The sequence below is a fragment of the Oscillibacter sp. KLE 1745 genome (assembly GCF_000469445.2).
Lineage (GTDB): Bacteria > Bacillota > Clostridia > Oscillospirales > Oscillospiraceae > Oscillibacter > Oscillibacter welbionis.
In genome coordinates this window covers 5,408-52,208 of sequence record NZ_KI271741.1, presented here as the reverse complement: position 1 = coordinate 52,208, position 46,801 = coordinate 5,408, and the positions used below count along the sequence as shown (strand labels likewise).

Sequence of the window (46,801 nt, the reverse complement as noted above, 5' to 3'; positions counted from 1 at the left end):
CCCCGCCTATACCGTGGCGGGCGGCAATCCGGTCCGCGTGCTGAAGCAGCGGTTCCCAGAGGATCTGGTCCAGTTGCTCCTGGCATGGCGGTGGTGGGACCTGCCCCCGGCGGAGCTGGCGGAGGCCGTGCCGCTGCTGTGCGACCCGGATCTGGACGCGGTGCGGACGGACCTGCGCCGTCGCCTGGGAATGGCGGAGTGAGTGGCTGTATGCAAAAAAGTCCCGGCCCTTTTTAGGGCCGGGACTTCTGCTTTTTTATGAAGCGCCGTCTTTCTTGGGCTCGATCAGATAAGACGGCAGGCTCCGCTGGCAGCCGTTTTTCTCATAAAACGCTTCCGCCCCCGGCTGGGCGCCGAAATACAGCAGCGTGGGGGTATGGGCCGCAGCCAGCCGCAGCAGCCGGCTTCCGATGCCCTGCCGCTGATATGCCGGCAACACCAGCAGCTCCGTGATGGTGCCGAAAAAGCAGCCGTCCGTGAGGACTCGCAGGCAGCCCGCCAGCTGGCCGCCGTCCCAGGCAGTGAAGTTCATCGTTTTTGACAGCGCGGCGCGGGTCTGCTCCAGATTGTACGCTCCCGGCCAGACCTGCTGGACAAAGTCGAGGAAGGTCTCTCCGGAAAGGCTCCGGTCGTCCACACGATACTCCATGGCAGCATCCTCCAATCCCGTCACGCCTCCGCCATCTCCCGCATCAGGGCGATCTCCCGGGCATAGCCGGGCAGGTCGTTGGGGGTCTCCAGACAGAAGGGAAGATCCTTCAGCGCCGGGTGGCGGACGATCCGCCCCAGCGCCTCCAGACCGATGGTCCCCTCCCCCAGACAGGCGTGGCGGTCCTTGCGGCTGCCGGGGGGATTCTTGCTGTCGTTCAAATGAATCGCCTTCAGCCGCCGGAGGCCGATGATGCTGTCAAATTCCGTCAGCACGCCGTCCAGGTCGTGGACGATGTCGTATCCTCCGTCGGACACGTGGCAGGTGTCCAGGCAGACGCCCACCTTGCCGGAGAGCTCCACCCGGTCCAGAATGGCCCGCAGCTCCTCAAAACGGCCGCCTACTTCGCTGCCCTTGCCTGCCATGGTCTCCAGCAGAACGGTGGTGGCCTGATCGGGCCGCAGGATGGCGTTGAGCCCGTCGGCAATGAGAGCGATGCCGGTCTCGCTTCCCTGCCCCACATGGCTGCCGGGATGGAAGTTGTAATACTGTCCTGGCACATGCTCCAGCCTAGCCAGGTCGTCCGCCATGGTCTCCCGGGCGAATATCCGGTTCTTCTCCTCCGCGCCGCAGAGGTTCAAAGTATAGGGAGCGTGGGCGACGATGGGGCCGAAGCCGTGCCGGGCCAGCAGGTCCCGCAGGGCTGCAGCGTCCGCCGGGTCCAGGTCCTTGGCCCGGCTGCCCCTGGGATTGCGGGTGAAAAATTGAAAGGTGTTGGCCCCCAGCTCCAGCGCCTGGCGGCCCATGGCCGCAAAGCCCTTGGAGGAGGACAGATGGCAGCCGATATACAGCATGGCCGCGCCTCCTTCTCTCGGTCTGTACTGCTCTGCATCCGCCGGAAGGCGGAAGGAGATTATATTTTATCATACCACATGGACACTGCCTATGCACGGGCAAAAGCAACAAAAAGCGGGGTCTGCCGGCCGAAACCGGTGACCCCGCTGAGACACTGCCGGACGCTGGTAAAGCGGCGGCCCCGTCCGGCGGGGGCCTTATATGTTTCGGGAGAGCGGATCGGCTTCATCGTCTGTGATGAAAAGTTCCTCCGCCTTCTGCTGCGCATCGATCAGCCGGGCCTGGAGCCGGCGCAGGGATTCCTCCGCATCGGTGATGGCGTTGAAGAGCAACAGATATTCCTTGGAGACCTTCTGCATTTGGTATTCATCCTTTCTAAACCGCCACAAGATCTGGGGACTGCCCTTATCATACACAAAGGCCGGGCGAAATTCTGTCTGAATCTGTCGAGATACCCAAGGTTTTGCAAAAAATTCAAAAACCAACACAAAATAGCAGGAATTTCCGAAAAAACGAAAAAAATCCAGGGCCTTTTGCCGGAAAAAATGGAAATGGCAAAAAAAGCGGTCCGCGTCAGGCGCGGACCGCTCCGGAATTCAAGTCAGGTTTCGGGCTGCTCCAGCTCCCGCAGGCCGGCGATGTCACCCACCGGCAGGGAGAACACCAGGGACTGAGCGGCGCTCTGGATGCCCGCCTTGGCCATGATGGCCTTCATAATGGGCTTCTTCGCCTCGCTCCGGGCCAGGATGAAGACCATCTCCTGCTCCGACGCGATGGACACGCCGAAAAACTTCCGCACCAGGTCTGTGCCGGTGCCCTTGGCGTGGATCACCGTGCCGCCGGTGGCGCCTGCCTCCCGGGCGGCGTCCATCACCAGGTCGGTGGACCCCTGGTTGGCAATGACCACGATCAGATCGTGGGCAATCTCCCGTTCCATAGCAGTTTCTCCCTCCTGTTCATGCAGCAGATATTCCTTGGCGGTGGATCCGCCGATGCTGTTCACCGGCACAGTCATCAAAACGCCCTGGCCGGGCACATCCAGCCACAGGTCACGGGCCGCCTGGCGCACCAGCCGAGGGGACCGGGGGGACACGCAGAACAGCACGGCCTTCTCCGTGGCCTCCAGGCCCAGAAAGTCCAGCACCTCCGTGGTGGCGGTGCCCTGACCCAGAGCTGTCAGCACCAGCGAGATCCCGTGGGTCCGGAACCAGGCGGCGAACTGCTCTGCCCGGCTGCGGTCAGTGATGGTGATGAACAAATCGACGCCCTGCATGGCGGTCTCTCCTCTCTTTACGATGTCGGACGGACTGCTCACAGCTCGATGATCTCCTCGTCCACCGGGGCGGGAGGCGTCTCCTGAGCGGCTTTCTTCATCTTGAGCTGATACAAAAGGCCCAGCATCTGGATGGTCAGCAGCGGCGTCATAGCCACCATAGCCACCACGCCGAAGGCGTCCGTCACCACATTGCCGCCCAAGGCCTCGCAGGCGCCCTGAGCAAAGGGCAGCAGGAAGGTGGCCGTCATAGGCCCGGAGGCCACGCCGCCGGAGTCAAAGGCAATGGCAGTGAAGATCTTGGGGACGAAAAAGGACATGACGATGGCGGCCAGATACCCCGGCACCACCAGCCAGAAAATGGAAATCCCGGTCATCACCCGCATCATGGCCAGACCGATGGAAACCGCCACGCCGATGGAGAGGCTGGTGCTCATGGCCTTGCCGGGAATGGCGCCGGAGGTGATCTCCTCCACCTGCTTGTTCAGAACATGGACCGCAGGCTCCGCCTGGACGATGAACCAGCCCATCAGCATTCCGATGGGAATCAGGATCCAGTTGAAGGACAGGCCGGCGATCTGGCGGCTGAGGTAGCTGGCCGCCGGCATGAAGCCCACGTTGGCGCCCGTAAGAAACAGGACCAAACCCACATAAGTATACAGGATGCCGATGACAATTTTCAATACTTTTTTCTTCTTTAATTTCAGGGAAACCGCCTGAAAAACGGCGAAGAACAGTGCGATGGGGGCCAGACACACCGCCACCTCGCTGAGATACGCCGGAAGTTCCACCTGAAACAGGTGCCACAGAGCCCGGCTGTCTGTCACGGAGGGGATTTCCACCGGGGTGTAGACGCCCGCGCCCGGGTAGATCAGGGCCAGCACCATCACTGCCAGGATGGGGCCGACAGAACAGAGAGCCACCAGGCCGAAGCTGTCCTGGGCGGCATTCTCGTCGCTGCGGATGGAGGCCACGCCCACGCCCAGGGCCATGATAAAGGGCACGGTCATGGGACCCGTGGTGACGCCGCCGGAGTCGAAGGCGATGGCCAGGAAGTCCTCCGGTACAAAGAGGGCCAGCGCAAACACGAGGATGTAGAACACGATCAGCATCCGGTTCAGGGGAATGCGGAACAGGATGCGCAGCATGGCGATCACCAAAAAAACGCCCACGCCCACGGCCACAGCGCCCACCAGCGTGGCGTTGGGCACACCGGGCACCTGCTGGGCCAGCACCTGGAGATCCGGCTCCGACACGGTGACGATGACGCCGATCAGAAAGCCGACAGCCGCCACAACCCAGAGCTTTCTGGAGCGGGTCATGGCGGCGCCCACCCGTTCTCCGATGGGGGTCATGGCGGTGTCAGCGCCCAGGGAAAACAGGCCGATGCCCAGAATCACCATCACCGCGCCGATCAGAAAGGCCAGCAGCGTCTCGGTGGGGATGGGCGCAACAGTAAAGCTGAGGATCAGCACGATCACCGTAATGGGGACCACGGAGGCCAGGGCTTCCCGGAGCTTTTCCCAGAGGATGGTTTTATTCCGCCCCAATCGTTCCTGCCATTGCTCTCGTCTCTTCCACGGCAATCTCATCACCTCTCCAAAATTCATACAATTTATATAGATATGATTATAATAACATAAATAGGCCGCCCACAGTGACGAAAAAGTAGAAATTTACAAAATCTTTATAAGCGGAGCGGTGATTCCCTTTTTTCCCGAACTGTGCTATGCTGTACCATATCACCTTCACAGGAGTGCGCAGGATGAAGAAGAGTCCTTACGACAGAGAGCGGTTTTTTGAAAAATACAGCCAGATGGACCGCTCCCGCCTGGGACTGGCGGGCGCCGGGGAGTGGGAGTCCTTGGAGCCCCTGCTGCCGGACTTCGCCGGGAAGAGAGTGCTGGATCTGGGCTGCGGCTACGGCTGGCACTGCATCTATGCGGCGGAACACGGCGCGGCGTCTGTCACCGGCGTGGACCTGTCGGAGAAAATGCTGGCCGTGGCCCGGGAAAAGACCACGGCTCCGCAGGTGACCTATATCCGGGGGGATATGGCGGAGACCCCATTCCCGCCGGAGAGCTTTGACGTGGTCCTCAGTTCCCTGGCCATCCACTATCTGCCTTCCTTTACAGACTTTTTGGAGCGGGTGCGGCAGTGCCTGTCACCCGGCGGCGACTTTGTCTTCTCTGTGGAGCACCCCATTTTCACTGCTGCCGGTCCCCAGGAGTGGTACTACGGCCCGGACGGCACCCCCCTCCACTTCCCTGTGGACCGGTATTTCGAGGAGGGACGGCGCACCGCCCGCTTTCTGGGGGAGGATGTGACCAAGTACCACCGCACCCTCACCACCTATCTGGACGGCCTGCTTACCGGCGGATTCCAGCTGCTGCGGGTGGTGGAGCCTCAGCCGCCGGCGCGGATGCTGGGCCAGCCGGGAATGCAGGACGAGCTCCGCCGCCCCATGATGCTGCTGGTCTCCGCCCGGAAGCGGACGGCGTGGCCGCACGGAAAACCGGGGCGGCGCGACGGCCCCGGATGAAAAACTGCTGGAAGATCATGAATACACAGAAAGGAAGGACTGCTCCATGAAAACAGGTCTGGTGCTGGAGGGCGGCGCGCTGCGGACGATCTTCTCCTCCGGCGTGTGCGACGCTTTTTTGAACGAGAAACTGCCCATGCCGGACTACACCATCGGCGTCTCGGCCGGGATTGCCTACGGCGTCAGCTACCTCTCCCGGCAGAAGCGGCGGAATCTCCAGCTGCTGATGCACTACGCCAATGACCGGCGGTACATGGGCTGGGGGAATTTCTTTGATCCCCGGAATCGCAGCTACTTCGGGCTGAAGTTCGCCTACGACACCATCCCCAACGAGCTGGTGCCCTTTGATTACGACACCTTCGAGGCGTATCCCGGTCAGGTGGAGGCGGTGGTCACCAACCTGCAGACCGGCCGGGCCGAGTACCGGGAGGTCCCCCGGCGGGACGCCAGCTTCCTCCTGCTCCAGGCCACATGCGCCATGCCCGTGCTGTTCCAGCCCATCCGGCTGGATGACGGCGCCCCCTATCTGGACGGGGGCTGCTCCGACGCCATTCCCTGGAAGCGGGCGCTGGCGGTGGGCTGCGACCGGGTGGTGGTTGTCCTGACCCGGGAGCGGAGCTATCGGAAGGAGCCGGAGCAGCTGATGCCCCTGTTCCGGCGGGTGTACCGCAAATACCCCGTCTTTCTGGAAGGCCTGCGGACCCGGGCGGAGCGCTATAACCAATGCCGGGAGGAGCTGTTTGCTCTGGAGCAGGAGGGCCGGGTGTTGGTGATCGCGCCGGCGAACACCCGGGGCTTCTCCCGCACGGAGCGGGACCGGCAGAAGATCCTGGCCCTGTGGCAGGACGGCTTCTTCGCCGGCCGCCGGGCTGCGGAGGCGGTGCGGGACTTCTGGACGCGGGAGACACCTTCCGCTGGGACACCGGAATAGCAGCAGACCGCCGCCCATCTTTCAGTGGGCGGCGGTTTCCTCTTGGCGGAAGTGGTTTTGCACAAGAAATCCGTACTGCTTTTTGCGTTTTACCATATTTTTACGCAAATTTTACAAAATCTTAGAAATCCTCTTTCCAGCGTGCCGCTTTGCATATATAATGTTGGAGCGCAGTATACATGACAGAATCGGACCGGCCGTGCCAGACGGTCTGGAATACTGGGAAAGGAAAGCGCAGTTATGGACATTTTCTCCGTCTTTACCCTCTGCGGCGGCCTGGCGTTCTTCTTGTACGGCATGACCGTCATGTCCAAGAGTCTGGAAAAGATGGCCGGCGGCAAGCTGGAGCGGATGCTCAAGCGCATGACCTCCAGCCCCTTCAAGAGCTTGCTGCTGGGCGCGGGCATCACCATCGCCATCCAGTCCTCCTCCGCCATGACGGTGATGCTGGTGGGCCTGGTGAACTCCGGCGTCATGGAGTTGAGACAGACCATCGGCATCATCATGGGCTCCAACATCGGCACCACCCTGACGGCGTGGATTCTGTCTCTCACCGGCATCGAGAGTGAGAACGTCTTTGTGAACCTGCTGAAGCCGGAGAACTTCTCTCCCCTGATCGCTCTGGCGGGTATCCTGCTGATCATGGGCTCCAAGCGCCAGCGGCGCCGGGACGTGGGGCGCATCATGATGGGCTTTGCCATTTTGATGTACGGCATGGAGCTGATGAGCGGCGCCGTCAGCCCTCTGGCGGAGATGCCCCAGTTTGCCGGGCTGCTCACCGCCTTTGAAAATCCCCTGCTGGGTGTGTTGGTGGGCGCGGTGTTCACCGGGATTATCCAGTCATCCGCTGCCTCTGTCGCCATTCTGCAGGCCCTGGCCATGACCGGCTCCATCACCTACGGCATGGCCATCCCCATCATTATGGGGCAGAACATCGGCACCTGCGTCACCGCCCTCATCAGCTCCATCGGCGTCAACCGCAACGCCAAGCGAGTGGCGGTGGTCCACATCTCCTTCAACGTCATCGGCACCGCCGTGTGCCTGATCCTCTTCTACGGCGGCGACATGATCCTCCACTTCACCTTCCTGAATCAGGCCGTGGGGGCCGTGGGCATCGCCTTCTGCCACACCGCCTTTAACGTGTTCACCACGATCCTGCTCCTGCCCTTCTCCCGCCAGCTGGAAAAGCTGGCGCGGAGACTGGTGCGGACCGAGGACACCCGCGAGAGCTTTGCCTTCCTGGATCCCCTGCTGCTGCGGACCCCCGGCGCGGCAGTCAGCGAAAGCGTTGCCATGGCAGGCCGCATGGGACAAGCCGCCCGGGAGAACATCTGCCTGGCGACGGACCAGCTCTCCCAGTACAGCCGGGAGCGGGAGACCCAGATCCTGCAGAACGAGGACAAGCTGGACATTTACGAGGACCGGCTCAGCAGCTACCTGGTGGAGATCTCCCAGCACGGGCTGTCCATGCAGGATATGCGCACGGTTTCCCGCTTGCTCCACGCCATCGGGGACTTCGAGCGGATCGGCGACCATGCCGTGAACATCCAGGAGTCCGCCCAGGAGCTCCACGACAAGGAGCTCCGGTTCTCTGACAGCGCCCGGGAAGAGCTGCAGGTGCTGCTCTCCGCGCTGGATGACATCCTGGACCTGACCATCCGCAGCTTCCAGGCAGCGGACGTGGAGACCGCCCGCCGGGTGGAACCCCTGGAGGAGACCATCGACCAGCTGATTGAGGAGATCCGAAGCCGCCATATCCAGCGGCTCCAGGCGGGCCAGTGCACCATCCAGCTGGGCTTTGTGCTCAGCGACCTGCTGACCAATATCGAGCGGGCGTCCGATCACTGCTCCAACATCGCCGTCAGCGTCATTGAGGAGTGCTCCGGCGGCCCCGGCCGCCACGCCTATCTGCAGGAGGTGAAGGCCGGCGGCGCCTTCGGCGAGGACCTGCGGCGCGACCGGAAGAAATACCATCTCCCCGAGGCATGACGGAAAGCGGACAGGCTCTGTGTCTACCAGACGCAGGGCCTGTTTTTTATCATTCAGGTATAGCCGTCCCCTGTCGGAGGGAAAATACCCCTATCTCACCGAAAACAGGAGGAATCCGTATGTCTGTGGATCTGAAGAACAGCGAGACCCTGAAAAACCTCATGCGGGCCTTTGCGGGCGAAAGCCAGGCCCGGAACCGCTACACCTTTGCCGCCTCCGTCTGCCGCCAGCAGAAGCTGCATGTGGTGGAGGCGGTGTTCCGCTTCACCGCGGACCAGGAGAAGGAGCACGCGGAGATTTTTTACAACCACATGAAAGAGATGGCGGGCCAGACCGTGGCCATCGACGGCACCTATCCCGTGGACCTGACGAACGATGTGAAGGAGCTGCTCCGCAAGGCGCAGCACAACGAGTATGAGGAGCACGACCCGGTATACAAGACCTTCGGCGACGTGGCCCAGCAGGAGGGCTTTTCCGCTGTGGCGGCTTCCTTCCACAAGATCGCAGAGATCGAGCAGGCCCATGGCAACCGCTTCGGCAGGCTGGCGGATCTGCTGGAACAGGGAAAGCTGTTTGTCTCCGATGTCCAGTGCGCCTGGATGTGCCTGAACTGCGGTTATATCTTTGAGGGGACGGCAGCCCCCAAGGTCTGCCCTGTGTGCCAGCACGACCAGGGCTTTTTCGTGCGGCTGGAGATGGCACCCTTCGGGGACGCGGTGCTGAAAAAGTGAATCAGGCTCCCAAGGCGGGGAGGCCGGAAAAGCGGCCTCCCCGCCCTCTTGCAGTCGGATCTGAATATTCACTCTTTTATTCATCTGCAATATACATCGATGCTGGAAATATTCACAAATTTTCGGCTGTTTTTCCGGGATTGAACCGGATAAAATAGAGCACTCCACCAACAGGGGCAAATAAATATTCATTTTTGCACGAAAATCTATTGACAAGAGGGAGGGAACGTGATAAGGTAAGGCATGTTCCGGCGGGAGGTGCTTCCTCCCTTGGAAATTCAGAGAAAACCGCCCCGCGACCGCGGGAGCATGAAAAAGGGAGATTGCGATACCATGAAGAAGTTTCTTGCATTGATTCTGACGCTGGCCATGGCGCTGTCCGTCACGGCCTGCGGCGGCAGCGACGACACTGCGGATGACACCGCCGACGGCGAGGGCTCCGGCACGGAGGAGACTGCGGATTACGCCTCCATGACTGACGACGAGCTGAAGGCCGCCATCACCACTGTGGAGGGCGGGAAGCTCACCGTCGCCACCAGCCCGGACTTCGCCCCCTATGAGTTCTACGCCATTGATGAGAACGGCGATCCCCAGCTGGCTGGCTTTGATATGGACCTGGCCCAGTATATCGCCGACTACCTGGGCCTGTCCCTGGAGATCGTTCCCATGGACTTTGACGGCACCATCATGGAGCTGCAGAACGGCAATGTGGACTTGGGCATGGCCGGGTACTCCCCCGATCCCAAGCGTGCCGACAGCATGGACTTCTCTGACATTTACATCACCGGCGGCCAGTCTTTCGTGTGCGTGGAGTCCAACAAAGACCTGTTCACCTCTTTGGAGGATGCCAACAATGCCGACTATCAGATCGGCGCTCAGGTGGGTTCTATCCAGGCGGATCTGGCGCATGAGAACACCCCGGACGCTGATATCATCGAGCTCGCTAAGGTGCCCGATATCATCGCCGAGCTGGTGACCGGCAAGCTGGACGGCGCCTTTATCGAGACCATGGTGGCCGAGAGCTATGCCACCCAGTATCCCGAGCTGTGTCTGGTGCTGGAGGTCCCCTATGACGCCGAAGGCTCTGTGGTGGGCGTCACCAAGGGCAACGCCGCCCTGCTGGAGGGTGTGAACCGTGCCATCGCCGCCGCCAAGGAGGATGGCTCCTTCGATCAGTATGTGCTTACGGCCAACGAGCTGGCTTCTGGCGACATCATCGAGGGCCTGGTGGACGAAAACGGCGAGGCCGTTCAGTAAGCTTGTAAAACTTTCAATTCCTCCCTGCGGCTGCGCAGGGAGGAATTGGCCGCTTTCTCATATATTTTGGTAAAGATAGAAGGAGGAACCGCCCGTGTTTACAGCCGCCGGTTTCGAAAGAACTTGGGAGTACATAGACCTTTTCAAAGAGGGCCTGATTTGTACCGTCTCCCTCTCCCTGCTGACCGTGATTTTCGGTTTTGTCCTGGCACTGCTCCTGGCCATCATGCGGCTGTCCAATGTGCGGCCGTTTCGCTTTCTGGGTCTGACCAAGGACGGCCATCTCCGGGAACAGGGCGTGCTGATGGTCCTCAGCAGATTTAACCCCCTCAGCTTCATCGCCACGGTTTACGTGGAAGTCTTCCGGGCCACCCCTATGCTGGTTCAGCTTTTCATGATCTATTATGTGGTGTTCGGAGATATTGATCTGCCCTCTTTCAAGATCTTTGGAACCATTCGCTTTGAACGGTTCCTCCCGGGCGTGATTGCCCTGTCCCTGAACTCCGGGGCCTATCTTTCCGAGATCATCCGCTCCGGTATCCAGTCCATCGACGGCGGTCAGACGGAGGCGGCACGGTCCCTGGGACTCAGCCAGGTGCAGAACATGCGATTCGTGATTCTGCCGCAGGCTATCAAGAATATCCTGCCTGCCATCGCCAACGAGTTCGTCACCATTATCAAGGAGTCTTCTATCTGCTATACCATCGGCGTTCAGGAGATCATGTACGCGGTTTCCTCCATCAAAGGTGCGACCTACCGCATTGCGGAACCGCTTGTGGTGGCCGCCTGTGTCTACTTCTGCCTGACGTTCCCCACCAGCAAGATCATCGCTTACTTCGAAAGGAGAATGAGCCGTGGCGACCGGAGATAAGCTGATCCAAGTCAAGGACCTGAAGAAATACTACAACCGGGGCGCCATCAAGGCCCTGGACGGCGTCACGGTGGACATTGACCGGGGCGACGTGATGGTGGTCATCGGCCCCTCCGGGTCCGGCAAGTCCACGTTCCTCCGCAGCCTGAACCTGCTGGAGGAGCCCACCGGCGGCTCCATCATCTTCAACGGGGTGGATATCACAAAAAAGAAGATAAAAAATGCGGAGGGCAAAACGGTAAAGGTGGACATCGACCAGCACCGCCAGAAGATGGGCATGGTGTTCCAGCACTTCAACCTCTTCCCTCACATGACCATCATGGACAACATGACCCTGGCCCCCATCCAGGTGAAGCACATGGACCGGGGCGAGGCGGAGAAAAAGGCCCTGGCCCTGTTGGACCGAGTAGGCCTGCAGGACCGTGCCCGCGCCTATCCCATCCAGCTCTCCGGCGGCCAGAAGCAGCGGATTGCCATTGTCCGGGCATTGATGATGGAGCCGGAGGTTATGCTCTTTGACGAGCCCACCTCCGCCCTGGACCCGGAGATGGTGGGCGAGGTGCTGGAGGTCATGAAGGAGCTGGCCCAGGAGGGCATGACTATGGTGGTGGTCACCCACGAGATGGGCTTTGCCCGGGAGGTGGGCAGCCGGGTCCTCTTCATGGCAGACGGCAAGCTGCTGGAGGAGGGCTCCCCCGCCGACATTTTCGGAAATCCCCAGCACCCCCGGCTCCAGGACTTCCTCAGCAAGGTACTGTAAGGCAGCCTGAGCCCAGTGCCGCCCGCTGAGCGGCGGGACCGGGCAACTGCGGGGCGCGCACAGATGTGCGCGCCCTTTTTAACGGGCCGGGGCATCCGGCGCAGAAAGGAGCATCCCCATGACAGCAGAAAAGCAGGCGGCCGTCGCCGCCATCGAAAAAAAAGCAGATCTGGTAGCCCAGGTGGCAGATGAGATCTGGTCCTTTGCGGAGTTGTCTCTCCAGGAGGAGCAGTCTGCCGACCTGTACTGCCGAGTGCTGGAGCAGGAGGGCTTCAAGGTGGAGCGGGGCATCTGCAACATCCCCACCGCCTTCTCCGCCTCCTACGGCAGCGGGCGGCCCATCATCGGCCTGCTGGCGGAATATGACGCGCTCTCCGGCCTTTCCCAGAAGGGCGGCAGCCTGACGCGGGAGGAGCTGGTCTCCGGCGGCTGCGGCCACGGGTGCGGGCATAACCTGCTGGGCGCCGGGGCCATGGCCGCCGCTCTGGGAGTGAAGGCGTATCTCGAGGCCGCCAAGATCCCCGGCACCGTGGTACTGTATGGCTGCCCCGGCGAGGAGGGCGGCGCCGCCAAGGCATTTATGGCCCGGGATGGGCTATGGTACGGTCTGGATGCGGCCCTCACCTGGCACCCGGACGACGCCAACGAGGTGCTTACCGGCTCCTCCAACTCCTGCATCCAAACCCAGTACCACTTCACCGGCGTGGCGGCCCATGCCGCCGGAGACCCGGACCGTGGCCGCAGCGCCCTGGACGCGGTGGAGCTGATGAACGTGGGCGTCCAGTTCCTGCGGGAGCACATGAGTGACAAGGCCCGGGTCCACTACGCCATCACCGATGCCGGCGGCCGGAGTCCCAACGTGGTCCAGCCCAGGGCCAGCGTGCTGTACATGGTCCGGTCCAATCATGTGGCGGAGGCCGTGGAGCTGCAGGCTCGGGTGGACAAGATCGCCCAGGGCGCAGCTCTGATGACTGAGACTACGGTGGAGAAGAAATTCATCGACGGCCTGGCGGACACCGTCACGAACCACGCCCTGGAGCGGGTCCTCTACCGAAATTTCGAGGCCCTGGGGGTCCCCAGTTACACGCCGGAGGAGCTGGCCTTTGCCGACAGCCTGGCCGGGACCTATTCCGGCAGTGACCGGGCGCCGGGCGTGGGCAGCCAGTATGATCTGGACTACGCAGCGGATGCCCAGGCCAGGCGGGCCCAGGCCGGCCACGCCATGAACCGCTTTCTGCTGCCCCTGTACCAAGGGGACGCCTTCCAGCCCGGCTCCACGGATGTGGGCGACGTCAGCTGGCAGTGCCCTACTGCACAGATCCACGTGGCCGCCTGGCCCAACGGCTGCCCCGGCCATAGCTGGCAGAATGTCTCCTGCGGCCGGACAGACATCGGCCACAAGGCGGCCCTCCATGCCGGCAAGGTCCTGGCGTCGGCCGCCATTGACCTGCTGACGGACCCGGCCCTGCTGGAGGAGGCAAAGACGGAGTTTCAGCGCCGGACGGCGGCAGGCTACACCTGCCCCATCCCCGCGGACGCGGTACCCACCATCGCAGACTGATTAAAAGGGCGCCCCGGCTTTCACCGGGGCGCCCTTTTGTCGAAACGACCAATTATTTTTTCAGGTTACCAAAAATTTTGTTTGCTTTTGGGGAAATCCATGGTATCATAAGAGCAGAAGCCTCAAGCCCCGACTTCCGCACCACAGAACGCGCGGAGTTTCCGCCCGAAAGGAGTCCTGCCCATGGAGTCTCGCTTTGACCGCCGGGAGCTGCTGTTTCAGCCCCGGGGAATTCCGCCCCTCGGCACCTCGCTCTCCCTGGCCCTGCAGCATCTGGTGGCCATGATCGTGGGGTGTGTCACCCCGCCTATCATCATCGCCGGAGCCATCGGCCTCAGCCAGGAGGAGCAGGTGCTGCTGATCCAGGCATCCCTGGTGATGTCCGCCGTGTGCACATTCCTCCAGCTGTATCCCATCGGCGGGCGGTTCGGCTCTGGCCTGCCGGTGATCCTGGGTGTCAGCTTTGCCTATGTTCCCAGTATGCAGGCCATCGCCGCCTCCGGCGGCGGAGTGGCGGCCATTGCCGGCGCCATGATCGTGGGCGGCATCGTGGCTGTGCTGGTGGGCGTGTTCGTCAAGAAGATCCGCCGGCTGTTCCCGCCGGTCATCACCGGCACGGTGGTGTTCACCATTGGCCTCTCCCTCTACCCTACCGCCATCAACTACATGGCCGGCGGCACCGGCAACACCTATGAATCCGTGGTGGCGCAACAGGGGCTGACGGAGGCACTGGTCTACGGCTCCTGGCAGAACTGGCTGATCGCGGCCCTGACGCTGACTGCCGTGCTGGTGCTGAACCACAAGGCCAAGGGCATCTGCAAGCTGGCTTCTATCCTGATCGGGATGCTGTTCGGCTATGCGGTGGCGCTCTGCTTCGGCATGGTCAGCTTTGCCGACGTGGGAAATGCTGCCTGGTTCGCCCTGCCGGAGCCCCTACACTTCGGTCTGAAGTTCGATCCAGCCTCCTGTGTAGCCATCGGGCTGTTGTTTGCCATCAACTCCATCCAGGCCATCGGCGACTTCACCGCCACCACCGTAGGCGGCCTGGACCGGGATCCCACGGACCAGGAGCTCCAGGGCGGTATCATCGCCTATGGCACCAGCAATATCCTGACGGCGCTGATGGGCGGCCTGCCCACGGCTACCTACTCCCAAAATGTGGGCATCGTCACCACCAACAAGGTGGTGAACCGGACAGTGTTCGCCATTGCCGGGGGATTCCTGCTGCTGGCGGGCATCTCCCCCAAATTTGCAGCGCTGCTGACCACCATTCCCCAGTGCGTGCTGGGGGGCGCCACAGTGACGGTGTTTTCCACCATTGCCATGACGGGCATGAAGCTCATCGCCTCCCAGGACCTGACGGCCCGGAACACCACCATTGTGGGTCTCTCTGCTGCTCTGGGCGTGGGGATTTCCCAGGCCTCCGAGGCCCTCAGCCAGTTCCCGGAGGCGTTCACCATGGTGTTCGGACAGTCTCCCGTGGTGATCGCAACTATCATGGCGGTGCTGCTGAACCTGATTTTGCCCAAGGAGAAATGAAAAAACGAACGCCGGATGGAAACCCATCCGGCGTTTTTATTTAGGGGGCGGGGCGCTCAGATCTCCCGGCGGCCCTCTAGGGCCCGCATCAGCGTGGCGTCGTCGGCGAACTCCAGATGTCCGCCCACGGGAATGCCGTAGGCCAGGCGGGTCACCCGCACGTCAAAGGGCTTTAAGAGCCTGGCGATGTACATGGCTGTGGCCTCCCCCTCCGTGTCCGGATTGGTGGCCATAATGACTTCCTTCACCTCGCCGCTGGCCACCCGTTCCACCAGGGATTTGATGGCCAGGTCGTCCGGCCCCACGTGGTTCATGGGAGAGATGACGCCGTGGAGCACGTGATACCGGCCGTTGTACTCCCTGGCCCGCTCTATGGCGGCCACGTCCCGGGGATCTGCCACCACGCAGATGACGGAGCCATCCCGCTTGGGGGAGGCGCAGATGGGGCACAGCCCCCCGGCGGTGAAGTTTTGGCACACCGGGCAGCAGGTGACGCTTTTCTTGGCGTCCAGAATGGCGTCGGCGAACTCCCTGGCCTCCGCCTCCGGCAGGCCTAGCACGTAAAAGGCCAGCCGCTGGGCAGACTTGCCGCCGATGCCCGGCAGACGGGCAAACTGCTCCACCAGTTTTTCAAGAGGTGCGGGGAAATATTCCATGGTCTGATGCTCCTTCAAAGGGTTCGTATCCGGTCTCCGGCCGGGTATGGGAAAAAGAGGCGATCACCGGGGCAGATCGATGGCGAACAGGGCCGCCGTGCCGCCGGTGTGGACAAACAGCAGGTCGTCCTGCCCGTCAAAAGCTCCCTGGCGCAGCAGCTGCATCATGCCGGCAAAGGCCTTCCCGGTGTAGACCGGATCCAGCAGGATGCCCTCCGTCCGGGCCAGCTCCTCGATATAGGGGGTATCCTCCGGATTCGGCAGGGCATAGCCGGGGCCCATGTGCTCCACCATCTGAAATGCATTCTCTTCCGGCTGGAAGGGGCACTCCAGCAGTGCTGCGGCCTCCCCTGCCAGGCGGGGGACGATCTTGTCGAAGGGACTGCTGTCCACGGCGATGCCGGTGACCTTCACACCGGGCAGAAACAGCCCGGCTCCCAGCAGCAGCCCGGCGGCCGTGCCGCCGGAGCCAGTGGCGGAGACGATGTGTCCCAGCCGCACGCCCGCAGCCATGGCCTGGACGGCGATCTCCCGGGCGCCGCTCACGTAGCCCACGGCGCCGAGGGCCGTGGAGGCGCCCACGGGAATATAGCAGCACTTGTGCCCCGCCTGCTCCAGCGTGCCGCCGATCCGGTGCATCTCTGCATAGATCTCGTCATAGGAATCCATGTCCAGCAGACGCACCTCGGCGCCGAAGAGCTCGTCCAGCACCAGATTGCCCCGGTGCTCCGTGACGCCCCGGCGCTTCAGCAGCAGGATGCACTTCATCCCGAGCCGCGCGGCGCAGGCGGCGGTGAGGGCCGCGTGGTTGGACTGGGCGCCGCCGGTGGTGAATACCGTGTCGCACCCCTGGTCCAGGGCCTCCGCCAGAACGAATTCCAGCTTGCGGACCTTGCTGCCGCCCAGGGCCACGCCGCACAGGTCATCCCGCTTGATCCAAATGCCCCGGCCGTACTGCTCGCTCAGCCGGTCCAGCCGGTAAAACGGGGTGGGAAACACGCCCAGCCGGACCCTGGGCAGATCGTGCAGATTCCGCATGGCGCGCCCTCAGCCCCGCAGCTCCGCGATGCGGGCGGGGATATCGTCAGCCTTGTAGACGGCGCTGCCGGCCACCAGCACATTGGCGCCGGCGGCGATGCAGGTCTTGCAGGTGACGGGATCCACGCCGCCGTCCACCTCCAGCTCGCAGCCGGGGTTCTTCTCATCGATCCAGCGGCGGATGGCGGAGACCTTGGGCATCATATCCGCCATGAATTTCTGGCCGCCGAAGCCCGGCTCCACCGTCATCACCAGCACCAGTTCCACCTCATTCAGGAAGGGCAGGACCGTCTCCGCAGGCGTTTTCGGCTTCAGCACCACACCGGCCCGCTTGCCCTTGGCGTGGATCCTGGCAATGGCGTCGTGGAGCTTTTCCTCCGTGTCGGACTCCACATGGACCGTCACCAGGTCGGCGCCGGCGTCGCAGAACTGCTCCACATACCGGCCCGGCTCCACGATCATCAGGTGAACATCCAGGGGCAGCGCCGTGGTGGGGCGGATGGATTTCACCACCGGGATACCGATGGTAATGTTGGGGACGAACATGCCGTCCATCACATCCACATGGACGTAATCGGCGGTGGAGATGCGCTGGATATCCCGCTCCAAATTGGCAAAATCCGCGGAGAGGATGGACGGTGCGATTTTTATCATGGAAAGCCCCTCTTTTCTTTCATTCCGGCGGCAGACCGGACGGAATCGGGCTGCCGGGCCCTGTGGCGCGGGAAGAACCCGGTGCATAGGATACCCCGAGCGGCAGGCCGCCCCCCAGTCTGCACTTCCGCGCAGCGTCCGCCCCTGGGCGGGGCGCCGCCGCTTTTTTGAATAGGGAGCCGGTGGAGCGTACGCTCTGCCGGCTCTCAGCTTGCGTATATACCGTATTCAGTGTAGCAGACTTCCGGTGCAAAAGCAACGGTCTCTTGCCCGGACGAGCCGGGAGGCCGGCCCTGCAAAAAATTCCAAAAGTGTTGCATAAACCACTTCTAAAATGAGAATATTCTGATAATCTAATACCAGAATCCAAGAGAGAGGCGGTGGAATCGTGGAAGAGCAGATCGACTATGAGGAGCGGGCATCGCTGCTGAAGGCCCTGTCCAACCCCATCCGGCTGCAGATCGTCCACGGCCTGCTGATTTCCGGGTGCCACAATGTGGGCTGCATGGAGGCGTCCACCGGCATGTCCCAGTCCTGCATCTCCCAGCATCTGCAGAAGCTGCGGGCGGCCAATGTGGTGACGGCGGAACGGTCCGGAAATGAGGTATACTATCAGGTGGCGTCCCGGGAGGTGGCCTCCCTGGTGGCCGACCTGCTGGGAGAGGAGGCGGACTCCTATGTCCTATGATGTGCTGGTGATCGGCGGCGGCCCCGCGGGGCTGTCCGCGTCCATCAACGTCCGGGCACGGGGGCGCAGCGCCCTGGTGGTCTCTAATCCCCTGGAGGAAAATCCTCTCTGGCGGGCGGAGAAGGTGGACAACTACCTGGGCCTGCCCGGCCTGTCCGGCGCGGAGATGCTGGCCGCCATGCGCCGCCACGCGGAGCAGGCGGGGGTGGAGTTTCTGGCGGGCAAGGTGCTGAACGCCGTGCAGATGCCGGACGCCTGGTATGTCAGCGTGGGGCCGGATATGTACAACGCCAGGGCTGTGGTGCTGGCGGCGGGCGTGGCCCGCGGGAAGAAGTTTGCCGGCGAGGCGGAGCTTCTGGGCCGGGGCGTCAGCTACTGCGCCACCTGCGACGGGATGCTCTACCGGGGCAAGCCGGTGGCGGTGGTGGGATACACCGACACCGCCCGGCAGGAGGCGGAGTTTCTCCAGAAAATCGGCTGCTCCGTGACCTATTTCGACCGCCCCAAGCAGTGCGAGATCCGGGGCGACGGCCGGGTGGAGTCCGTCACCTGCGACGGCCGGACCATTCCGGCGGAGGGCGTGTTCATCCTGCGGCCCACCATGGCCCCCACGGAGCTGTTCCCGGGGCTGGCGGTGGAACAGGGCTATGTGACGGTGGACCGGCGTATGGCCACCAACCTCCCCGGCCTGTTTGCCGCGGGAGACTGCACCGGCGGTCCCCTTCAAGTCTCCAAGGCCGCGGGAGATGGGCTGATCGCCGGGCAGAGTGCGGCGGCCTGGGCGGCGGCTCAGGAGCGCCGGGAAAAACAGAGCTGAACGTACAACATCAAATTTGAGTGTATAAAGGAGACATGACGTATGGGAATCAAGCATTTCAAGACTGCGGAATTTGACGCCGCCGTGGCGGCGGCCCCCTTGGCGATGGTGGACTTCTGGGCCGACTGGTGCGGCCCCTGCAAGATGCTCTCTCCGGTGATCGAGTCCCTGGCAGACCAGTACGAGGGTAAGGTCCTGGTGGGCAAGGTGAACGTGGATGAGGAGCCGGATCTGGCCCGGCGGTTCGGAGTCATGAGCATCCCCACGGTGGTGTTCCTGAAGAACGGCCAGGAATTTGACCGGAAGGTGGGCGTGATGCCGCCCCAGGCGTTTAGCGGCGTGCTGGACACCAACCTGTGAGCTGCCCCGGGCAGTGCGCACAGTCCAAAGGCGGGAAATCCGTTAAAGCAGGCCGGGCCTCAAGAGGCCCGGCCTGCTTCTGCCTGGGCGCGGCGACCCAGTCCCCGCGGGGGTGGGGAACTTGCCTTCCGGTGCGCCCCCCCTTTCCTTCTGCGGCCAGCAGGGGCAGCCCATTCGCTGGTGCGGCAATTCGGGCTTCCGCTTGGTGCCGTCCTATCACAACGGGGCACAGGGATTGGGGCTGCAAGGGAAACGCACAGCTCCCGGAGGCCGGTTTCAGAAAACCGTCGGTTTTCGATTCGCCTTTTCACAAGAAGGGGAAATTCAGCTGGAAGACCCGGCCGGGAATTACAGGCTGTGCGACTTCACCGCGGGCGCATTCCCAGACCGGGCTGTTTTAACGGTATACTGGGACCTGCACCGCAAGACCGGCATGAAAGCAGGCCCTGTCCATGTGGACAGGGCCTGCTTTCATGCTTCGATGCTGATGGCGCTGACCGGGCAGCCGTCCCGGGCCTCCTGGGCCGCCTCCAGCTGGCCCTCCGGGATGCCGCTGCCGTGGGCCAGCCCGTCGTCGCCCATGTGGAATACCTCCGGGCAGGTGCCGGCGCACAGGCCGCAGCCGATGCAGTTCTCATTTACTGTTGCGTTCATATTGGTCACTCCTATTATTCCAGAATATTTCCATCCCGGCCCAGTGTCACCACCTGCCAGGGAATGAACTTGCCGCTCTGCCGCAGGGCCGTCTCCGCTGCCCGCTGCATACCGCCGCAGCAGGGGACATCCATCCGCACGATGGTCAGCTCCCGGATATCGTTGCGGCGAAGGATCTCCGTCAGCTTTTCGGCATAGTCTCCCTCATCCAGCTTGGGGCAGCCGATCAGCGTGATGCGGCCCCGCATGAACCGCTGGTGGAAGTCCGCCCGGGCATAAGCCGTGCAGTCCGCCGCGATCAGCAGCCGGGCACCGTTGAACCAGGGGGCCTCCACAGGCACCAGCTTGATCTGCACCGGCCACTGGGCCAGGTGGGACACCGCGCCGTCCTGCGGCGCGGAAACGGCCTGAGCCACCGCCGGACGGAGGGCCTGGGCCATACTGCCGGGACAGCCGCCGGAGGGCGGCGTCTGCCGCGGCGCGGTGCCTTTCAGGGCCTCCGCCTTCTTTGCCAGGACAGCTGCTTCATCATAGGCTGCGGCCTCCCGCTCCACAAACGTGATGGCTCCGGTGGGGCAGGTGGGCAGGCAGTCTCCCAGACCGTCGCAGTAGTCGTCCCGCAGCAGGACCGCCTTGCCGTCCACCATGCCGATGGCACCCTCGTGACAGGCTGCGGCACAGGCGCCGCAGCCGTTGCATTTCTCCTGATCGATCTCGATGATCCTTCTTACCATAGTGTGTCTCCTTTTTGGGGTTTCAAACGTTTTGCTTGCTTTCTGAGACCTAGTATCGTACAATGGGACAAAAAAGTATGTTGTTTTTACAACGGAATGGAGGAAATGGCATGGAAGTTTCCACCGCGCTTCTTCTCCGGACGCCGTTGTTCCGCGGGATTCCGCAGGAGGCGCTGCCTGCGCTGCTGGAGGGCCTGGGCGCACGGAAGCGCCGCTGTGGCCGGGGTGAAGTGGTCCTGCGGCGGGGAGAGCGGGCGGACCGGCTGGGGCTGGTCCTCTCCGGGACGCTGCATATCGTCAAGGAGGATTTCTGGGGGAGCCGCACCATTGTGGGCCTCGCCCGGTCCGGAGAGGTGTTTGCGGAGGCCTATGCCTGTCTGGGCGGTGAGCCGCTGGAGGTGGCCGTGCTGGCGGCAGCGGATGCGGAGGTGCTGTTTCTCAACAGCGTACAGGCGCTGTCCTGTGCCCGGCCGGGCGCCGCGGAATTCACCCGGAACCTGCTGACCATTCTGGCGGGGCGGAATCTGACCCTCACCCGGAAGATCGGCCACATGGCCCGCCGCACCACCCGGGACAAGCTGCTCAGTTATCTGTCCGCCCAGGCCATGCAGGCCGGAGGGCCGGAGTTTGATATCCCGCTGGACCGCCAACAGCTGGCAGACTATCTGGCGGTGGACCGCAGCGCCATGTCTACCGCGCTTGGAAAGCTCCGGGACGAGGGTGTGCTGACGTTTCAAAAAAACCATTTCCACCTGCTTCAGCAGATGGAGCAGACTGACTGAGGAGGAGAGCGCCATGCTGACCCGAGTGCCGGATTATTATGAGGCGTTTCACTGTCTGGCGGGGGCCTGCCCCCACACCTGCTGCGAAAAGTGGGAGGTGGTGGTGGACGAGGAGACCGCCCGACGCTATCAGGAGACCCCCGGCTCCCTGGGGGAGCGGCTGCGGGAGGCGCTCCAGACGGACGAGGAGGGGGATTTCTGCTTCCCCCTCCGGGGCGGCCGGTGCCCCTTTCTGAACCGGGAGAATCTGTGCGAGATCCACCGGATATTGGGAGCCGAGGCCACGTCCCTGACCTGCCGGACCCACCCCCGGTTCATTGAGGAGTACGGCCCCTTTCGGGAGGTCAGCCTCTGTGCCTCCTGCCCGGCAGCCTGTGACCTGCTGCTTGGCTCCACCGCCCCGCTGTCCTTCCTGGAACGGGAGACGGCGGAGCCGGAGGAACCGGGAGACCCGTGGCTCTGCGGCCTCCTGCCCCTGCGGGAGCGGATGCTTCGGGAGCTGGCAGATCGGCCTCGTCCCCTGCAGGAGCGGCTGGAGGCATTTTTGCTCCTGGCCGCGGAGGCGCAAATTCTGCTGGATGAGGACCGGACAGAGGACCTTGCGGTTCTGGCAGCGGACTGGAAGAAGCAGGAGACGGCGGTACCGCCCGGGCCTGGCCTGTTTCCACACGCCCTGCGGGTGCTGTCCAAGCTGGAGGCCCTGGACGGGGACTGGCGGGAGCTCCTGCGCAGGGCGGAGGAGGCGCCGCCCGTCGCCGTGCCGGAGACGCTGCTGGAGCGGCTGGGCACATACTTTGCATTCCGGTATCTCCTGAAGGCGGTCAACGACGGCGACCTGCTGGGGCAGGCGCAGTTCTGCGTGCTGATGGTCCTGACGGCACAGCGCCTGACGGCAGTATGTGGCCTTTGGGAGGCTGTCCGCCGCCTTTGCTGTGAAGTGGAGCACAGTGAAGAGAACCTGGAGGCGCTGCGCCTGGCGTTCCTTCGGGATGCAGCTCTCTCCCCCGGGGCGTTTTTGTGCCAGCTGCGGAGTTGAGCGGCTTTGCCCGCACCTTTGTGCATTTTGCTCACGGTAATTGATTTCGATTTATGGAAAGTGTAAAAATACACAAAAGCACTTGACAGTAAAAGAAATCTATTGTACATTATAGACACAGGAAAGGAGTGAGTCCCATGGGCTAGTTAGCTCAGAGATTCCCAATCATCCCTGCACCGTTCGGAATCGAGGAATTCCTCAAAACGCGAAACTCCGGAAGAACCCAAAGACGAAACACACCTCACGATGATGAGCCACACGAGAATCGAGTTTTGGTAGCAACCAGAGCAGACGTCTGCGTGTACCGATGTTTTATGGATTGGCAAACCCCTGAGTTCCCCTGTTTCCCCAGCATCCGGACGGTATCTCAAGAAAGCAAGAGGTAATGCATATTGGAAACTCCGATCCAGAAGTAGGCCCCCCGTTCGTCGTTGGAGCGAGCGGGGGGTTGTGCTGTATAGAGGGCATCCGGCAAAAAGCAGGGATGCGGAAGCTGAAAGCCTGTTGGGGCGCCGGAGGGCGCTTTTTTGCTGCGCAGAAGCACCGAAACAGACTGTGTGCCGTCTCCGGCGGTACGGTGACCCGGTCCGGCCCGTGGGCCGGGAGACCCTGGATGCATAAAGCTGCCGGGATCTGGCGGAGCGCCCCATTCTTATGTGCGTTCACACCGCATGAATTTTTCTGCCCTGAAGGGCTGGGAAAGCGGCAGAACACCGGGCGGCCCCTCCCCTGCCGCGTGCTGCGGGCCCTTTCCTCTGCGGAATGTGAAAAAAGCTCCCGGGCCAAATGGCCCGGGAGCTTCTGCGTTGATCTTACTTGTGGTCCACAGAGGACATATAGCGAATCAGCTCCACCATCTTGTTGGAGTAGCCGCACTCATTGTCGTACCAGGAGACGACCTTCACGAAGGTGTCGGTCAGAGCGATGCCGGCATCCGCATCGAAGATAGAGGTGCGGGAATCGCCCAGGAAGTCGGAGGACACAACGGGCTCGTCGGTGTAGCCCAGCACGCCCTTCAGCTCACCCTCAGAGGCCTCCTTCATGGCCTTGCAGATCTCCTCATAGGAGGCGGGCTTCGCCAGCTTGGCGGTCAGGTCCACCACGGAGACGTCCAGAGTGGGGACGCGCATGGACATGCCGGTCAGCTTGCCGTTCAGCTCGGGGATGACCTTGCCCACGGCCTTGGCGGCGCCGGTGGAGGAGGGGATGATGTTGCCGGTGGCGGCACGGCCGCCGCGCCAGTCCTTCAGGGAGGCGCCGTCCAGCAGCTTCTGGGTGGGGGTGACGGAGTGGACGGTGGTCATCAGGCCCTCCACGATGCCGAACTTGTCATTCAGCACCTTGGCGATGGGGGCCAGGCAGTTGGTGGTGCAGGAGGCGTTGGATACGAACGTCATATCAGAGGTGTACTTGCTGTTGTTGACGCCCATGACGAACATGGGCGTATCGTCCTTGGAAGGGGCGCCCATGACCACGTGCTTGGCGCCAGCGTCAATGTGACCCTGGCACAGCTCCTTGGTCAGGTGCTTGCCGGTGCACTCGCAAATATACTCCGCACCCACGGAAGCCCAGGGAATATCCTTGACCTCCATAGCGGTAAAGACAGGATACTTCTTGCCGTTGACCACCAGGGCGCCGTCCTCGGCGGAGACCTCGCCGGGGAACTTGCCGTGCACGCTGTCATACTTCAGCATGTAGGCCATATACTCGGGGTTCATGAAGGGATCGTTCAGGCCGACGACCTCTACATCGTCATGGGTCAGGGCGGCGCGGAAGACGAGGCGGCCAATGCGGCCGAAGCCATTGATGCCAATCTTGGTTTTCATATCGGAAAGACTCCTTTCACAAAATCAGACGCACCGGCGGCGCGCCGTCGAAACGTTTGCGTAAACGTTTTCTAATAATCGCACAAGTATATTATCATACGGTCGACCTTTTTGCAACTGTCAATTCAGATAACATTTTCTGCGGCAGGTTGTGGATAATCCATAAGAAAAAGGGCATATTTCACAATTTTTACACGAAACAGGGGGAAAAGGGGCTTGACGCGGAGGGAAAGCTGTCCTATACTGAAGTGGCTAATTATTTGCGTAAACCAATAAACCATTGCGCAAGGAGGCTGTCCCATGAAGGTGACCATCAGCGATGTGGCGAAGCTGGCGGGAGTGTCCACCGCCACCGTGTCCCACACCATCAACAATACCCGGTATGTGTCCAACGAGACGAAGGAGAAGGTCTACCGGGCCATCGAGGAGCTGGGATACACACCGGACGCTTCCGCCCGCAGTTTCCGCACGGGAAAGAAAAAGATCATCGGCTTTATTGTGCCCGATATCGCCAATAAATTCTTCGCAACCATGATTGAGTCTGTGGAAAAATATCTCTCCGCCAACGGCTACCAGCTCATCATCGCCAATACCCGGGAGAATATGGACCGGGAGGAGACCAACATCCGCCTGCTGACGGCGGGACTGGTGGACGGGCTGCTGGTGGCCAGCACCATGGACGATTTCCAGCGGTTCGACGCCCTGATCCCCGCGGGATTTCCAGTGGTGCTGGTGGACCGGATCTTTGAGACGAAGAAGTACTCCTCCGTCTGCGTGTCCAACTTCCAGCCCATCTACCGCAGTGTATGCCGGCTGGCGGGAAAGGGCGACCAGCGGATCGGCATCATCGGCGGCCTCCCCCGCCTCTCCAGCACGCAGGAGCGGATCTCTGCCTATCGGCAGGCTGTGGCGGACTGTGGCCTGCCGGAGGATGAGCATTTAATCCAATATGGCGACTCCCTGGAGAACAGCGCCTGCGCCTGTCTGGACCAGCTGCTGGAGCGCAAGTGCGACGCCATCATCGTCTGTCAGGGGCTGATGGCCTCGGAGACCATCATCTATCTCCACCAGAAGGGCATCCAGCTGGCCCAGGACATCGACCTGGTGAGCTTTGTGGACTATGACTCCGATGTGTACGCCCTGTACGCCAATCAGATGGACTCCATCATCCAGCCGGTGGAGGACCTGGGGCAGGCTGCGGGCGAGCAGATCCTCAGACGGGTGGAGGTGCCCGACGCGCCGATCTTTGAAAATGTGCTCACATCCACGTACCGCCCCTACAACCAGCCTCGGGCCTGGTCTCATTCGGACCGCTGAACTGAAAAAACGCGCCGCAGAAGCGGCGCGTTTTTCATGTCCTGGAGACGTTATCCCTGGAAGCGCAGGTGGAAGCGGGCGCCGGGATCACCGGCAAAGACAATCGTTCCATCCTCCGGCAAGGTGACGGTGGTGTCGCCCCACAGGACGGAGGAGGCAGTCACTTGGCCATTTCCGTCATACACCCAGAAGCCGGAATTCTCCGGCACCTGCACGGTCATGGTCTTGCCGGCGGCATCGCCGACCTGGTACCAGCGGGCATAGCCATCCTCCTGAATGGTGGTGTAGGAGGCGCCGGAGCCAGTGAACAGCGTGGGCGCTGCGGCCGCATCCATGTAGAGGCTGCCCTTGGCATTGATCCAGAGGACGCCGTCCCGCTCCTCCAGCTGGTAGTCCACGCCGTCCCGGCTGCCCACGCCGGGCACCTGGATCTCAGAGCGGGCGGTGGTCTCGTCCACGATCCGGGCGGCGCCGATATAGCCGGGGATCGTTTCCGGCACCTCCGCGACCGCGGCGGCGTCCGCCAGCGCCAGGAAGGTCTGGGAGTTGTATGGCTCGTTCATGGGCAGGATACCCAAGGTGGCGATGCTGTCCCAGGCGGCGGCTACCTCAGGAGAGAGATCGTTCTCCGGCAGCTTCACGGCGGCGTAGTTGGCGATGGGCAGCGCCCCCAGGCCCGGCAGAGGGGAGACGGCCTGCTGGTACAGATAGGTCTGGCCGTTGCGCTCTTTCACAAAGGAGATGTAGGACAACTCGGTGGAATCCCGGAAGGAGCCGTCGCTGCAATAGGTGAAGGTCTGGGCGGGGATCGAGGTGGGATAGTTCAGGTAGGACATGGTCAAAGTGCCGTCGGCCTGGATATCCACCTGATACTGGGCGGAGGTGGAGCCGTAGTACCCGGCGTTTTCCAGCTGTTCCGCGGGCATGGCGGCGGACTCCGCCGCGGGCAGGGCCTTTACAGTCTGGTCCACGGTGACGCCCTCCTCCGCCAGAGCGGCGATGAGGATCTGATTGGCGGCCAGCTGGTCATAGGTGGACACGCCGCCGGAGCTGACCACAGCCGCGGCCATGTCATACTCCGGCAGGACCACCAGGCCGGCGTGGTAGTACAGGGTGTCGCCGCCTTTCACCAGGGCCTGGATGTCGCTTTGGCAGAAGGGATACCACTCCATGTTGTCCCAGCCCAGGCCGTAGGCCAGGGAGTCCGGCTCTCCGCTTTCGGGCCACAGGCCCCGGCTGTACTCCGGATAGGCCATGGCGTCCAGAGAGGACTGGCGCAGCAGCTCCGTGCCGGTCAGGGCGCCGCCGAAGGACGCCAGATCGGAAGCCGTGGCATAGATGCCTCCGGCACCGATGGCGTTCAGGGCATCCTGGGGCAGGGCGCGGGGGTCGGTGCCCCGGTAGATGGGGGCCAAATCGTTGGCGTCAAAGTCCCCGCCGGGAGCAAAGGTGCGGTCCAGGTCCAGAGGGGCCAGGATATGTTCGTCCACATAGTCCATGAAGTCCATGTCAGTGATGGCCTCCACCACCAGCTCCGCCAGGGAGAAGCCGTCGTTGCAGTAGACGCTGAAGGCGCCGGGGTCCGCCGCCAGCCGCTGGGTGGAGAGCTTCTCCAGCAGGGTGTCATGGGCGCGTGTGCTGGCCTCGCCGAACAGCATGGCGTCAGAGAGGCCGGTGCCCAGGATGCCGGAGGAGTGGTTCAGCAGCATCCGAACGGTGATGTCCTTGTAACGCTCGTCCGCCATTTTGAAGTCCGGCAGATACCGGGTCACCGGGGCGTCCAGAGACACCTTGCCGTCCTCCGCCAGCTGCATCACCGCCACGGTGGTGTAGATCTTGCTGACGGATCCGATGCCGTACAGCTCGTCCCCGGTCATCAGGCGGTTTTCGGACCGGGAGAAGGTGCCGGTCTGGCCGGTGAGAACGATCTCCCCATCCTGCCACAGCGCGTATTGCAGGCTTTGCGCGCCGCCGTACTGGGCGGCGTAAGAGGCGGCGGTGTCCGCCAGGGTTTGCAGGTCCTCCGCGGCGGTCTCGGTTTCCGCCGCCGCGGCGGGGACCGCCAGGCTCACGGCCAGGAGGAGGGCCAGAACCAGGGCTCTCCAGCGAGTGTGAAGTACGTTCATAACAGTTCCTTTCCCGCCCCACAGGGCGTTTGTGCCGGACGCTCCGGCGAGATGACAGTGCCAGGATACACCTTCCCCCCAGGGGAAGGTCAAGTAAAAAATCCGGAAAGATCCGGTCCAACAGACGTTCCCGGGGACGGATACCCGTCCCCGGTGTCTGCCGGAAACACAAAGGCGGTGTTGAGCGCAGGACTCAACACCGCCTGATCTTCTGGATCAAAGCGCAACACAACGCCCACTCCCCGGGTTCGCACTTGAAAAAAGCGCACCCCGCCGGTATAATGGGAAATACGGTGCAGTCAGATGACTGTTGTGTTGAGTGGTCATGACACTCATCACAGGGACATAGCGGGTGGCCGCCCGCTATGCCCTGCCGCAATTTATGCTTCCGCATTCAGTTTAACCGATGGAGAATGGAAAATCAAGGGCTTTCCAGAGTTTCTCGCCATATAGAAAACGGCACGGCAACCGCCGTGCCGCTCTTTTTATGTCTTGCTCCGCCCTGCCGCCAGCATGAACAGCACGCCGATGACGCCGAAGACCAGGCACATCCCCAGCATGGCGTCGGCGCCGCCCCAGTCGATGGCGTACCCCGCCAGGAAGTTGCCGAACATGGCCCCCAGGCCGTTGGAGGCGATCATCATAATGGACTGGCCCTTCACCTGGTCCACCGGGGAGACGTTTGCGTTGGCGTAGTAGACCGAGGCGGGGGTGAACAGCCCGTACCCCAGCAGCTGGACGGGCTGCACCAGCAGGAGTCCGGAGAGGCCGGGGGCCAGCAGGAACAGCAGGGGCTTCACCGCCATGAAGCAGATGGACATCCGCAGGGTCCCCGCCGCGCCGAAGCGGCGGAACAGCGGCGTGAACAGCAGCGCCGCGGGCAGCTCCGACGCCCCCATCAGAAACAGTGCCAGACCCAGGTGCCCCTCGTCGCCGCCCCGGTCTGAGACGAGGTTCACCATGAAGCTGACGATGGGCATAATGGCCGCCAGGGTGAAGAACAGGCTCACCAGCGTCAGGGTGAAGGGGCGGCTGCTTTTCAGAATGTACAATATGGAGTGGGGCCGCTCTCCCCCGCCCTGGGCCTGCAAGGCATCTTTGGGAAAGGCAGGGTACAGGGCCACCACCGCGATCATCAGCACCAGCAGCGCCATGTGGGTCAGCAGCAGGCTTTCTGTTCCGAAGCGCACCGCCTGCTGGCCGCACGCAACGCAGGCCAGGGCATAGGACAGAGACCCCAGCCCACGGCTGAGGCTGTACGACATGTCCACCCCGGCGGCGATGAACTGTACCGCCATGGAGTCCAGCAGAGGATAGGCGTTCAGCTCCAGAATGCCCAGGGTCAGGAAGATCAGGGCGGTGCCCCAGAAGCCGGGGCGGGTGGTGTAGAATACCACATTCACCCCCAGGGCCAGCACCAGACAGGCGTTCAGCAGGCGTTTGATCGGCACCTCCGGGTGGCGGTCCGCCCAGCCTCCCAGCAACGGCTGAGCCAAAATGCCGGCAAAGCAGCGAATGGAGGCAAAGATCCCCGCCTCCCCGCTGGTAAAGCCCCGCCCCAGCAGCAGAGAGGTCTGGTAGCCTGCGAAGATGGCAAACATGGCCCAGTAGACCACGTGGACCAGCGTATAGGATACGTTCAGCCGCCGCAGAGAGGGGAATTCGGTCATACGGTCTCCTTTCCGGGAATCAGCAGACCCAGCAGGGGTTCAAAATCTACGCCCTCCCGCATAGGCAGGTCTTCCGCCGCGGTCCGCTCCGCGCAGGCACGGACGAACGCCGCCGCCTCTCCGGCGGCGGAGGAGAGGGACTCCCCCCGCACCAGGGCCCCGGTGAGGACGCTGGAGAACACGTCCCCGGTGCCGTGGAACTCATGGGCCACATAGGCGGTCTGAACGGCCTCCGTCTTCCCGGTGCGGGCGTCGAAGCAGACGGCGCCGGTCCGGCCGGGGGCCAGAGAGGCGCCCGTCAGCACCACAGACCGCCGCCCTCCCAGGCTCAGCCGCTCCGTGATCTCCCGGAGGCCCGCCTCGCCGGCGGGCAGCGTCTCATAGGGCTGGCCCAGCAGCAGAGCTGCCTCCGTCAGGTTGGGGGTGATGACGTCCGCCAGCTCCGCCAGCCGGGCCATGCCGCTGCACATGGCGGCGGTGTAGGTCTGGTAGACCCGGCCGTAGTCCCCCATCACCGGGTCCACCACCACCACGGTGTCCGGTCCCCGGAACCGGCAGATAAAGTTCTCCACCACGCCGATCTGCCGCTCACTGCCCAGGAAGCCGCTGTATACAGCCTGGAATGTCAGGCCCAAGCTGGCCCAGTGGTCCGCCACCTTGGACATTTCGTCGGTCATGTCCAGAAAGGTGAACCCCTCGAACCCGCCGGTATGGGTGGAGAGAAATGCCGTGGGCAGGGGGCAGCACTGGACCCCCATGGCGGAGAGAATAGGAATGGCCACAGTGAGAGAACACCGGCCGAAGCCGGACATGTCATGAATGGCAGCAACGCGTGGGGTCATCATGGTACGCTTCCTCTTTTCAATGGTTTTGAACAGACTGCATTTCATTGTATCGTAGATTTTCCTATTGTTCAAGAGGAAGAGATGTGATATACTGCAACTATCCCGGCATCATCTCTGCGGGTATGGTGGAATTGGCAGACACGATGGATTTAGGTTCCATTGGGCAACCGTGCAGGTTCAAGTCCTGTTACCCGCACCAGCTCGCCGCAAGCGTCATATCGCTTGCGGTGAGCTTTTTCATTTCATTGCAGAGCTTATCGTGCGCTCGTTCTGCTGCTTCTCGATTTCAAACTGAACCAACTTCACTGGGCTTCGGTTTGGGTCCGCCGCTTTGCGGCGATTTTATCTTACTCACGAGGCAATATCGACTCCAACCGGCCCTGCCATCAAAAGGGGCATCTTTTTGGGATGTCCCTTTTGACGGGTTTCGCTGTCCGGAGGGATGACTCCGCCCTCCGATGCTCTAAAATACGCGGGTGAATGAATTTGCATTGCGCTAGGCATCCGCTTTCCGGGAAAACACCTGCCCGCCGCCCGTGCCGACTGGAAGGGCGGTGCTGAAAATGTGGATTTTGACCGAACCGTTCCCGCCCAAAAAGAACGATATCCAGAGGCCGCCGTTTTTTGACGTTCGGCGGCCAGAGAACGGCTCCAAACGGCCGGTCCCCTTCTGTGCTTCCACGGTCCCGCAGCCACTGCCGTGCTGCTGGCCGCGCCCTGATTGAAACTAAAAAAGGAGACGCGCTGAAAAGCGCGTCTCCTTTTACAGCAGAGTTTGCCCGTGGTGCATCCGGCACGGCAGGGCGGCGGATCAGACCTCCAAATTCCGGCCGGTCTCCCGGTCGAAGACATGGGCCACGTTCCCGCCGAAGGTGAACGGCAGGGCGCTGCCGGTGGCGGGAATCGGATGCCCCGCCCCCTGGAGATCCATGGTCTGGAGGATGACGATGGTGTCCCGCCCGCAGGCGTCCACGTGGAGATGGACCGCAGAGCCCATCATCTCCGCCACGTCCACAGTGCCCCGCACCGCCTGGGACGCATCCCCGGCCAGGGAGATGTGCTCCGGCCGGACGCCCAGCGTGATGGGGCCGGGCTGGACCTGCTTCCGGGCCAGGTTCGCCTGCTTGGCTTCGGAGAGTTCCACCCGGGCGTTCTCCAGAACCACCGCATAGCGGCCGTCTTCCTTCACCAGCTCCGCATCAAAGAAGTTCATCTGGGGCGTGCCGATAAAGCCCGCCACGAACAGGTTCGTGGGATGGTCGAACACCTCCTGGGGCGTGCCGATCTGCTGGATGACGCCGTCCTTCATGATGACGATCCGGTCGCCCAGTGTCATGGCCTCTGTCTGGTCGTGGGTCACGTAGATGAACGTGGTGTCGATCCGCTGGCGCAGCTTGATGATCTCCGCCCGCATCTGGTTGCGCAGCTTGGCGTCCAGGTTGGAGAGCGGCTCGTCCATCAGCAGGACCTTGGGCTCCCGCACGATGGCCCGGCCAATGGCTACCCGCTGGCGCTGGCCGCCGGAGAGGGCCTTGGGCTTGCGGTCCAGATACTCCGTGATGCCCAGAACCTCCGCCGCCTGATCCACCCGCTTGCGGATCTCCTCCTTGGGGTACTTCTTCAGCTTCAGGGGGAAGGCCATGTTCTCCCGCACAGTCATGTGGGGGTACAGAGCGTAGTTCTGGAACACCATGGCGATATCCCGGTCCTTGGGTGCCACATCGTTCATCAGCTTGCCGTCGATATACAGTTCGCCGCCGCTGATCTCCTCCAGGCCGGCGACCATCCGCAGGGTAGTGGACTTGCCGCAGCCGGAGGGACCTACCAGCACGATGAACTCCTTGTCCGCAATGTTCAGGCTGAACTCCTGCACTGCCAGCACGCCCTCATCCGTAATCTGGAGGTTCGTCTTCTTCTCCTCAGAGCCCTTTTTCTTCTTGGCGGGTTCCTGGTGGGGATAGACCTTTTTGATGTTTTTCAGAATAACTTCTGCCATGATATCAGGCTCTGGAAACAGCGCCTCCGCAGCTGTTCCCTCACGGCCGGCCGGGGCCGGTCCGCCTCTGTGGCAGGTCTCCACACTGCCGCACCGCGAGCCAGGCGGGGTTCTCCTCCTTTTTTCGTCCCGCTCTCGGCAGAATGTGGAGTGCCGGAGCGGACGGATATGTCGTATTTGACCGGGGACTCAATCCGGGATGGACAGGTATGTGCCCTCCATTGCGCCGCCGGCGCCTACTGTGAACGTCAGGGCCTGATGGGGGGGCGGGACTGCGCCGTCCGGACCGGGCGGGCAGTCGGAAAAGTACAGCCGTGCGCCGCTGTCCGCCATCATCTGCAGGATGGCCGGATCGGCGCTGTTGTAGCGGCGGTCGCTGGATGCGCAGCACACCACCGCCCGGGGAGCGATGGCCTGGATCTGTTCTGCAGAAATACCGTCCCGCTGGCCGTGGTGGCCCACCTTGAAGAGGTCGGCCTGCAGGGAGGCGGGGGCCAGCCCTCCATAGCCCATGTGGTTGGTGTCGCCGGGGAGTAGGATCCGGGTCCCCCGGTACTCCAGCAGGAGGATCAGGCTGTAATTGTTCATGGCCGCGTCCAGCTGGTCCAGGCGCTGCCAGAAAGCGGACGGGTCCGCCTCCTCATACAGTGCCCGGCACGAGGACGCCAGCTTCTCCGCCTGTGCACGGGAGGGGCCCAGCACCCGAACCAAGAGATCCCGGCACAGCCGGAGCTCCATTCCGGCCAGAGGCCGGTGGCGCGGGCAGCTCTGCCCCAGGCAGAGGCGGCGGTAGTCGTTCAGGGCCCGGAGAAACTTGCTCCGGGAGGGCGTCAGGCCCTCCGCCGGAATGTCCAGCGTCCGCATGGAGCGGCAAAACTCCGGGGGCAACGTCTGCCAGAGGGCCGCGGGAGGCAGCTTCTCCGCCGCGGGCAGCAGGCCGCACAGGTGGTCCTCATGGACATGGGTGGCTGCCATCAGGTCGATGTGGTCCACGCCCCGCAGGGAGAGATACTGGTCCAAGGGGATACGGCCGGTGGCGCTGTCCCGGTACTCTTCTGCTTCGGCGCTGCCGCCGTCGATCACCATGACAAAGGTGCCGCCGGGGAAGGCCGGGTCGGGACATTCCAGCAGGGCGGCCTCCCCATAGCCCACGTTGACGAATGTCAGCTTCAGTTTTTCCATAGGCGCTCAACCCATGGCCCGCTTGATGTAGAAGCTGGACAGGATCAGCACCAGCAATGTCATCACGATGGCGCCGGCGCTGCCAAAGCCGAAGTCCAGAGACTTGATACCGTATGTATACAAGAACTGAGTGATGGTCGTGGTGGTGCCCGCCGGGCCACCGCCGGTGAGGACGTTCACCTTCTCGAACAGGCGGAAGGTGTCGATGGTCCGCAGCAGGGCGCACAGGGCCAGGCTGCCCTTGATGTTGGGCAGGGTGATGTACCAGAACTGCTGGAAGAAGCCGGCGCCGTCGATGCGGGCGGCCTCATACTGGTTCTCCGACACGGACTGGAGGGAGGCGTACAGCAGCAGAAACACAAAGGGGACGTTCTGCCACACGTCGATCAGCAGGATCGTGCCGAAGGCCGTTTTTGTGTCCATGAACCAGTTGAACACCGGCAGGCCCAGTCCCTTCAGGAACTGGTTGATGATGCCGTAGTTGGCGGAGAGCATCATCCGCCAGCTGAGGGCCACCGTGACGGCGGGCAGCAGATAGGGCAGGAGCAGCAGCGTCCGCATAATCTTCTGCCCTCGCTTGAGGGAGTTGACAAATACTGCGATCAGAAGGCCGAGGGCCATCTCCAGTACCACCGCCAGGATAGTGAACTTGATGGTGTTCCACACCGCCTGCTGAAAATATCCGTTTTTAAAGAGGGAGACGTAGTTATCGAACAGCACAAAAGAGGCGTTCTCCGTGCCCTTCAGGTAGTTGTAGTCGGTAAAGCTGTATACAAATGTGAAAATCAGGGGATAGGCCGTCATGACCAGCAGGACTATCAGGGTGGGCGTGAGCATTCCGATCCCGAACCGGTTTGTGGCCGCCTGGGCGCTATTCAGTTTTGCAATCTCGTTTCTCTTCATACATTGGCCTCACAAACTCGAGAGGTGTGGCCCCAGGGCCCGGCTCCGGGGCTTTTGGAACAACGGCCGGGGCGCCAGACGGCGTCCCGGCCGGCCGTGTCATTTCTGCTTTAGAGAGGCTGGGCTCAGGCCATCAGCTGCTCCAGCTGCTCCTGGGCGTAGGCCAGCGCCTCGTCCATGGTCTTGGTGCCCTGGATGATGTTGTCCATCTCTGTGCCCAGGATGTTGGTGAACTCCGTCCACTCCTCGATCACAGGGCGGTACACGCCGGTCTCCAGAGCGCCGCAGACGGTCTGCAGGTGGGGATAGGTCTCCAGCACGGTGGAATCGGTCAGGCAGCTGTACCGGCAGGGCACGCCGTTGTTCTCAATGGAGGCCAGCTGCACCTCGGGGCTCATGACGTACTCCAGCAGCTCCAGGGCCAGGTCCTTGTGGGGGGCGTTGTCGGGGATGCCGATGCACCACACGCCCTGCAGGGCCACGGCGTCCACAGGCGCGGAGTCGTCGGTCAGCTTGGTGGGGATGGTGGTATAGTTGGCAGGACCGTCAGCAGTGGGGGTGTACCAGCCGGGCCAGATCTGGGCCAGGGCGGTCTCGCCGGAGGTCACGGAAGCCACGATGTCGTCCTTGTCCAGGGTGCTGCCCAGGGCGTACAGGTCCAGGTACTCCTGCATGGCGGCCTTGAACTCGGGAGTGTCAACGGTGGGGTTGTTGTTCTCATCCACGACCCAGCCGCCGTGGACAACCAGGTGGGGCAGGAAGTCGGACAGGATGTTGTCGGCGCTGCCGCCGCGGATCAGGAAACCGTTCTTGTTGGAGTCGGCCGCCTTGGTCTTCTGGGCGATGTCCATCAGATCCGCGAAGGAGTCGATATCCTCGGGGGCGTAGCCGGCGTCCGCCAGCAGCTGCTTGTTGTACATCATGACCGTCACGTTGCCGTAGTAGGGAGCCAGGTAGATGTCCTCGCCCACCTTGCAGATGGTGGTGGTGGCGGGAATGATGTCGTCGTCAAAGCTGTATCCCATCTCGCTGAGGTTGGCCAGTACGCCGTTCTCAGTGAACTCGGCCATCCAGGAGCCGTCCACCATGCACAGGTCGTAGGTGCCAACTTCGTTGACGGCATCCAGGGCGATGCCGGTGTGCAGGTCGTCGAAGGACATGAGCATCACTTCGATGTCCACGTTGTGCTCCGCTTCAAAGGGGGCCAGGCTGGCCTCCAGGGACTCGCCGTAGGCGCCGCCCCGCAGGATCAGGGTCATCTTGGTGGGCTCGCCGGAAGTGCTGCCCTCGCTGCCTTCATCGGCCGTGTCCTCTCCACCGCCGCCGCAGGCCGCCAGAGACAGCGTCATGGCCAGCGCCAGGACCAGGGTAAGCAGTTTTTTCATTTCGTTTCCTCCTACTCTTTTCCGCTTGATGTTGTGTCAGGGATCGGAAGTGCGATGTATTTTGTTACTCTTTGACAGCACCGCTTGACAATCCGGAGATCAAGTAGTTCTGCGCAAAGATCACAAACAGGGTGATGGGGATGACAGACACCACGCCGCCTGCGGCCACCAGGCCAAAGTTGGTCAGGTTGTCCTCCGTGTTCAGCACCGACAGCGCCAGGGGCACGGTGTAGTTGCTGGGGCTGCGGGTAAAGATGACCGTGTAGGTGTACTCATTCCAGGCGTACATGAAGGACAGCATGGCTACCGCGGCGATACCCGGCGCCACCAGGGGCAGGACGATCTTGCGGAAGAGCTGCCACTCTGTGGCGCCGTCCACCTTGGCGCTCTCCTCCACCTCCTCCGGCAGGTCCTGGAAAAAGCTGATGAGGAACCAGATAATCAGCGGCACGTTGATGAGCACGCAGGCCAGCGTCACCGGGATCTTGGTGTTCAACAGGCCGATCTTGCTGAACATGGTGTACAGGGGGATGGTGAAGGCCACCGGAGGCAGCACGCGGACCAGCAGCACCCAATAGGTCATTGGCCGCTTCAGCCCGAAGCGGAATCTCCGCCGGGCCAGGATATAGGCGGCGCAGATTCCCACGATCAGCGACAGCACCAGGGAGCTCAGCGTGGTCTGCAGGCTGTTGATGGCGGCCTGGCCGAAGCCCTTGCTGACAAACAGGCTGATAAAATGCTCAATGGTGAGGGACTGCGGGATCAGGGAGATATGCCCCTGCATCTCCGATGTGGGGCGGATGGCCATGGCCACCAGCCAATAGATGGGAAACAGGGCGATCACCAACAGCAGGGCGCAGCCCAGGACTTTTCCCACTGTCCCGGCTCTTTTTCTCGCTTTCATATCCTCTCCTCCTCGTTTTTGCGCATGGCAAAATTCCCGCCGCGCACCCGCGGCATTCTGTATTTTTCCAAAGTACGGGTCAACTGGAGCCGCGCACCCGCAGCTCTGTGGGCACCACCGTGACCTGGGGGACGTCCGTCTCCCCTGCCAGCAGCGCCTGGAGCCGCGCCACGCTCAACTCCCCCATCCGGCGGCAGTCGATGTGGACGGAGGTGAGCTCCGGCTCCAGCATCCCGCAGGCGGAGCTGTCGTCTAGTCCCGTCACCGCCAGGTCCTCCGGCACCCGCAGGCCCAGGCGGAGGGCGGCCTTCATGGCTCCGGCGGCCATCACGTCGTTTCCGCCGAAGATGGCCGTGGGCCGGTCCTGCCGGGACAGCAGCTCCAGGCAGGCCTCTGCGGCACTCTCCACCGTGGGATCGCACAGCTTGATGTGCCGGGTGTCTGCCGGCAGGCCGTGGGCCTGGGTGACTTCCAGAAAGGCCCGGTACCGCTCTCCCAGTATATAGGGGGAGAAGCGCCCTGCCAGCATGGCGATGTTCCGATGACCCCGGCCGATCAGGTGCTCCAGCGCCTGGCGGACCCCGCCGTATTCGTCCGACACCACGCAGGGAATGTCCAGTCCCTGGATGCGGTTGTTTACCAGTACCACGGCCAGATCCCGGTTCTGGAGCTCTGCGATCATATCCGGTCGGGCATTGCCGCCCAGGATCACACCCTCCACCTGTTTGTTTTTGGAGGTGTTGGAGGCCGTGTCCCAGTCCGCAGCGGTGGAAATGACCAACTCAAAGTCACTTCGGTTCGTCTCCCGCATGATCCCGGTGCAGATGCCGGCGTAGAATTCGTCCAGGATCGTGGCCCCCTCCTTACAGATCAGGAAGGCGATCTTGTCCGTTCGCTGGCGGGCCATGGCCCGGGCGATGGCATTTGGAGAGTAGTGGAGCACTTCCGCTGCTTCAAACACCTTCCGGCGGGTGTCCTCCCGGACCCGCTCCGGATTGGAGAACGCGCGGGACACGGTGGCGATGGAAACTCCGGACAGTCTGGAGACATCATAGATGGTTGGATTCACGGTCACGCCCCTTTTCGCGTAAGCGTTTTCATATTTTTCGTAGGAAAATAACAGTTTTTTTGTTGTAAAGCTTCCAGTGTTTTCCTGGATCAAGTCAACTTTAACACTTTTTTGCGGTGGAAGCAAGGGATTCTTTGTATTTAATGTACATTTTACACAGGCGTAGAAAAGCTCTAACATTCCTTGTATAGATCGGCAGAAATGTAACCGCTTCCATTAAAAGCACTTATGACAGATGATACTGCTCCGGGAATGTGAGAGGTGCTTCTCTCCAGGCTTGTCTTTTTCCCGCGCCTATATTATACTGTTCACGGAATTCTCAGGAAAAGAGCTGATGGGATGTACAGAGCCAGGTCCGCCCTCCGCCATGGGCAGATGTCCGAGGCATTTTCCACCATGGTTTTTCTGACCCTGTCCGGCGGGCTGCAGGACGCTTACACCTACTGCGTCCGGGGACAGGTTTTCGCCAATGCCCAGACGGGAAACATCGTTCTTATGAGCCAGCGGGCCTTTGCCGGGGATCTGGCCGGCGTCCTCCGGTATCTGATCCCGCTGCTGGCCTTTGCGCTGGGCGTCTTTGCTGCGGAGATGGTCCGCCGCCGCTGTCAGGAGATTTCCCGGCTCCACTGGCGGCAGATGGTGGTGCTGGCTGAGATCGGCCTGCTGCTGGGCGTGGGATTCCTCCCATCGTCCTGGGATGCGCCGGCCAACGCGCTGGTGTCCTTCACCTGCGCCATGCAGGTCCAGGCGTTCCGCAAGGTCAACGGCAGCGCATACGCCAGTACCATGTGCATCGGCAATCTCCGCAGCGGGGTGGACGCCTTCTGTGCCTACTGGGACACCCGGGACCGGACCGCCCTGCGGAAGGCCGGCCGCTACTTCGCCGTCATCCTCATTTTTGCCCTGGGGGCCGGATTCGGCGGCGTTGCCTCCCAGCTCTGGGGAACAGGGGCCATCTGGGCTAGCTGTCTGCTGCTGGCCGTCAGTTTTCTTCTGATGTTCCGGCAGGAGATCCAGGCGGAAGCGGACTGCTGAGGATGCGGGGAACGGCCTCCATCCGGATTTCACACCAATAATGATATGATGAGGAGAATGAGAACCATGTCTGAAACAGCCAAAATGCTCCATGTGAATCTGGCCCCCGGAGAGGCGGGCCGCTACGCCATCGTCCCCGGGGATCCGGACCGGTGCGAGCTGATCGCCGCCCACCTGGACAACCCCCGCATGGTGACCCGGAAGCGGGAGTTCACCACCTGGGAGGGCACGCTGGATGGAGAGCGGATCACCGTTACCTCCACCGGTATCGGGGGGCCCTCCACCGCCATCTGCGTGGAGGAGCTCCATAAGTGCGGGGCGGATACCTTCATTCGGGTGGGCACCTGCGCCTCCACCTGCGCCGACGTCCAGTGCGGGGACATCGTGGTGGTCAGCGGCAGTGTCCGCATGGACGGCACCAGCCTCCACTACCTGCCCATGGAGTTCCCTGCCGTCCCCAGCTACCAGCTGCTGAAGGCTCTGGAGGAGAGCTCTGTGTCTCTGGGCTTTCACACCACGGTGGGCGTCAGCATCACCAAGGACTCCTTTTACACGCAGGCGGAGCCGGAGACGAAGCCGGTGTCCGATGATCTGATCCGCCGCTGGCAGAGCTATGTCCGGGGCGGTGCCGTCTGCACCTCCATGGAGGAGTCCATCCTCTTCTCTGTGGGCTCCAGCCTGGGGATCCGCACCGCCTCCATCCTGGTATCAGCCACCAATTTCGACGGGTCCGTCTCCAAGCGCAACAGCGCCGACGTCTATCCCACCGACAGCATCCAGAAGCCCATCCTCTCCGCCATCGAAGCCCTGCGCCGGATCATCCGGCAGGACAAGGGCTGATCTCCCTCCGGATATCAAAACCGCCCCGTGCCGCAGGCACGGGGCGGTCCTTTTATATCACATCTCTCCGCCGTACTCCCGGCGGTATTCCTCCAGCTCTTCCGCGTCCCGGTCATCCAGGGCGTGAAGGCCGCCCCGGCCCTCCATGTGGTGGGTCAGCTCATGGGACAGGGTGGTGTACAGCTCGTCCTCCCATGTTTCCTGGCCCCAGTCCTCCCGCTCTGCAAGGGCGGCAAAGGAGCCGTAGTACAGGTTGATATACTGGCCCAGCAGGTCGTCGCAGTACTCCCCCAGGATATACATCTCGCCCTCCGGGAACTCCGGGTCCGGCTTGGCCTCCTCCAGCAGGTTGATCCCGCCGTTGAGGCCGTCGAACAACGCCACCGGGAAACTGTCTGCCATGTCGTCCAGCAGGTCGTTCACCCGGTCGATGGTCAGGATCATGGCTGTTTCCCTCCTCACGCCTTGGGCACCTGCTTCATGCTGAGGCCGATGCGCTTTTTCTTCTCGTCCACCTCCAGCACCACCACCTGGACGATGTCTCCCACAGACACCACCTCCGAGGGGTGTTTGATAAACTTCTGGGACACCTGGGAGATGTGGACCAGCCCGTCCTGGTGGACGCCGATGTCCACGAACACGCCGAAGTCGATGACATTCCGCACCGTGCCCATCAGCACCATGCCGGGCTTCAGGTCCTTCATCTCCAGCACGTCGGTGCGGAGGATGGGCTTGGGCAGCTCGTCCCGGATGTCCCGGCCGGGCTTCATCAGTTCCGCCGCCACGTCCCGCAATGTGGGCACGCCCACGCCGCAGTCCGCCGCCGCCCGGTCCTCGCCGTAGGTCCTGATCTGGGCGTTCAGATCTCCCAGCTTCCCATCCCGCACGTCCGTGAGGGTGTGGCCGGTGAGGGAGAGCAATTTCTCCGCCGCGGCGTAGCTCTCCGGGTGGACGGCGGTGTTGTCCAGCACGGAGCGGCTCTCCGGCACCCGCAGGAAGCCGGCGCACTGCTCAAAGGCCTTGGGCCCCAGCTTGGGCACTTTCAAAATCTGCTTCCGGGAAGTGAAGGGGCCGTTTTCCTCCCGGTAGGCCACCACATTTTTCGCCGTGGTCGCGTTCAGCCCCGCCACACGCTGAAGCAGGGAGGGGGAGGCGGTATTCACGTCCACGCCCACGGCGTTCACACAGTCCTCCACCACACCGTTCAAAGCCTCGTCCAGCCGCTTGGGGGGCATGTCGTGCTGGTACTGTCCCACGCCGATGGCCTTGGGGTCGATCTTCACCAGCTCCGCCAGAGGGTCCTGGAGGCGCCGGGCAATGGACACGGCGGAGCGGAGGTTCACATCGTACTGGGGGAACTCCTCCGCCGCCAGGGGGCTGGCGGAGTACACGCTGGCCCCGGCCTCGCTGACGATCATGTAGCTGACATGGGCGCCGGCCTCATTCACCTGCCGGATCAGCTTCACCGCCATCTGCTCCGTCTCCCGGCTGGCTGTGCCGTTGCCGATGGCGATGTGCTCCACGCCGTGCTTTCGGATCAGCTTTGCCAGGGCGGCGATAGCCTCGTTCTCCTGCCGCTCGCCGTAGGTGGGGTATACCACGGCGGTGTCCAGCACTTTGCCCGTGCCGTCCACCACCGCCACCTTGCAGCCCATTCGGTACCCCGGGTCCAGGCCCATGGTGACCCTGCCCTTCACCGGGGGCTGCATCAGCAGGGGCTTCAGATTCAGGGCGAACTGGCCGATGGCCCCCTCGTCCGCCCGTTCCGTCAGGTCGGAGCGAGCCTCCCGCTCCAGGGCGGGGAAGATCAGGCGGTCGTATGCGTCCTCCGCCGCGGACTTGATAAATTCCATTGCGGCGCTGCCGGGGACGATCACATGCCGCCGGACGGCCTGGAGGGCCCGGTCCCGGTCCAGCTCCACGCGGACCTTCAGAAAGCCCTCCTTCTCCCCCCGGTTGACGGCCAGGATCTGGTGACCCTGAAGCCGGGAGAGGGCCTGGGAGAAGTCGTAGTACAGCCGGTAGACAGAGTCCTCCTCCACCGCCGCCTGGGAGCAGAGCTTTCCCTCCCGCTCCAGGAGGGTGCGGAGGGTCTTGCGGAGGGCGGCGTCGTCGCTGATGGTCTCGGCGATGATGTCGGAGGCGCCGGAGAGGGCGTCCTCCACCGTCTCCACGCCCTTTTCGGCATCCACATACCGGGCGGCCTCCGCCGTCGGGTCCGGGCAGTCCGGCCCCTGGGCAAACAGCAGTTCCGCCAAAGGCGCCAGGCCCTTTTCCCGGGCAATGGTGGCCCGGGTGCGGCGCTTCTGCTTGTAGGGGCGGTACAGGTCCTCCACCTCCGCCAGCGTCCGGGCGGCGTCGATGGCGGCGGAGAGTTCCTCCGTCAGCTTGCCCTGTTCCTCGATAGACCGCTTCACCGCCTCCCGGCGTTCCGCCAGGTTCCGCAGGTACTGGAGGCGCTCCTCCAGATTCCGCAGGGCGGTGTCGTCCATGGCGCCGTGAAGCTCCTTGCGGTAGCGGGCGATGAAGGGAATGGTGTTGCCCTCGTCCAGAAGGCGGACCACGTTTTCCACATGGCGGGGGTCTTTGTCCAGCTCAGATGCCAGTTGTTGAATGAGATCCTGCATGCTCCTGTTCCTTTCCTGATAAATCGCTGTTTATGATGAAGAGCAGTCCCGCTTTCCACACCGGAAACGGGACTGCTTCCCCAGAGATCGCGTTGTGTTTCTTATGCGTATGCTGTTCCGCCCTTACCGATCATCCAGCTGCTCCAGAGAGTCGTAACACCATGTCCTGAATAACTGGCAATAGGCCCGGAATCCCTTCTGCCCGATCAGGTAAATATTCGGCATATAGCGCATCCGCTTCCGCGCGTAAGCGATCCGCTCAAGGCCATTGTCCAAGGCCGTATGATTGCTGAGCGCCACTTCTACGTTCTGGCGTTCCGCCTGTTCCATAAAATGTTCCAGAGACCGCAGGTATTGGATCGTGCCGTGTCGGCTCATGGGAGGCGCGGAACCTCCCCAAAGGGCCGCCTGATGGGATACGCCATTCTCTGTTACATTGAAGATATAACTCAATCCTCCCGGTGTGTGTCCGGGGGTCTCATAGACCAGGAGCCGTTTGTCTCCCAGAGCAATGACATCCCCTTCTCCCACATAGACGTCGATGTCATAGTCTTTCCACGTCTCCGGCCTGTCTCGCTTGATGGGCTCTTCAGCCCAAAATCGGTCATCCCGTTGTGAGAGATATGTCTCTGCATGAAACGCCTCCCGGAGCCAGCGTCCGCAGCCGGTGTGATCCACATGTCCATGGGTCAGCACCAGTTTTCGGATCGCGCCGGGGTCCCATCCGGTCTCCCGAACCGCAGAAATGATCGCATCAAACGCCTGCTGGCAGGGCCAGATCGCGTCCAGCACGATCAGTCCCTCCGAAGAGCGCAGGACGAAACAGTTTGTCTCTTTCTGCGCAATAATCAGAAGATCGTCAAAAATCCGTGCGTGCGTAAAGAAGGACATATCCTCCATATTCCGAAAGGTCTCTGCTGTGATCTGTGGCCGGTCATCTCGCATACTGACAACATTCCTTTCTATTCCATCAGAAAATGTTACAGATGAGCCGCGGCACAGTGTCAGTTCAATTTTGATTGAGAGCAGAATTTGAGAACCCGTTTCTATGAGAGTTTTCGGTGAAACTGGTCCATCCGCTATGCTCTGTGCAACGTCTCACCTATTGCTTGCACAGAGCCCCGGCGATTCTTCGCCGGCAGCATCCTCTGTTTCTTCATGGTCCACCTCATCCGAAAGCGCAGGTCATTTCATTTGTGATACAGCTTCTTCGTCTCGTACCGGGCCTCGCAGCTGACGTTGATGCCCAGGCGGCGCAGAAGGTTTTCGTCCACCTCGCTGAGGATCACCGTGAAGTGGGCGTCGCAGCCCCGGAGCTTGGGCAACTGCTGCTGAGCCAGCTCCGCCAGGGGGTTGGTCAGGGCGGAGATGGTGAGCGCCATCAGCACTTCATCCGTGTGGAGCCGGGGATTCTTGTGGCCCAGGTACTGGGTCTTCAGCCGGCACACCGGCTCCAGCACCTGGGCGGAGATCAGCTCGAACTGGTCACCGATGCCGCCCACGGCCTTCAGCGCGTTCAGCAGCAGGGCGGAGGCCGCCCCCAGGGTGTCGGAGGTCTTGCCGGTGACCACCCGGCCGTCTGGCAGCACCATGGCGCCGGCAGGGCCGCCGGTGGTCTCCGCCTTCAGCAGGGCAGCGGACACCGCCGGGCAGATGTCCGGTGTGACGCTCGCCTGTTGCATCACCAGCTCCAGCTTCCGCACCGGCTCGTCCCCGGCTTTGCCCCGCAGCCGCTCCACGCAGGCGGTGTAGTAGCGCCGCAGGATCTCCATGCGGCTGGCGGCGCAGCACACCGCGTCGTCACAGATGCAGTTGCCAACCATGTTCACTCCCATGTCCGTGGGGGACTGGTAGGGGGACGTGCCCTGGATCTTCTCAAAGATGGCGTTCAGCACCGGGAAGATCTCCACATCCCGGTTGTAGTTGACGGCAGTCTTGCCATAGGCCTCCAGATGGAAGGGGTCAATCATGTTCACGTCGTTCAGATCCGCCGTGGCCGCCTCGTAGGCCAGATTCACCGGATGCTTGAGGGGCAGGTTCCAGATGGGGAAGGTCTCGAACTTGGCGTAGCCCGCAGCGATGCCCCGCTTGTAGTCGTGGTAGAGCTGGGAGAGGCAGGTGGCCATCTTGCCGCTGCCGGGGCCCGGCGCCGTCACCACCACCAGCGGGTGCGTGGTCTCCACATACTCATTCTTTCCAAGGCCCTCGTCGCTGACAATGTGCTGCACGTCGGAGGGGTAGCCCGCGATGGGATAGTGGCGGTAGCACCGGATGCCCAGGGTGGTCAACCGCTTCAAAAAGGCGTCCGCCGCCCCCTGGCCGCTGTACCGGCTCATCACCACGCCGCCCACATAGAAGCCCATGCCCCGGAAGATGTCGATCAGCCGCAGCACGTCGTCGTCATAGGTGATGCCCAGGTCCCCCCGGACCTTGTTTTTCTCGATGTCTGCGGCGTTAATGGCAATGAGGATCTCCACGTCGTCCTGCAGCTGCTGGAGCATCCGGATCTTGCTGTCCGGCTCGAATCCCGGCAGCACCCGGGAGGCGTGGTAGTCGTCGAACAGCTTGCCGCCGAACTCCAGATACAGCTTGCCGCCGAACTGGGCGATGCGCTTTTTGATCTGCTCGGACTGGGTGGTGAGGTACTTCTGATTGTCAAAACCGATGGCCGGCATACGATCTTCCCCTTTTCTCTCTGATTGTTCAAAATCCGGTGATAGTATACCACACCCTGTCCCGTTTTGGAAGTGGAGAACCAAGGCTTTTCCGCCGCGCCCTGCATCTTGCAGGCGTCCAGCTCCCATGGTACAATCAGCGGAGAATTTGCAGGGAGGGGATCCAGATGCGCAACACCTTTGACCGCTTCAATGGCCGGCACCAGGACTATCAGGCCGCCAGACCTTCTTATGCCCAGGAATTCCTGGACTGGCTGGGAGAGCTGTACGCGCCGCCGGAGCGCTATACAGCGGCGGACATCGGATCCGGCACCGGCAAGCTCTCCGCCCAGCTGCTGGCAGCGGGCTTCCGCGTCTGCGGCGTGGAGCCGAATCCGGATATGCGGGGGGCGGCGGAGGCGCTTCTGGGCGGCGATTCCCGGTTCTCCTCCTTAAATGGAACGGACCATGATACCGGGCTGCCGGACCGGTCCGTGGACATGGTCGCAGCGGCCCAGGCCTTCCACTGGTTCGACGGTCCTGCCTTTGCGCGGGAGTGCCGCCGGATCCTGCGTCCCGGCGGGCGGGCCGTTCTCGTCTGGAACGTCCGCGGGTCTGCACCGGTGAACCAGGCCTTGGCCCAGGTCTTTCGGGAGCACTGTCCGAGCTTTCACGGATTCACCGGCGGGATGGGGGAGGACGACCCCCGCATCCGGGATTTTTTCGGCGGGGCGTATGAAAAGCGGCGGTTCCCCAATCCCCTGACGCTGGACCGGGACCGATTCCTCCGGCGGTGCTTTTCCAGCTCCTATGCCCTGCGGGAGGGAGACGCGGATTACGAAGCATTTCGGGCGGCGCTGGAGGCGCTGTTCGACACTTTCGCCTCCGGCGGGCAACTGATTCAGCCCAACGAGACTGTGGCCTATGTGGGGATCCCCGCCGCTCCCCGGGGATGAGGCATTTCCAGAATTGAAAGGTCGACCTTATCAGAAAAAATAATGCTTATTATTACAAGTTCAGGCTTTACTTATGGAAAATCAGCCGATATAATAACTAAGGTTGGGCATCTTTGGAGAAAAGGTCGACCTGACCGGAGTGTCTGTAAATCAAAACCGGGAGGTTTTTGGATATGTCAAATTGTGCCATCGTGGGAATCAACTGGGGAGACGAGGGCAAGGGCCGCATGGTAGACCTGGTGACCGCGGACTACGACGTGGTGGTCCGCTATCAGGGCGGCGGCAACGCCGGCCATACCGTGGTGAACGAGTTCGGCAAGTTTGCCCTGCACCTGCTGCCCTCCGGCATCTTCCGCAAGGGTGTGGTGAACATCCTGGGCAACGGCGTGGCTCTGGATTGCGAGAGCCTGTGGACCGAGATGTCCGACGTCATGGACCAGGGCGTGGCCATCACGCCGGAGAACCTGAAAATCAGCGACCGGGCGTCCCTGCTGCTGCCCTGGCACCGGGACCTGGACTCCCTGGAGGAGGCCCGCCTGGCGGACAAGAAGTACGGCTCCACCAAGCAGGGCATCGCCCCGTTCTATTCGGACAAGTACCAGAAGAAGACCATCATGGCCGGCGAGCTGCTGTACCCGGAAAAGCTCTGGGACCATCTGGCGGGCATTCTGGAGTGGAAGAACCTGACGCTGGAGCGGGTCTACGGCGCCAAGCCCTACACCATGGATGACCTGAAGGCATGGGTGACGGAGTTTGGCGAGAAGATCAAGCCCTTCATCTGCGACACCGGCGCCTTCCTGCGCCAGGCCCAGGCCGAGGGCAAGCACATCCTGTTTGAGGCCCAGCTGGGCTCCCTGCGGGATCTGGACTACGGCATCTACCCCTACACCACCTCCTCCAACCCCATTGCGGCGTATGCCCCTGTGGGCTCCGGCCTGCCCACCGCCAAGCTGGACAAGATCATCGGTGTGGTGAAGGCATACTCCTCCTGCGTGGGAGAGGGCCCCTTCACCTGCGAGTGGTTCGGTGAAGAGGCGGAGAAGCTGCGGGAGGCCGGCGGTGAGTACGGCGCCAAGACCGGCCGGCCCC

General features: G+C 62.4%; 43 protein-coding genes, 1 tRNA gene and 1 pseudogene. 21 read left to right on the top strand and 24 right to left on the bottom strand.

Features of this window, described 5'->3' with window-relative positions; all coding sequences use genetic code 11:
* Positions 1–202: pseudogene (locus tag HMPREF1546_RS19245) on the top strand (chloramphenicol acetyltransferase); the annotation flags it as partial.
* A gap of 54 nt (positions 203–256) precedes the next feature.
* On the opposite strand, the gene HMPREF1546_RS11840 reads toward HMPREF1546_RS19245, so the two are convergent.
* From HMPREF1546_RS11840 to HMPREF1546_RS11825, 5 genes are all read right to left on the bottom strand, one after another.
* The gene (locus HMPREF1546_RS11840; protein WP_021751024.1) at positions 257–673 is read right to left on the bottom strand and encodes a GNAT family N-acetyltransferase; all 417 of its coding nucleotides are present in this window, start codon (positions 671–673) and stop codon (positions 257–259) included.
* Positions 670–1,503 (bottom strand): deoxyribonuclease IV, encoded by an 834-nt coding sequence (locus HMPREF1546_RS11835; protein WP_021751023.1) that lies wholly within the window; start codon positions 1,501–1,503, stop codon positions 670–672. Before HMPREF1546_RS11835 ends, HMPREF1546_RS11840 begins: the two co-directional genes overlap by 4 nt.
* Positions 1,504–1,701: 198 nt before the next feature.
* Entirely contained in the window at positions 1,702–1,863 is a 162-nt protein-coding gene (locus HMPREF1546_RS18900) for a hypothetical protein (RefSeq protein ID WP_156909670.1), read from the bottom strand.
* A gap of 242 nt (positions 1,864–2,105) precedes the next feature.
* Positions 2,106–2,819 (bottom strand): P-II family nitrogen regulator, encoded by a 714-nt coding sequence (locus HMPREF1546_RS11830; protein WP_021751021.1) that lies wholly within the window; start codon positions 2,817–2,819, stop codon positions 2,106–2,108.
* Positions 2,816–4,369, bottom strand: a complete 1,554-nt coding sequence (locus HMPREF1546_RS11825) for a DUF1538 domain-containing protein (RefSeq protein ID WP_051320020.1) — start codon at positions 4,367–4,369, stop codon at positions 2,816–2,818. Before HMPREF1546_RS11825 ends, HMPREF1546_RS11830 begins: the two co-directional genes overlap by 4 nt.
* Before the next feature lie 173 nt (positions 4,370–4,542).
* Here HMPREF1546_RS11825 and HMPREF1546_RS11820 point away from each other — a divergent pair, with 173 nt between their 5' ends.
* The 9 genes from HMPREF1546_RS11820 to HMPREF1546_RS11780 all read left to right on the top strand — a co-directional run bounded on the left by HMPREF1546_RS11820 (position 4,543) and on the right by HMPREF1546_RS11780 (position 14,958).
* Entirely contained in the window at positions 4,543–5,319 is a 777-nt protein-coding gene (locus HMPREF1546_RS11820) for a bifunctional 2-polyprenyl-6-hydroxyphenol methylase/3-demethylubiquinol 3-O-methyltransferase UbiG (RefSeq protein WP_036631180.1), read from the top strand.
* Positions 5,320–5,365: 46 nt separating this feature from the next.
* Positions 5,366–6,250 (top strand): patatin family protein, encoded by an 885-nt coding sequence (locus HMPREF1546_RS11815; protein ID WP_021751017.1) that lies wholly within the window; start codon positions 5,366–5,368, stop codon positions 6,248–6,250.
* Between the two features lie 240 nt (positions 6,251–6,490).
* Positions 6,491–8,239 (top strand): Na/Pi cotransporter family protein, encoded by a 1,749-nt coding sequence (locus HMPREF1546_RS11810; protein WP_021751015.1) that lies wholly within the window; start codon positions 6,491–6,493, stop codon positions 8,237–8,239.
* 119 nt (positions 8,240–8,358) lie between these two features.
* On the top strand, positions 8,359–8,970 hold the full coding sequence (rbr, locus tag HMPREF1546_RS11805) for a rubrerythrin (protein WP_021751014.1): 612 nt from the start codon (positions 8,359–8,361) through the stop codon (positions 8,968–8,970).
* Between the two features lie 333 nt (positions 8,971–9,303).
* Positions 9,304–10,227: a transporter substrate-binding domain-containing protein gene (locus HMPREF1546_RS11800; protein ID WP_083491015.1), complete on the top strand. Its 924-nt coding sequence runs from the start codon at positions 9,304–9,306 to the stop codon at positions 10,225–10,227.
* Between the two features lie 94 nt (positions 10,228–10,321).
* Complete coding sequence (locus HMPREF1546_RS11795) at positions 10,322–11,098, top strand: amino acid ABC transporter permease (RefSeq protein WP_021751011.1); 777 nt, start codon at positions 10,322–10,324, stop codon at positions 11,096–11,098.
* Position 11,099: 1 nt separating this feature from the next.
* Positions 11,100–11,858, top strand: a complete 759-nt coding sequence (locus HMPREF1546_RS11790) for an amino acid ABC transporter ATP-binding protein (RefSeq protein WP_181446436.1) — start codon at positions 11,100–11,102, stop codon at positions 11,856–11,858.
* Positions 11,859–11,976: 118 nt separating this feature from the next.
* A complete protein-coding gene (locus HMPREF1546_RS11785) occupies positions 11,977–13,419 on the top strand; it encodes a M20 family metallopeptidase (protein WP_021751009.1) in 1,443 nt (480 codons plus the stop codon).
* Between the two features lie 183 nt (positions 13,420–13,602).
* Complete coding sequence (locus HMPREF1546_RS11780) at positions 13,603–14,958, top strand: uracil-xanthine permease family protein (protein ID WP_021751008.1); 1,356 nt, start codon at positions 13,603–13,605, stop codon at positions 14,956–14,958.
* 56 nt (positions 14,959–15,014) lie between these two features.
* Here HMPREF1546_RS11780 and recR read toward each other — a convergent pair whose 3' ends face one another.
* The 3 genes from recR to rpe form a co-directional block, all read right to left on the bottom strand.
* Positions 15,015–15,614 carry a recombination mediator RecR gene (gene recR / locus HMPREF1546_RS11775; protein ID WP_036631178.1) on the bottom strand — a complete coding sequence of 200 codons (600 nt, stop codon included), beginning with the start codon at positions 15,612–15,614 and terminating at the stop codon, positions 15,015–15,017.
* A gap of 63 nt (positions 15,615–15,677) precedes the next feature.
* Entirely contained in the window at positions 15,678–16,652 is a 975-nt protein-coding gene (locus tag HMPREF1546_RS11770) for a D-cysteine desulfhydrase family protein (protein ID WP_021751006.1), read from the bottom strand.
* A gap of 9 nt (positions 16,653–16,661) precedes the next feature.
* Positions 16,662–17,306 (bottom strand): ribulose-phosphate 3-epimerase, encoded by a 645-nt coding sequence (gene rpe / locus HMPREF1546_RS11765; protein ID WP_021751005.1) that lies wholly within the window; start codon positions 17,304–17,306, stop codon positions 16,662–16,664.
* Positions 17,307–17,694: 388 nt separating this feature from the next.
* Here rpe and HMPREF1546_RS11760 point away from each other — a divergent pair, with 388 nt between their 5' ends.
* The 3 genes from HMPREF1546_RS11760 to trxA are packed head-to-tail and all read left to right on the top strand — an operon-like array spanning position 17,695 to position 19,171.
* A complete protein-coding gene (locus tag HMPREF1546_RS11760; protein ID WP_021751004.1) occupies positions 17,695–17,994 on the top strand; it encodes a helix-turn-helix transcriptional regulator in 300 nt (99 codons plus the stop codon).
* Positions 17,984–18,811 (top strand): NAD(P)/FAD-dependent oxidoreductase, encoded by an 828-nt coding sequence (locus HMPREF1546_RS11755; RefSeq protein WP_021751003.1) that lies wholly within the window; start codon positions 17,984–17,986, stop codon positions 18,809–18,811. The genes HMPREF1546_RS11760 and HMPREF1546_RS11755 overlap by 11 nt, the downstream gene beginning before the upstream one ends.
* A gap of 42 nt (positions 18,812–18,853) precedes the next feature.
* Positions 18,854–19,171, top strand: coding sequence for a thioredoxin (gene trxA, locus HMPREF1546_RS11750; RefSeq protein WP_021751002.1), 318 nt, complete (start codon positions 18,854–18,856; stop codon positions 19,169–19,171).
* A gap of 471 nt (positions 19,172–19,642) precedes the next feature.
* Here the strand turns inward: trxA and HMPREF1546_RS11745 are convergent, their stop codons facing one another.
* The gene (locus HMPREF1546_RS11745; RefSeq protein WP_021751001.1) at positions 19,643–19,825 is read right to left on the bottom strand and encodes a ferredoxin; all 183 of its coding nucleotides are present in this window, start codon (positions 19,823–19,825) and stop codon (positions 19,643–19,645) included.
* Positions 19,826–19,839: 14 nt separating this feature from the next.
* Positions 19,840–20,559 (bottom strand): ATP-binding protein, encoded by a 720-nt coding sequence (locus HMPREF1546_RS11740; protein WP_021751000.1) that lies wholly within the window; start codon positions 20,557–20,559, stop codon positions 19,840–19,842.
* Between the two features lie 110 nt (positions 20,560–20,669).
* Between HMPREF1546_RS11740 and HMPREF1546_RS11735 the strand changes: the two genes are divergently transcribed.
* Both HMPREF1546_RS11735 and fliB read left to right on the top strand, forming a co-directional pair.
* Entirely contained in the window at positions 20,670–21,341 is a 672-nt protein-coding gene (locus HMPREF1546_RS11735; RefSeq protein WP_021750999.1) for a Crp/Fnr family transcriptional regulator, read from the top strand.
* A 13-nt stretch (positions 21,342–21,354) separates the two neighbouring features.
* Entirely contained in the window at positions 21,355–22,377 is a 1,023-nt protein-coding gene (gene fliB, locus HMPREF1546_RS11730; RefSeq protein ID WP_021750998.1) for a flagellin lysine-N-methylase, read from the top strand.
* A gap of 812 nt (positions 22,378–23,189) precedes the next feature.
* Here fliB and gap read toward each other — a convergent pair.
* Positions 23,190–24,203, bottom strand: a complete 1,014-nt coding sequence (gene gap / locus HMPREF1546_RS11725; protein WP_021750997.1) for a type I glyceraldehyde-3-phosphate dehydrogenase — start codon at positions 24,201–24,203, stop codon at positions 23,190–23,192.
* A gap of 300 nt (positions 24,204–24,503) precedes the next feature.
* Here gap and HMPREF1546_RS11720 point away from each other — a divergent pair, with 300 nt between their 5' ends.
* Positions 24,504–25,520, top strand: coding sequence for a LacI family DNA-binding transcriptional regulator (locus HMPREF1546_RS11720; protein ID WP_021750995.1), 1,017 nt, complete (start codon positions 24,504–24,506; stop codon positions 25,518–25,520).
* 50 nt (positions 25,521–25,570) lie between these two features.
* Here the strand turns inward: HMPREF1546_RS11720 and HMPREF1546_RS11715 are convergent, their stop codons facing one another.
* The 3 genes from HMPREF1546_RS11715 to HMPREF1546_RS11705 all read right to left on the bottom strand — a co-directional run bounded on the left by HMPREF1546_RS11715 (position 25,571) and on the right by HMPREF1546_RS11705 (position 30,161).
* Positions 25,571–27,646: a serine hydrolase gene (locus HMPREF1546_RS11715; RefSeq protein WP_021750994.1), complete on the bottom strand. Its 2,076-nt coding sequence runs from the start codon at positions 27,644–27,646 to the stop codon at positions 25,571–25,573.
* Between the two features lie 485 nt (positions 27,647–28,131).
* On the bottom strand, positions 28,132–29,316 hold the full coding sequence (locus HMPREF1546_RS11710) for an MFS transporter (RefSeq protein WP_021750991.1): 1,185 nt from the start codon (positions 29,314–29,316) through the stop codon (positions 28,132–28,134).
* Entirely contained in the window at positions 29,313–30,161 is an 849-nt protein-coding gene (locus tag HMPREF1546_RS11705) for a pyridoxamine kinase (protein WP_036631223.1), read from the bottom strand. Before HMPREF1546_RS11705 ends, HMPREF1546_RS11710 begins: the two co-directional genes overlap by 4 nt.
* 116 nt (positions 30,162–30,277) lie before the next feature.
* Here HMPREF1546_RS11705 and HMPREF1546_RS11700 point away from each other — a divergent pair.
* A tRNA-Leu gene (locus tag HMPREF1546_RS11700) sits at positions 30,278–30,360 on the top strand.
* Positions 30,361–30,972: 612 nt separating this feature from the next.
* Here the strand turns inward: HMPREF1546_RS11700 and HMPREF1546_RS11695 are convergent.
* The 6 genes from HMPREF1546_RS11695 to HMPREF1546_RS11670 form a co-directional block, all read right to left on the bottom strand.
* Positions 30,973–32,157, bottom strand: a complete 1,185-nt coding sequence (locus HMPREF1546_RS11695) for an ABC transporter ATP-binding protein (protein WP_021750988.1) — start codon at positions 32,155–32,157, stop codon at positions 30,973–30,975.
* Between the two features lie 189 nt (positions 32,158–32,346).
* A complete protein-coding gene (locus HMPREF1546_RS11690; RefSeq protein WP_021750987.1) occupies positions 32,347–33,339 on the bottom strand; it encodes a ComEC/Rec2 family competence protein in 993 nt (330 codons plus the stop codon).
* Positions 33,340–33,345: 6 nt separating this feature from the next.
* Positions 33,346–34,242 carry a carbohydrate ABC transporter permease gene (locus HMPREF1546_RS11685; RefSeq protein ID WP_021750986.1) on the bottom strand — a complete coding sequence of 299 codons (897 nt, stop codon included), beginning with the start codon at positions 34,240–34,242 and terminating at the stop codon, positions 33,346–33,348.
* A gap of 125 nt (positions 34,243–34,367) precedes the next feature.
* The gene (locus tag HMPREF1546_RS11680) at positions 34,368–35,627 is read right to left on the bottom strand and encodes an extracellular solute-binding protein (RefSeq protein ID WP_021750985.1); all 1,260 of its coding nucleotides are present in this window, start codon (positions 35,625–35,627) and stop codon (positions 34,368–34,370) included.
* A 64-nt stretch (positions 35,628–35,691) separates the two neighbouring features.
* Positions 35,692–36,531 (bottom strand): carbohydrate ABC transporter permease, encoded by an 840-nt coding sequence (locus HMPREF1546_RS11675; protein WP_021750984.1) that lies wholly within the window; start codon positions 36,529–36,531, stop codon positions 35,692–35,694.
* Between the two features lie 79 nt (positions 36,532–36,610).
* Positions 36,611–37,600 (bottom strand): LacI family DNA-binding transcriptional regulator, encoded by a 990-nt coding sequence (locus HMPREF1546_RS11670; protein WP_036628089.1) that lies wholly within the window; start codon positions 37,598–37,600, stop codon positions 36,611–36,613.
* Positions 37,601–37,939: 339 nt separating this feature from the next.
* Between HMPREF1546_RS11670 and HMPREF1546_RS11665 the strand changes: the two genes are divergently transcribed.
* Positions 37,940–38,635, top strand: coding sequence for a YoaK family protein (locus HMPREF1546_RS11665; RefSeq protein WP_021750982.1), 696 nt, complete (start codon positions 37,940–37,942; stop codon positions 38,633–38,635).
* A gap of 66 nt (positions 38,636–38,701) precedes the next feature.
* Positions 38,702–39,475, top strand: coding sequence for a nucleoside phosphorylase (locus HMPREF1546_RS11660; protein ID WP_036636888.1), 774 nt, complete (start codon positions 38,702–38,704; stop codon positions 39,473–39,475).
* A 57-nt stretch (positions 39,476–39,532) separates the two neighbouring features.
* Here HMPREF1546_RS11660 and HMPREF1546_RS11655 read toward each other — a convergent pair whose 3' ends face one another.
* The 4 genes from HMPREF1546_RS11655 to HMPREF1546_RS11640 form a co-directional block, all read right to left on the bottom strand.
* Positions 39,533–39,919 carry a metallopeptidase family protein gene (locus HMPREF1546_RS11655; protein ID WP_021750980.1) on the bottom strand — a complete coding sequence of 129 codons (387 nt, stop codon included), beginning with the start codon at positions 39,917–39,919 and terminating at the stop codon, positions 39,533–39,535.
* A 14-nt stretch (positions 39,920–39,933) separates the two neighbouring features.
* Positions 39,934–42,102, bottom strand: a complete 2,169-nt coding sequence (locus HMPREF1546_RS11650; RefSeq protein ID WP_021751973.1) for a Tex family protein — start codon at positions 42,100–42,102, stop codon at positions 39,934–39,936.
* Positions 42,103–42,225: 123 nt separating this feature from the next.
* Positions 42,226–43,047: an MBL fold metallo-hydrolase gene (locus tag HMPREF1546_RS11645; protein WP_021750978.1), complete on the bottom strand. Its 822-nt coding sequence runs from the start codon at positions 43,045–43,047 to the stop codon at positions 42,226–42,228.
* A gap of 245 nt (positions 43,048–43,292) precedes the next feature.
* Positions 43,293–44,777 (bottom strand): DUF1846 domain-containing protein, encoded by a 1,485-nt coding sequence (locus tag HMPREF1546_RS11640; protein WP_021750977.1) that lies wholly within the window; start codon positions 44,775–44,777, stop codon positions 43,293–43,295.
* A 167-nt stretch (positions 44,778–44,944) separates the two neighbouring features.
* On the opposite strand from HMPREF1546_RS11640, the gene HMPREF1546_RS11635 reads away from it, so the two are divergent.
* Both HMPREF1546_RS11635 and HMPREF1546_RS11630 read left to right on the top strand, forming a co-directional pair.
* A complete protein-coding gene (locus HMPREF1546_RS11635; protein ID WP_021750976.1) occupies positions 44,945–45,712 on the top strand; it encodes a class I SAM-dependent methyltransferase in 768 nt (255 codons plus the stop codon).
* Positions 45,713–45,885: 173 nt separating this feature from the next.
* Positions 45,886–46,801 (top strand): adenylosuccinate synthetase (locus HMPREF1546_RS11630; RefSeq protein WP_021751972.1); only part of this gene is annotated, 916 nt, incomplete at its 3' end.

Bases quoted from the DNA above. Each gene is read 5' to 3' on its own strand.
- HMPREF1546_RS11720 (WP_021750995.1), top strand. From the start codon at position 24,504: ATGAAGGTGACCATCAGCGATGTGGCGAAGCTGGCGGGAGTGTCCACC.
- HMPREF1546_RS11685 (WP_021750986.1), bottom strand. From the start codon at position 34,242: ATGAAGAGAAACGAGATTGCAAAACTGAATAGCGCCCAGGCGGCCACA.
- HMPREF1546_RS11640 (WP_021750977.1), bottom strand. From the start codon at position 44,777: ATGCCGGCCATCGGTTTTGACAATCAGAAGTACCTCACCACCCAGTCC.
- HMPREF1546_RS11755 (WP_021751003.1), top strand. From the start codon at position 17,984: ATGTCCTATGATGTGCTGGTGATCGGCGGCGGCCCCGCGGGGCTGTCC.
- HMPREF1546_RS11735 (WP_021750999.1), top strand. From the start codon at position 20,670: ATGGAAGTTTCCACCGCGCTTCTTCTCCGGACGCCGTTGTTCCGCGGG.
- HMPREF1546_RS11680 (WP_021750985.1), bottom strand. From the start codon at position 35,627: ATGAAAAAACTGCTTACCCTGGTCCTGGCGCTGGCCATGACGCTGTCT.
- trxA (WP_021751002.1), top strand. From the start codon at position 18,854: ATGGGAATCAAGCATTTCAAGACTGCGGAATTTGACGCCGCCGTGGCG.
- HMPREF1546_RS11780 (WP_021751008.1), top strand. From the start codon at position 13,603: ATGGAGTCTCGCTTTGACCGCCGGGAGCTGCTGTTTCAGCCCCGGGGA.
- HMPREF1546_RS11705 (WP_036631223.1), bottom strand. From the start codon at position 30,161: ATGATGACCCCACGCGTTGCTGCCATTCATGACATGTCCGGCTTCGGC.
- HMPREF1546_RS18900 (WP_156909670.1), bottom strand. From the start codon at position 1,863: ATGCAGAAGGTCTCCAAGGAATATCTGTTGCTCTTCAACGCCATCACC.
- HMPREF1546_RS11650 (WP_021751973.1), bottom strand. From the start codon at position 42,102: ATGCAGGATCTCATTCAACAACTGGCATCTGAGCTGGACAAAGACCCC.
- HMPREF1546_RS11745 (WP_021751001.1), bottom strand. From the start codon at position 19,825: ATGAACGCAACAGTAAATGAGAACTGCATCGGCTGCGGCCTGTGCGCC.
- HMPREF1546_RS11660 (WP_036636888.1), top strand. From the start codon at position 38,702: ATGTCTGAAACAGCCAAAATGCTCCATGTGAATCTGGCCCCCGGAGAG.
- HMPREF1546_RS11815 (WP_021751017.1), top strand. From the start codon at position 5,366: ATGAAAACAGGTCTGGTGCTGGAGGGCGGCGCGCTGCGGACGATCTTC.
- HMPREF1546_RS11675 (WP_021750984.1), bottom strand. From the start codon at position 36,531: ATGAAAGCGAGAAAAAGAGCCGGGACAGTGGGAAAAGTCCTGGGCTGC.
- HMPREF1546_RS11820 (WP_036631180.1), top strand. From the start codon at position 4,543: ATGAAGAAGAGTCCTTACGACAGAGAGCGGTTTTTTGAAAAATACAGC.
- fliB (WP_021750998.1), top strand. From the start codon at position 21,355: ATGCTGACCCGAGTGCCGGATTATTATGAGGCGTTTCACTGTCTGGCG.
- HMPREF1546_RS11835 (WP_021751023.1), bottom strand. From the start codon at position 1,503: ATGCTGTATATCGGCTGCCATCTGTCCTCCTCCAAGGGCTTTGCGGCC.
- HMPREF1546_RS11695 (WP_021750988.1), bottom strand. From the start codon at position 32,157: ATGGCAGAAGTTATTCTGAAAAACATCAAAAAGGTCTATCCCCACCAG.
- HMPREF1546_RS11665 (WP_021750982.1), top strand. From the start codon at position 37,940: ATGTACAGAGCCAGGTCCGCCCTCCGCCATGGGCAGATGTCCGAGGCA.
- HMPREF1546_RS11655 (WP_021750980.1), bottom strand. From the start codon at position 39,919: ATGATCCTGACCATCGACCGGGTGAACGACCTGCTGGACGACATGGCA.
- recR (WP_036631178.1), bottom strand. From the start codon at position 15,614: ATGGAATATTTCCCCGCACCTCTTGAAAAACTGGTGGAGCAGTTTGCC.
- rpe (WP_021751005.1), bottom strand. From the start codon at position 17,306: ATGATAAAAATCGCACCGTCCATCCTCTCCGCGGATTTTGCCAATTTG.
- gap (WP_021750997.1), bottom strand. From the start codon at position 24,203: ATGAAAACCAAGATTGGCATCAATGGCTTCGGCCGCATTGGCCGCCTC.
- HMPREF1546_RS11710 (WP_021750991.1), bottom strand. From the start codon at position 29,316: ATGACCGAATTCCCCTCTCTGCGGCGGCTGAACGTATCCTATACGCTG.
- HMPREF1546_RS11800 (WP_083491015.1), top strand. From the start codon at position 9,304: ATGAAGAAGTTTCTTGCATTGATTCTGACGCTGGCCATGGCGCTGTCC.
- rbr (WP_021751014.1), top strand. From the start codon at position 8,359: ATGTCTGTGGATCTGAAGAACAGCGAGACCCTGAAAAACCTCATGCGG.
- HMPREF1546_RS11690 (WP_021750987.1), bottom strand. From the start codon at position 33,339: ATGGAAAAACTGAAGCTGACATTCGTCAACGTGGGCTATGGGGAGGCC.
- HMPREF1546_RS11645 (WP_021750978.1), bottom strand. From the start codon at position 43,047: ATGCGAGATGACCGGCCACAGATCACAGCAGAGACCTTTCGGAATATG.
- HMPREF1546_RS11635 (WP_021750976.1), top strand. From the start codon at position 44,945: ATGCGCAACACCTTTGACCGCTTCAATGGCCGGCACCAGGACTATCAG.
- HMPREF1546_RS11715 (WP_021750994.1), bottom strand. From the start codon at position 27,646: ATGAACGTACTTCACACTCGCTGGAGAGCCCTGGTTCTGGCCCTCCTC.
- HMPREF1546_RS11825 (WP_051320020.1), bottom strand. From the start codon at position 4,369: ATGAGATTGCCGTGGAAGAGACGAGAGCAATGGCAGGAACGATTGGGG.
- HMPREF1546_RS11785 (WP_021751009.1), top strand. From the start codon at position 11,977: ATGACAGCAGAAAAGCAGGCGGCCGTCGCCGCCATCGAAAAAAAAGCA.
- HMPREF1546_RS11810 (WP_021751015.1), top strand. From the start codon at position 6,491: ATGGACATTTTCTCCGTCTTTACCCTCTGCGGCGGCCTGGCGTTCTTC.
- HMPREF1546_RS11770 (WP_021751006.1), bottom strand. From the start codon at position 16,652: ATGCGGAATCTGCACGATCTGCCCAGGGTCCGGCTGGGCGTGTTTCCC.
- HMPREF1546_RS11740 (WP_021751000.1), bottom strand. From the start codon at position 20,559: ATGGTAAGAAGGATCATCGAGATCGATCAGGAGAAATGCAACGGCTGC.